A 57671-nucleotide genomic window follows, 5' to 3' on the forward strand; every position below is an offset into this window, starting at 1 on the left:
ATCGCCATTGGGTTGACGTAGTTAAGCAGGGTGGCGTCCGGGCAGACCTCGGTCATGTCGTCGCAGATAGCCCACAGGTGAGGTATGGTGCGCAGGGCGCGCATAATACCCCCCGGACCCAGCGTATCGGCGATGGTCTGCTCCAGGCCATGGCGTTTACAGACCTCAAAATCGGTGACGGTACAGGGCTCATAGCCGCCAATCTGGAAGGCGACCACAACGAAATCAGCGCCCTGCAGGGCGGTTTTGCGATCGCGATGGCAGCTGATTTCGCCCTTCGCGCCGACGGAATCCATCAGCTTGCGCACCACGGTATGCGACTCTTCCAGCCGGGTGTCATCGATATCCATCAGCGCGACATGCGCCGATTTCAGCGCCGGGCGCTGGAAAACATCACCGAGAATATTTTTAACGAACACCGTCGAACCGGCGCCGATAAAGGTAATTTTTGGGGCGGTCATTACGCTCTCTCCATCTGGTCATTGAACCCTTGCAGAGTGGCACGCCGTTCAGCGTTGCGCTGCCCTGTTCCCACCGGAGCATTCCCGAAAGCTCAGATCGGCCATTAAGCGCCACAAAATCTGAGTTTTCGGGAACAGATTGCGCAAAAAGGAGAGAAAATGGGCCGATTCTTCCGCTAAGCTGTCGTCAGTTCTGGCGAAAAATGCAGCCACTCTGACAATTCAGGAATACGCTAACGATGGAATACCGCTTCACCTCCCTGCCCCCCGATCCCTTTATGTGCAGCAGCGATGAAAAGCAGAGCCGCAGCCCGCTGGCGCTCTACTCTGAGTATCAGCGTATGGATATCGAGCTGCGCCGGCCGCACGCCATGCCTACCAGCCACTGGCATGGCCAGGTGGAGGTCAACGTGCCGTTCGATGGCGACGTGGAATATGTGATTAATAACGAAGTAGTGCGCATAGAGAAAGGCTATATCACCCTGTTCTGGGCCTGTACGCCGCATCAGTTGACCCGCCCGGGGGATTGCCAGCAGATGGCGATCTTTAACCTGCCGATGCATCTGTTTCTCTCATGGCCGCTGGACCGGGAGCTGATCAACCACGTCACTCACGGGATGGTGATTAAATCCCTCGCCGCCCAGCAGCTGAGCGCCTTCGAGGTGCGCCGCTGGCAGCAGGAGCTGAACCACGACAATGAACAGATTCGCCAGCTGGCGATCGATGAAATCGCCCTGATGCTGAAGCGGCTGAGCCTCGCCGGCTGGCAGCCGATTCTGGTCAACAAAACCTCGCGCACCCATAAGAACAGCGTCTCGCGCCATGCGCAGTTTTATGTCAGCCAGATGCTGGAGTTTATCGCCGCCCACTACGACCAGGCGCTGACCGTCAATGCCGTCGCCGAGCACGTTAAGCTCAACCCGAACTATGCGATGGGGGTATTCCAGCGAGTGATGCAGCAAACCATGAAGCAGTACATTACCGCCATGCGCATCAATCACGTGCGGGCGCTGCTGAGCGATACCGACAAGACCATCCTGGATATCGCCCTCACCGCCGGTTTCCGCTCCAGCAGCCGCTTCTACAGCACCTTTACCCGCTACGTGGGGATGCCGCCGCAGCAGTACCGTAAACTTAGCCAACAGCGTCGTCACGGTCTGGCCTTGCCGGAGGCATAAAAAATGCCGCCGGGGTTTCCCCAGGCGGCATGATTAGCAGTGAAAACAGTTAGTCGTTGATACGCGGATGCTGCTGCACCAGACGCGACCGTTTTGCCTGCAGATCGGCGATCTCCTGATCGATATCTTCGATTTTTTGCTCGATATTATCGTAGTGCTCGCCAAGGATTTCTTTCGCTTCCTGAATATCCGACGCCGCCGGGGTCGCCCCTTTCAGCGGACGGTTAGCCGTCTCTTTCATCGACAGGCCCGTCGCCATACCCACCACCGCGATTACCATCAGGTAGTATGCTGGCATCATCAGGTTCTGAGTGGTCTCCACCAGCCACGCCGCCAGGGTTGGCGTCAGACCGGCAATCAGCACCGAGATGTTAAAGGCGCTGGCCAGGGCGCTGAAGCGGATGTGCGTCGGGAACATCGCCGGCAGCGAGGAGGCCATCACCCCGATAAAGCAGTTCAGCACCACCGCCAGCAGCAGCAGACCGGCGAAGATCAGGCTCGTCACGTTGCTGTTGATCATAATGAAGGCCGGGATCGACAGGGCAAACAGCGCCACGCTACCAATCAGGATAAACGGGCGACGGCCGAAACGGTCGCTAAGCATACCGATAACCGGCTGTACAAACAGCATCCCGACCATGATAGCGATGATGATCAGCACCCCATGGTCTTCCGAGTAGTGCAGGTTATGCGACAGGTAGCTCGGCATGTAGGTCAGCAGCATGTAGTAGGTCACGTTGGTGGAAATCACCAGACCGATACAGGTCAGCAGGCTGCGCCAGTGCTTCGTGGCAATCTCTTTAAAAGAGACCTTCGGCCCGTCCTGCAGACCTTCACGATCGCCCTGCTCCATGGTGTCCACATGCTGCTGGAACGCCGGGGTCTCTTCCAGCGCATGGCGCAGATAGAGGCCGATGATGCCTAGCGGCAGCGCCAGGAAGAACGGGATACGCCAACCCCACTCAAGGAAGTTCTGTTCCCCCACCACGCTGGAGATCAGGACCACCACGCCGGCCCCCATCACAAACCCGGCGATGGAGCCAAAGTCCAGCCAGCTGCCCATAAACCCGCGTTTACGGTCAGGGGAGTATTCCGCGACGAAGATCGACGCCCCGGTATATTCACCACCGACCGAGAAGCCTTGCGCCATTTTACACAGCAGCAGCAGGATCGGCGCCCAGATACCTATCGTGGCATACGAAGGAATAAGGCCGATACAGAAAGTACTTATCGACATGATCACGATAGTTATCGCGAGAATTTTCTGCCGACCGTATTTATCGCCCAGCATCCCGAAGAACAGGCCGCCCAGCGGACGAATTAAAAATGGAACGGAGAAGGTACCGAGTGCGGCAATCATCTGCACGCTTGGGTTGGCATCGGGGAAGAAGACTTTACCTAAGGCGTAGGCCACAAAGCCGTAGACGCCGAAATCGAACCACTCCATCGCGTTGCCCAGAGAGGCCGCGGTGATCGCCTTTTTCAGTTTACCATCGTCGATGATGGTCACATCCTTAAGGGTGATGGGCTTTATTTTTTTCCTTTTAAGCATATTTTTCCTCTGCTACTCCGCCTTGAATGCACGTCTCTTCGCCGAATGGCAAAGCCATTCGCAACGTGCGTCAGGAGCGGTGAATTGCTGTGCTCCTCATTTCAAGCGTAGCAGGTTTGCCTGCACTGTCTGCTGACAGAATGTACAACCGAACCTGTTGACGCCTGCTGTGGCTACTGGTGAATAAATGGAGCGGCTCATCGTCATCATTGATGAAATTGACCTGCTCCCCTTTTTTACCCTAACAGGGTTTATATCTGCGATCAACTTCACATAAATTTACCGCCTAATTACAGAGTCCCAGAAAATAAATAAGTTCATTTCCTGCCGATCGCCCGGAAATTATTTCGTCGATGTTGTTCCATCGCCGGCGGTTAATTTCAGCAATTATTCGGTTCTTCCCGGAATAGCGCCCCGGCTATTTTTTAGCAAAAAAACACCCGACAAAAGTGGGTGATTGCGCTATAATCATAGCCACTTTCGGCTCTCAGCCGCTGTTTAAAGGACCAACGTCCTGTTTTTCGACGACATCACGAGGAACGTCATGCAACTGCCACACTGTCCAAAATGCGATTCGACTTACACTTATGAAGACAACGGCATGTACATCTGCCCGGAATGCGCCCATGAGTGGAACCCTGCCGAAGCCACGGAAGAAAACGACGTTCTGATCGTTAAAGATGCCAATGGCAATTTACTGGCCGATGGCGACAGCGTCACGGTAGTGAAAGATCTGAAGGTTAAAGGCAGCTCTTCGATGCTGAAAATCGGCACCAAAGTGAAGAATATCCGCCTGGTCGAAGGCGATCACAATATTGACTGCAAAATTGACGGTTTTGGCCCGATGAAGCTGAAATCTGAATTCGTCAAAAAGAACTGATTTATTTCCGGGCAGGCGACGCGATTATTTTCCCCTATCGCCGTCGCCGCTCCCGATATCCTCACTGCCCTTCGCCTCCCTGCGCATCCGGTTATTTATCCCGCCAGCCGCCGCTATTTACGCTGCCGCCTGCAGCACTATTCCCGCCCCATTTTCGCGCTGCCGTCTGGCTCAATCCCGCTGTGGGCGACTACGCTTTACGGGTTACGGTCACTGAGGTATTCACCATGTCCTTAAGTCCCTACCTTGCCTTTGCGGGCAACTGCGCCGAGGCGATCGCCTTCTATCAGCAGACGCTGGGCGCCGAGCTGATGTTTAAAATGACCTTTGGCGAAATGCCGCCTTCGGCGCAGGAAGCCTCTGACGGCTGCCCGTCTGGCCAGAAGATGGCGGATGACGCCATCGCCCACGCCAGCCTGCGCATCGGCAACGGCGAGCTGATGCTAAGCGACAGCGCCTTCGGGCCCGATGTGCATTACGCCGGCTTCACCCTCGTCCTCGATCCCAACGATGTCGCTGAAGGCCAGCGCTGGTTCGACGCGCTGGCGGTCGGCGGGCGCATTGAGATGGCCTGGCAGGAAACCTTCTGGGCCCACGGCTTCGGCAAAGTCGTCGATCGCTTTGGCGTCCCATGGATGATCAACGTGGTCAAACAAGGCTGACCTCGCCAGGGCGGCCTGGCCGCCCTGTCATCCGTCTGGCATTAACTCTTCATCCTTTAGTCATCATCACTTAACAGAACTGCAACATAAACCGGTCAGGATCGACTCACAACGCGAGGAGGCTCCTCGCCTATGCTGTGTGAGGCTTGATGACCATGCACCTGTCCAGACATCCGACCAGTTATCCCACGCGCTATCAGGAAATCGCCGCCCGGCTTGAGCAGGAGCTGCGCCACCACTATCGCTGCGGCGACTATCTGCCCGCCGAGCAGCAGCTGGCGACGCGCTTCGACGTAAACCGCCATACCCTGCGTCGGGCTATCGACCAGCTGGTTGAGCGCGGCTGGGTACAACGCCGTCAGGGCGTCGGCGTGCTGGTGCTGATGCGGCCGATCGATTACCCGCTCAATGCCCAGGCGCGGTTCAGCCAGAACCTGCTGGAACAAGGCAGCGATCCCACCAGCGAAAAACTGCTGTCGGTACTGCGCCCCGCCAGCGCGCACGTTGCCGAGGCCTTTGGCATTAGCGAGGGCGAGAATGTCATCCACCTGCGCACCCTGCGCCGGGTCAATGGCGTCGCCCTGTGCCTGATTGACCACTACTTTGCCGACCTGCGCTTCTGGCCGGTGTTGCAGACCTTCAGCCACGGCTCGCTGCACAACCTGCTCCGCGATCGGCTTGACGTCGAACTGACCCGGGTGCGCACCAAAATCAGCGCCCGTCGCGCGCAGGCGAAAGAGAGCAAGCTGCTGGAGATCCCCAATATGGCGCCGCTGCTCTGCGTGCGCACTCTCAACAGCCGCCAGGGCGAGCAGGCCGTCACCGAATACTCCGTCAGCCTGACCCGCGCCGACATGATTGAATTCACCATGGAGCACTGAATGCACTTCGATACCGCCACCCGCCAGCGCTGGATGTCCGTGCTGGCCCACAGTGAACCGCAAGATCTTCTGGCACGCATGCACGCCCTGCAGCTGGCGCCGGAGTATGAGCTGATCCGCTCTCCCGAGACAGGCCTGGTGCAGCTTCAGGCCCGGATGGGCGGTATCGGCGACCGTTTCTTCGCCGGCGACGCCACGCTCACCCGGGCGGCGGTACGTCTGGCCGATGGTACGCTCGGCTACAGCTGGATCTTAGGCCGCGACCGCCCGCACGCCGAACGCTGCGCGGCCATCGACGCCCTGCTGCAGTCGCCCCGCCATTTTCACAATTTAATGGAAACCCTGATAACCCCGCTGGAAGCGCTACGCAGCGCGCGCATTGAAGCCCGACGCGCCGAAGTCAACGCCAGCCGGGTCGACTTCTTTACCCTGGTTCGCGGAGATAACGCATGACCTTACAACCCGCTTTTACCCTGGCTGTGCAGGATGCCCAACACAGTTTTCGTCGCCTGCTGAAAGCGATGAGCGAGCCGGGGGTGATTGTCTCCCTGCAGCAGTTGCAGCACGGCTGGCAGCCGCTGAACGTCGCCTCCACCAGCCTGCTGTTGACCCTTGCCGATCACGAAACGCCGGTCTGGCTCGCCAGCGCCCTGCATAACGATCTGGTGGGACAGAATCTGCGCTTCCATACCGGCGCGCCGCTGGTGGACCAGCCGCAGCAGGCGGTCTTTGCGGTCGCCAATGACGGCATCAGCGCCGAGCAGCTCAACGTCCTCTCCGCGGGCACCGTCACCGCCCCGGAGACCGGCGTCACGCTGATCGTCCAGCTCGCCAGCCTGAGCGGCGGGCGCATGCTGCGCCTGACCGGGGCAGGCATTGCCGAAGAGCGAATGATCGCCCCTCAGCTGCCGGACTGCATCATTGACGAACTGACGGAGCGCCCGCACCCGTTCCCGCTGGGCATTGACCTGATCCTAACCTGCGGCGAGCGCCTGCTGGCGATCCCGCGCACCACCCACGTGGAGGTTTGCTAAATGTACGTTGCCGTCAAGGGCGGCGAGAAGGCGATCCGCGCCGCTCACGCCTTACAGGAACAGAAACGACGGGGCGATGGACGGCTTCCCGAACTGAGCGTTGACCAGATAAGCGACCAGCTCAATCTGGCGGTGGACCGGGTGATGACCGAGGGCGGCATCGCCGATCGCGAACTGGCGGCGCTGGCGCTCAAGCAGGCCAGCGGCGATAACGTCGAAGCGATCTTCCTGCTGCGCGCCTACCGCACCACCCTGCCGCGGCTGGCGGTTAGCGAACCGATCGACACCGCCGGAATGCGTCTCGAACGCCGCATCTCGGCAGTGTACAAAGATATCCCCGGCGGTCAACTGCTGGGCCCTACCTACGACTACACCCACCGCCTGCTCGATTTTACCCTGCTGGCGAACGGCGACGCGCCGTCTGTGCCGAAAGCCGATAGCGAAGCGCCGACCTCGCCGCATGTTTTCAGCCTGCTCACGCAGCAGGGGCTGGCGAAGGCCGAGGAAGATCGCGGCACACCGCCCGACGATATCACCCGCACCCCGCCGGTCTACCCCTGCTCGCGTTCTTCGCGCCTGCAGCAGCTGATGCGCGGCGATGAAGGCTACCTGCTGGCGCTGGCCTATTCGACTCAGCGCGGCTATGGCCGCAACCATCCGTTTGCCGGCGAGATCCGCAGCGGCTACGTGCAGGTGGAGATTGTCCCGGAAGAGCTGGGCTTTAGCGTCAATATTGGCGAGCTGCTGCTGACCGAATGCGAAATGGTCAACGGCTTCGTCGCCCCGCAGGATGAACCGCCGCACTTCACCCGCGGCTACGGTCTGACCTTCGGCATGAGCGAGCGCAAAGCGATGGCCATGGCCCTCGTCGACCGCGCCCTGCAGGCGGCGGACTATGACGAAGAGATTGCCGGTCCCGCCCAGGATGAAGAGTTTGTGCTGGCCCACGCCGATAACGTTGAAGCCGCCGGCTTCGTCTCGCATCTGAAGCTACCGCACTATGTCGATTTCCAGGCCGAACTGGCGCTGCTGAAACGCCTGCAACGGGAGAACGAACGTGGCTAACCCACTGACTGGCTATAACTTTGCTTATCTCGACGAGCAAACCAAGCGCATGATCCGCCGGGCTATTCTCAAAGCGGTAGCCATTCCCGGCTATCAGGTGCCGTTCGGCGGTCGCGAAATGCCGATGCCCTACGGCTGGGGCACTGGCGGCATCCAGCTGACCGCCAGCGTCATCGGCGAGAACGACGTGCTGAAGGTGATTGACCAGGGCGCCGATGACACCACCAACGCGGTGTCGATCCGCCAGTTCTTTAAGCGCGTGACCGGCGTCGCCACCACTGAGCGCACTGAAGACGCCACCCTGATCCAGACCCGCCACCGCATCCCGGAGACGCCGCTGGTGGAGGATCAGATCTTGATCTATCAGGTGCCGATCCCGGAGCCGCTGCGCTTTATCGAGCCGCGCGAAACCGAAACCCGCACTATGCACGCCCTGGAAGAGTACGGCGTGATGCAGGTGAAACTGTATGAAGATATCGCCCGCTTCGGCCATATCGCCACCACCTACGCCTACCCGGTGAAGGTCAATGGCCGCTACGTGATGGACCCCTCGCCGATCCCGAAATTCGATAACCCGAAAATGCACATGATGCCGGCGCTGCAGCTGTTCGGCGCCGGGCGCGAAAAGCGGATCTACGCCGTGCCGCCCTATACCCCGGTGGAAAGTCTCGATTTCGACGACCATCCGTTTACCGTCCAGGAGTGGGATGAGCCTTGCGCCATCTGCGGCTCGCGCCACAGCTACCTCGACGAAGTGGTGTTGGATGACAGCGGCCAGCGGATGTTTGTCTGCTCCGATACCGACTATTGCCGCCAGCAGAGCGAGGGGCAGAAAAAATGAGCCAGCCGTTACTTGCCGTCAATCACCTGACCCATCTCTATGCCCCGGATAAAGGCTTCCGCGACGTCTCCTTCGAACTGTGGCCGGGGGAAGTGCTCGGCATCGTTGGGGAGTCCGGATCCGGTAAAACCACCCTGCTGAAGGCGATTTCCGCCCGCCTGACGCCGCAGCGGGGCGAGGTGCTGTACCAGCAGCGCTCGCTGTACGCCATGAGCGAAGCCGAACGCCGCCGCCTGCTGCGCACCGAATGGGGGGTGGTGCATCAGCACCCGATGGACGGCCTGCGTCGCCAGGTCTCCGCCGGGGGCAACATCGGCGAACGGCTGATGGCCACCGGCGCCCGCCACTACGGCAACATTCGCGCCACCGCCGAAAAGTGGCTGCAGGAGGTGGAGATCCCGCCCTCACGCATCGACGACCTGCCCACCACCTTTTCCGGCGGCATGCAGCAGCGCCTGCAGATCGCCCGCAATCTCGTCACCCAGCCGAAGCTGGTGTTTATGGATGAACCCACCGGCGGGCTGGATGTGTCCGTGCAGGCGCGGCTGCTTGATCTGCTGCGCGGCCTGGCGGTGGAGCTGAATCTGGCGGTGGTGATTGTCACCCACGATCTCGGCGTCGCCCGCCTGCTGGCTAACCGACTGCTGGTGATGAAGCAGGGCCAGGTGGTGGAGAGTGGCTTAACCGACCGGGTGCTCGACGATCCGCATCACCCTTACACCCAGCTGTTGGTGTCGTCGGTATTGCAGAACTGACGCTGTTTGCCGGGCGGCGGCTGCGCCTTACCCGGCCTGCAGATGCGTTATTCGTAGGCCGGGTCAGCGAAGCGCCACCCGGCAACTCAACCCCGTGAGGGCTAACATGATCCGCGTTGAAAACATTCATAAAACCTTTGTTCTGCACCAGCAGCACGGCGTGCGTCTGCCGGTGCTGGCCGACGCCTCGCTGACCGTTAACGCCGGGGAGTGCGTGGTGCTCCATGGCCACTCCGGCAGCGGCAAATCGACCCTGCTGCGCTCGCTGTACGCCAACTATCTGCCGGACAGCGGCCATATTCATATCCGCCACGGCGACGAATGGGTCGATCTGGTCACCGCCACGCCGCGCAAGGTGCTGGAAGTGCGTCAAACCACCATCGGCTGGGTCAGCCAGTTTCTGCGGGTGATCCCGCGCATTTCGGCGCTGGAGGTGGTGATGCAGCCGCTGCTCGACCTCGGGAGGCCGCATGAAGCGAGCGCCGCCAAAGCCGCCCAGCTGCTGACCCGCCTCAACGTTCCCGAACGTCTGTGGCATCTTGCGCCGTCGACCTTTTCCGGCGGCGAACAGCAGCGGGTCAATATCGCCCGCGGTTTTGCGGTCGACTATCCGATCCTGCTCCTCGATGAACCCACCGCCTCACTGGATGCCAAAAACAGTGCTGCCGTGGTCGACCTGATCCACGATGCCAAAGCGCGCGGCGCGGCCATCGTCGGGATTTTCCATGACGAAGGGGTACGCCGCCAGGTCGCCGACCGGCTGCACCCCATGGGAATGACAGCATGATTATCAATAACGTAAATCTGGTGCTCGACGACGACGTGGTACACGGTTCGCTGGAAGTCCAGGGCGGTCGCATTCTCGCCTTCGCGGAAAGCCAGAGCCGGCTGCCGCAGGCGCTGGATGGCGAAGGCGGCTGGCTGCTGCCGGGCCTTATCGAACTGCATACCGATAACCTCGACAAATTCTTTACCCCGCGACCGAAGGTGGACTGGCCGGCCCACTCGGCGATGAGCAGCCACGATGCAATGATGGTCGCCAGCGGTATCACCACCGTGCTCGACGCCGTGGCGATTGGCGACGTGCGCGATGGCGGCGATCGTCTTGAGAATCTGGAGAAGATGGTCAATGCGGTGGAAGAGACGCAAAAGCGTGGTCTTAACCGCGCCGAGCACCGTCTGCACCTGCGCTGCGAGCTGCCGCATCACACCACGCTGCCGCTGTTTGAAAAGCTGATCGAGCGCGAATCGGTGAGCATGGTCTCGCTGATGGATCACTCCCCGGGCCAGCGCCAGTATGCCGATCGCAGCAAGTACCGCGATTACTATCAGGGAAAGTACCATCTGACGCATGACGAGATGGATCGTTTTGAAGCCGAGCAGATGGCCCTGGCCGCCACCTGGTCGCAGCCCAATCGCCAGACCATTGCCGCCATGTGCCGCGCCCGCCGTATCGCCCTCGCCAGCCACGACGACGCCACCGAGGCGCATGTGGCTGAATCCCACCAGTTGGGTAGCGTGATCGCCGAGTTTCCTACCACCCTGGCCGCGGCGCAGGCTTCACGTCAGCGCGGGATGCACGTCCTGATGGGGGCGCCGAATATCGTGCGCGGCGGTTCCCACTCCGGCAACGTCGCCGCCCACCAGCTGGCGAACCACGGTTTGCTCGACATTCTCTCTTCCGACTACTACCCCGCCAGCCTGCTGGATGCCGCATTCCGCATCGCCGACGCCGAGGATAACGCCTTCACCCTGGCGCAGGCGATCCGTCTGGTCAGCAAACATCCGGCGCAGGCGCTGGGCCTTGACGATCGCGGCGTCATCGCCGAGGGGAAACGCGCCGACCTGGTGCTGGCGCACCGTCGCGGCGAGCATGTCCACATCGACCATGTCTGGCGCCAGGGAAGGAGGGTCTTTTAATGCCGGGGAAACTGATTTGGCTGGTGGGGCCCTCCGGCTCCGGTAAAGACAGCCTGCTGGCGGCGCTGCGCCAGCGCGAGCACCCGCAGCTGCTGGTGGCGCATCGTTACATTACCCGGCCCTTTAACGCCGGTAACGAAAACCATATCGCCCTCAGCGAACATGAATTTTTTACCCGCGCCGAGCAGCATCTCTTTGCCCTCAGCTGGCACGCCAACCATACTTACTATGGCATTGGCGTGGAGATCGACCTCTGGCTGCACGCCGGCTTCGACGTAGTGGCCAATGGCTCCCGCGCCCATCTGGCGCTGGCGCGGGAACGCTACGGCGAGGTGCTGGTGCCGATCTGTCTCGCCGTCTCGCCGCCGGTGCTGCGCCAGCGGCTGGAGCAGCGCGGCCGGGAAAATGCGGTGGACATCGCCCAGCGTCTGGACCGCGCCGCGCGCTATAAGCCGGACGATTGCCTGACGCTGAATAACGACGGCAGTCTCCGACAATCGGTCGATGAATTTTTCCGCCTGCTGCGCAGCCACGCGGTGCGCGAAGCGGATCCGCTGATATAAACACAAGGTGACACGATGAGCCTGACCCTCCGCTTAACCGGCACCGGCGGCGCTCAGCTGGTGCCGGTCTTCGGCTGCGATTGCGCGGCCTGCCACCGCGCCCGCCGTGAGGAAAGCCATCGCCGCCGCCCCTGCAGCGGGGTGGTGACGTTCAACAGCGCAGTGACGCTGCTGGACGCCGGCAGGCCGGATCTGATGGAACATCATCCCGCCGGCAGCTTTCAGCAAGTGCTGCTAACCCACTATCACCTGGATCATGTGCAGGGGCTGTTTCCGCTGCGCTGGGGCGTGGGCGGGCCGATCCCGGTCTATGGCCCGCCGGACGACGCCGGCTGCGACGATCTGCTCAAGCACCCCGGCCTGCTCGACTTCAGCCATACCGTCACGCCGTTTGTGGTGTTTGAGCTGCAGGGCCTGCGGGTGACGCCCCTGCCGCTCAACCATTCGAAGCTCACCTTCGGTTATCTGCTGGAGTCGGCCCACAGTCGGGTGGCCTGGCTCTCGGATACCGCCGGGCTGCCTGACAAGACGCTGAAGTTTTTACTCAACAATCGCCCGCAGGCGATGATCATCGACTGCAGCCATGAGCCGCGCGCGCAGACCCCGCGTAACCACAACGATTTCACTACCGTTCGCGCCCTTAACCAGGCGATAGGCTGTCCGCGAGTGATCCTCACCCATATCAGCCATCAGTTTGACGTCTGGATGATGGATAACCCGCTACCGGAAGGTTTCGAAGCGGGCTATGACGGGATGGAAATAGTACTGGATTAAGCGTCGGTCTGCAGCGGGGCGATCAATAGTCATCGTCCAGACGACGCTGATCGCTTTCTAACTGGCGGCGATCGTCCAGCTGGCGTTGCCGATCGTCATACTGGCGCTGGCTGTCACGACTCTGCTGGCGGCTCCCTTGATAGCGCCCGTCATCATAACGGCCATCGTCGTTGTCTCTGTCGTCGTCGTCACTGGAACGGCTACTGCCCGGGTTATAGGCGTCGTTAATGGCTTGCTGAATATTGCCGATCGCGTCATCGATAATATCGGCGCGAGCGGCCAGGCTGGTCAGCGACAGAGTGCAAAAGAGCAGTGCGGTTGCGTAACGTTTCATCGGGGCCAATCTCATCAGAGTCCTGCCGCTACCTTAATCAACGGCATGCCGCCCGGGTAGCGGAGGAATCTCAAATCCTCGCGTACGCCGCGCTTAGCGCCTGCGCCAGCTGGGCGCGGGTAAAGGGCTTACGCAGCCACTCCACCTCCGGCAGGGCCGGGTTCTGCGCCGGGCGCAAATCCTGACCGCTGATCAGCAGTACCGGCAGCGCCGGAAAGCGGCGTCGGGCGGTATGGATCACATCGGCGCCGCTCAGCGCGCCGGGCAGCATCAAATCGCTGATCAACAGGGCGATATCCGGCGAGGCCTCCAGCAGCTGCAGCGCCTCTTCCCCGCTGGCGGTTTCCAGCGTCAACCAGCCCAGCTGATGCAGCTGCTCGCACAGCGTCTGGCGAACATCCTCTTCATCCTCCAGCACCAGCGCCAGCCGCTCTCCCGCCGGGATGGGTTCGTCTTCCACCGGCGCCACCGCCTTCCCGACCTCGGTCATCGCCCGGGGCAGCTGCAGCCGCACCGTCGTCCCCTGCCCCGGCGCGCTCTCCAGCGCCACCCGGCCGCCCGACTGGCGCACAAAGCCATACACCATCGACAGCCCCAGGCCGCTGCCGCTGCCGGTGGCTTTGGTGGTGAAGAAGGGTTCAAACACCCGGGCTTTCACCGCCTGCGACATGCCGCTGCCGTGATCGATCACCTCCAGGGCCACCATATCCTGCCGCTGGCCGCTGCTGCGAGTGACCCGCTGATTCCAGGTGCGAATTTTAATGACGCCCGTGCGCCCGGCCATGGCGTCGCGGGCGTTCATCACCAGGTTGATCAGGGCGTTTTCCAACTGGCCGACGTCTATCCATGCCGGCCATGCCGGCGACTGCGCCTCAATCTCCAGGCTCAAGGTCGCCGGCAGGGAGTGGCGCATCAGCTCGCTGAGGTTCTCCAGCAGCGGCGCCATCGCCACCGCCTGGGGATGCAGCGCCTGCTTGCGCGAAAAGGCCAGCAGCCGCTGGGTCAGAAGCGCCCCGCGTTCCGCCGCCTTCAGCGCCCTGGTGAGGCGCGGCGCATCCTGCGCATTCGGCTCCACCAGCTCAAGGCTGCCGATGATCACCGCCAGCAGGTTGTTAAAATCATGCGCCAGGCCTCCGGTCAGCTGGCCGACGGCCTTCATCTTCTGGCTGTGCAGCAGCGCCTCCTCCAGCTCCTGGCGCTTAATCCGATCGATCTCCATTTGGGTGGTCTTCTCTTTCAGCAGCCGGGTGGTATGCTCCAGCGACGCCGTATTGCGGGCGAAAACGTTAAAGGCGCGCGCCAGTTCGCCCAGCTCGTCGCGCCGCTGCAGGGCCGGCACCGAGACGTTCGGCTCTCCCTGAGCCAGCCGCGACATCGCCCGCGAGATAGCGGTCAGATTAGAGCCCAGGTTACGGTAGATGTACCACCCGGCGCAGCCGGTGATCGCCAGCGCCAGCAGCGCGGAAAGCAGAATAAACATGCTGATGGAGCGCAGCTCCCGATGGCTCTGCGCCGCCCGCTGTTCGGAGGCTTCCGCCACCCGGGTCACGTACTGATTGATGTCGTCGTTAAGCAGCGCGACCAGCGCTTTGATGTGGTACATGTACCAACTGATCGTCAGGTCGCTCTCCTCCAACTGGGCCGACAGCGGGGCAAGTTTCGCCAGCTCCCGGGTGACGTCGGGGAGAACAAACGCCAGCGCGGGATCGGCGCTATGGGCCGGCAGGTCGCCGCGCAGCTGGTCGAGCTGCAGGACGATCGACCGCGGCGTGACGGTATGGATCGCGGCGACGATCAGCCGGTCCATCTCGGCCAGCCGGCGAGGATCGATCGTCCGCTCCCCGCCGCGATCGTTAAGATCGGCGAGATGGCGCAGGTTGCTCTGATTCTGGTAAAGCGAACTCAGCAGCGCATTGCGCTGCAGATGGCGGCGCTGGCCGCGCTCCAGCATCTCCGCCACGCTCTGCTGCAGCGCGTTGCTGCGGCGAATAATACTGGCCACCAGCGCCTGCTCCTGCTGCGCCAGCGGGGCCGCCGCCAGCTGGGCCAGCGAGTGCTTCAGCGCCTGCTGCGTCGCCAGCAGCCGTTCCGCTTCGCTTTTGTACTCCAGCGCGCCCACCACCTGCGACAGGCGCACCGCCGCCGTGGCGACATTCGCCGTGTCCCGCGCCAGATCCATACTGCCGCGCATATCGTTGAGGGTCTGGCGCTGCACCTGCTCCTGCAGCTGGCTGGCGTGGTGAAAGCCGAACACCGCCACGCCGCTCACCAGCAGGGTGACGACCACCATCAGCAGATTAAAGGAGAGCAGGCGGCCACGGGCGCTGGTGAAAAACGGGTGTCGGCGAGCGGTCATAGCAACTCCGGTGAAGGAACGGTCGGCAGATAAGCGTGACGGTGCAGAAAATGACGCCGCGTAACTGTGATCGCGGTTAACTATTTATCACTATGACAAATATGAATGGATTCTGACATCCTGCATTTATTTTCCGGTGGTGGACTGCAGCTATTGTTCTCGCAGACAGGAGCGCCGTGATGACCGCCACCCCGGTACTGGAAATGCGCCATATCGCCAAAGCTTTTGGCAAATTCTACGCGCTGAAGGGCGTCGACCTGACGGTCTGGCCCGGCGAGATCCATGCCCTGATGGGGGAAAACGGCGCCGGAAAAAGCACGCTGATGAAGATCCTCGCCGGCGCCTATACCGCCACCAGCGGCGAGATCCTGATCGACGGGAAACCGCAAACGATCCGCGGCCCCAAGGACGCGCTGGCCGCCGGGATCACGTTGATCTACCAGGAGATGCAGCTGGCGCCGAACCTGACCGTCGCGGAAAACATCTTTCTCGGCAGCGAGCTGGCGCGCGGTGGCCTGGTGCAGCGCAAAGCGATGCTCAGCCAGGCGCAGGCGGTGATCGACCGTCTCGGCGCCCAGTTCAAGGCCAGCGACCGGGTGATGACCCTGACCATCGCCGAACAGCAGCAGGTGGAGATCGCCCGCGCTCTGCACCGTCAAAGCCGCATTCTGGTGATGGATGAACCCACCGCCGCCCTCTCCTCGCGGGAAACCCAGCGCCTGTTCGACCTCATCCTGCGCCTGCGTGACGAGGGGATGGCGATCATCTATATCAGCCACCGCATGGCGGAAGTGTATGAGCTCTCCGACCGGGTCAGCGTCCTGCGCGATGGGCAGTATGTCGGCAGCCTGGTGCGCGACAAGCTCAATGCGCCGGAGCTGGTGCGCATGATGGTCGGCCGTCCGCTCAGCGATCTGTTCAATAAAGAGCGCGATATTCCCCGCGGCCAGCCGCGCCTGCGGGTCGAGGATCTGACCGATGGCGGCAAGGTTAAGCCCAGCAGCCTGGTGGTGCATGCTGGCGAAATCGTCGGCCTCGCCGGGCTGGTCGGCGCCGGACGCTCCGAGCTGGCGCAGCTGATCTTTGGCGTGCGCAAAGCCACCGGCGGGGTGATCGAGATCGACGGCGAGCCGGTGGTGATCCACTCGCCGCGCGAAGCCATCGACCATGGAATCGGCTTTCTGACCGAAAATCGCAAAGAGCAGGGCCTGTTTCTCGAACTGGCGGCCCAGGAAAACATCACCATGGCGACGCTGGAGCGCGACGCGACCTGGGGGATGCTCAATCGCCGTAAGGCGCAAACTATTTCCGATGACGCCATCCAGCTGCTGAACATCCGCGTGCCGCACGCCCAGGTGCGCGCCGGCGGACTGTCCGGCGGCAACCAGCAGAAGCTGTTAATTTCGCGCTGGGTGGCGATTGGCCCACGCATTCTGATCCTCGATGAACCCACCCGCGGCGTCGACGTCGGCGCGAAAAGCGAGATTTACCGCATCATGAACGACATGGCGCGCCAGGGCGTCGCTATTCTGATGATCTCCAGCGAACTGCCTGAAGTGGTGGGCATGAGCGACCGGGTCTATGTGATGCGCGAAGGGACTATCGCCGGCGAGCTGCAGTCCGGCGATATCAGCCAGGAACAGATCATGACGCTGGCCACCGGCGTGAACGATTCTCACCTTAAGGCAGGGCAACTATGAGCATACCGAAAGAGACCTCCGCGCCGGTCGCGACATCCGCTTCGGCGAAAAAAATGCTGATGGGCGACCTGATGCAGACCGTCGGCATTCTGCCGATCCTCATCCTGATCGTCGCCGTTTTCGGCTTTATCGCCCCCAACTTCTTCACGGAAAGCAATCTGCTGAATATTACCCGCCAGGCCTCGATCAACATTGTGCTGGCGGCGGGAATGACCTTCATCATCCTCACCGGCGGCATTGACCTCTCCGTCGGCTCCATTCTCGGCACCACCGCGGTGGCGGCAATGGTGGTCTCGCTGATCCCGGAGTTGGCGTTGCTGTCGATTCCGGCGGCGCTGATGCTCGGCCTGCTGCTTGGGCTGTTCAACGGCGCGCTGGTGGCCTTCGCCGGGCTACCGCCGTTTATCGTCACCCTCGGCACCTATACGGCGCTGCGCGGCGCCGCCTATCTGCTGGCCGACGGCACCACGGTAATCAACTCCGATATCAGCTTCGAGTGGATCGGCAATGACTACCTCGGCCCGGTGCCGTGGCTGGTGGTCATCGCCCTGGCGGTTATCGCGGTGTGCTGGTTTATCCTGCGCCGAACCACCCTTGGGGTGCATATCTACGCGGTGGGCGGCAACATGCAGGCGGCGCGGCTGACCGGCATCAAAGTCTGGCTGGTGCTGCTGTTTGTCTATGGCATGAGCGGCCTGCTCTCCGGCCTTGGCGGGGTGATGAGCGCCTCCCGGCTGTACAGCGCCAACGGCAACCTCGGGGTCGGCTACGAGCTGGACGCCATCGCCGCGGTCATTCTCGGCGGCACCAGCTTCGTCGGCGGCATCGGCACCATCACCGGTACGCTGGTGGGGGCGCTGATTATCGCCACCCTCAATAACGGTATGACCCTGATGGGGGTCTCCTACTTCTGGCAACTGGTGATCAAAGGGGCGGTGATCATCATTGCGGTGCTGATCGACAAATACCGTACCCGACACCATCAAAGTGCATAACAACACCATCTTACCTGCGAGGAAAAGCGAATGCGTTTAAAACCGATAGTCACCGCGCTGTGTGCTGGCGCGCTGCTGGCCGCCTCCCCCTTTGCGTCGGCCAAAGAGCTGAAAGCGATAGGCGTGACGGTGGGCGACCTTGCCAACCCGTTTTTTGTGCAGATCACCAAGGGCGCGGAGCTGGAAGCCCGCAAGCTGGCGGGGGATAACGTCAAAGTGACGCTGGTCTCCAGCGGCTACGACCTGGGCCAGCAGGTGGCGCAGATCGACAACTTTATCGCCGCCAGGGTCGATATGATTATCCTCAACGCCGCCGATTCGAAAGGCATTGGCCCGGCGGTGAAGCGGGCCAAAGAGGCCGGGATCGTGGTGGTGGCGGTTGACGTTGCCGCCGAAGGGGCCGACGCCACCATCACCTCCGATAACACCCAGGCGGGCGAGCTGGCCTGTAAATACATTAGCGACCGTCTGAACAACAAAGGCAACGTGGTGATCATCAACGGGCCGCCGGTCTCCGCCGTACAAAACCGCGTCGAAGGCTGCGAAACGGAGTTCAAAAAACACCCGGATATTAAAATTTTGTCCTCCAACCAGAACGCGAAAGGCAGCCGGGAAGGCGGACTGGAGGTGATGACCTCCCTGCTGGCGGCCAATCCGAAGATTGACGGCGTGTTCGCGATCAACGATCCGACGGCGATTGGCGCCGATCTGGCGGCGAAACAGGCGCAGCGCAGCGAGTTCTTCATCGTCGGCGTCGACGGCAGCCCGGACGGCGAAGAGGCGCTGAAGCGTAAGAACTCGCTGTTCGTCGCGACGCCGGCGCAGGATCCGCAGGTGATGGCGGCGAAGGCGGTGGAAATTGGCTACAACATCCTGCAGGGCAAACCGGCCCCAACCGCGCCGGTGCTGATCCCGGTGACCATGATCGACAAAAACAACGTCAGCTCTTACAAAGGCTGGACCGTGAAATAAGCGCAACCGGGCGCACAATCGTTCCGTCGATTGTGCGCTACGCTTAACAGGTATGACGGCGCGGAGTAGCGATCATGGAACGCAAAGGCATCATTGCCGCAGGCAACATGCTGGTCGATCATGTTCACCAGATCAGACAGTGGCCGGAGCGCGGCTGGCTGGTGGAAATTATTCACAGCGAACGCGCCACCGGCGGCGCGCCGCTGAATGTCCTGCTGACCCTGGCCAAAATGCACGCCGGACTGCCGCTGCAGGCGGTCGGCCTGATTGGCGAGGATAACGATGGCGACTACATTACCGCCATGCTCGATCAGTACCATATCAATCGCCAGCTTGTGCAGCGCACCAGCTCCGCCCCCACCTCAATGACTCAGGTGATGACCGACGCCGAAGGCCAGCGCACCTTCTTTCACTCTCCCGGCGCCAACCGCCTGCTTGACCTTCCGGCCTTTGAGCCGCTGGATGCGCCGCTGAAAATTTTCCATCTCGGCTATCTGCTGCTGCTTGAGAGTCTCGATCGCCCCGACGAAGAGTACGGCACCCGCAGCGCGCGGTTGCTGGCGCAGATGCGCGAGCGAGGCTATGAGGTTTCCCTCGATCTGGTGTCGCGCAAGGGCGACCCGCGCTACCGCCCGCTGGTCCTGCCGGCGCTGGCGCATCTTGACTACCTGACCATCAATGAGCTGGAAGCCAGCGAGTTTAGCGGGCTGGAGATTCGTCTACCCAACGGCGAGCCGCACGTCGCCCATATCGCCCGCGCCGCCAGCGCATTGCTTGACGCAGGCGTGCGCCAGCGAGTGGTGATCCACTGTCCGGAGGGGGCATGGGGCGTCTCCCGTACCGAAGCCGGGCGCTGGGTACCGTCATGGCGGCTGCCGCCGGAGGAGATTGTCGGCAGCGTCGGCGCCGGAGATGCCTTCTGCGCCGGCCTGCTGTACGGCAGCCACGAACGCTGGCCGTTAACCGACAGTCTGCAGCTGGCTCATGCCTGCGCCCGCGCCAGCCTGCAGGCCGCCAATGCGATCGACGGCGCCAAAACGCTCTCTGAGCTGCAGGCGTTTATTCAGTTGCAGAATAGTGAGAGGGGTTAACACCGCCAGCAATGGGCAGGCCGGTTAGACAGCCCCCGCCCTACGCCGCCTTCTCGCTGTGGGTCACGTCGGCGGAAAAGACATAGCCCAGGCCGCGCAGCGTTTTAATCAGCGTCGGCTGATGCGGGTTCAATTCGATTTTGCGCCGCAGGCGCATGATCAGCACATCGATGGTGCGATCGAACACCTCGGTGCTTTCGGTATGGGTTAGCGCCAGCAGCTGTTCACGGTTCAGCACCCGGCGGGCGTTCTGCGCCAGCGCCAGCAGCAAACCGTATTCTCCCTGAGTCAGCGGGATCGCCTGCTGCTGTGGGTTATACAGCTCACAGCGGGTGGTATCCAGCCGCCAGCCGTTGAACGTCAGGCCGGCGACGCCGCCCGGCGCCTCGCTGGCCAGCGCCCCGCTGCGCCGCAGCACCGCCTTCACCCGGGCGACCACCACCCGCGAACTGAACGGTTTGGCGATGTAATCATCGGCGCCCATCTCCAGGCCCACCACCACATCGGACTCGCTGCCCAGGCCGGAGAGCATCACCACCGGCAGCTCAGGCCGCGTGCGCTGCAGCTGCTGGAGCACCTGCAAACCATGGGTATCCGGCAGGATCATATCCAGCAAAACCAGCGCGATGTCCGCCCGCTGCGCCACCGTCGCCAGCGCGTCGCCGCCGGTCTGGCAGACCAGCACCTCAAACGCGTGCGCGCCGAGCACATCGCTGAGCAGCTCGCCCATCGCTATGTCGTCATCAACCACTAAAATGACCGGTTTCATCTTTGCCTCTGCCCGCGGGGGAGTTAGTGTCAGTCTGATCGATTCTGCAAGGCTGCGCCGACAAATTCCTCTTACGGTGACATTTTTTCAAGCGCCGTCACATCTCCAGGGTATCGACACGTCAAATCTGTCGACAGGCTGTTTTTCGTCAGCATTTCGCCCAAAAAAGCCACGTATCATCAAGGAATACCCACAATGAAAATATGGCATAGAAGATGCATAGTGACGGCGCGATAGCGCAAACGCGCCCATTGAATAACTGGAGCAAGACCGATGAAAAAAGTCGTCACGGTTTGCCCGTATTGCGCATCAGGTTGCAAAATCAACCTGGTGGTCGATAACGGCAAAATCGTTCGGGCTGAAGCGGCGCAGGGGAAAACCAACCAGGGAACCCTGTGCCTGAAGGGCTATTATGGCTGGGACTTTATTAACGATACCCAGATCCTGACGCCGCGCCTGAAAACCCCCATGATCCGTCGTCAACGCGGCGGCAAGCTGGAAGCTGTCTCCTGGGATGAGGCGCTGGATTACGTCGCCACTCGCCTCAGCGCCATTAAAGCCAAATATGGCCCGGATGCGATCCAAACCACCGGCTCCTCCCGCGGTACCGGTAATGAAACCAACTATGTGATGCAAAAATTCGCGCGCGCCGTTATTGGTACCAATAACGTCGACTGCTGCGCTCGCGTCTGACACGGCCCTTCGGTTGCAGGTCTGCACCAGTCGGTCGGTAATGGCGCCATGAGTAATGCCATCACGGAGATTGATAACACCGATCTGGTGTTTATCTTCGGTTACAACCCGGCGGATTCCCACCCTATCGTGGCGAATCACGTCATTAACGCTAAACGCAACGGGGCGAAAATTATCGTCTGCGACCCGCGCAAAATTGAAACCGCGCGCATCGCCGATATGCACATTGCGCTGAAGAACGGCTCGAATATCGCGCTGCTCAACGCCATTGGCCACGTGATTATTGAAGAGGATCTGTACGATAAATCCTTCGTCGCCAGCCGTTCCGAAGGCTTCGAGGAGTATCGCAAAATCGTTGAAGGCTATACGCCGGAGTCGGTGGAGGAGATCACCGGGGTCAGCGCCCAGGAGATCCGCGCCTGCGCCCGGATGTACGCCAGCGCCAAATCCGCCGCCATTCTGTGGGGCATGGGCGTGACCCAGTTCTACCAGGGCGTGGAGACCGTACGTTCGCTGACCAGCCTGGCGATCCTCACCGGCAACCTCGGCAAACCGAGCGTCGGCGTCAACCCGGTGCGCGGCCAGAACAACGTCCAGGGCGCCTGCGATATGGGGGCGCTGCCGGATACCTATCCGGGCTATCAGTACGTTAAGTTCCCGGAAAACCGCGAGAAGTTCGCCAAAGCCTGGGGCGTCGACAGCCTGCCGGCACATACCGGCTATCGCATCAGCGAGCTGCCGCACCGCGCGGCGCACGGCGAAGTGCGGGCGGCGTACATTATGGGTGAAGATCCGCTGCAGACCGATGCCGAACTCTCGGCGGTGCGCAAAGCGTTCGACGATCTGGAGCTGGTTATCGTCCAGGACATTTTCATGACCAAAACCGCCTCCGCGGCCGACGTCATCCTGCCGTCCACCTCGTGGGGCGAGCACGAAGGCGTGTACACCGCAGCGGATCGCGGCTTCCAGCGCTTCTTTAAAGCGGTAGAGCCGAAGTGGGACCTGAAAACCGACTGGCAGATCATCAGCGAAATCGCCACCCGGATGGGTTATCCGATGCACTATAACAACACCCAGGAGATCTGGGACGAGTTGCGGCATCTGTGCCCGGACTTCTACGGCGCCACCTACGAGAAAATGGGTGAGCTTGGCTACGTCATGTGGCCGTGCCGCGATGAGTCCGACGCCGATCAGGGGACGTCGTATCTGTTTAAAGAGAAGTTCGATACCCCGAACGGGCTGGCGCAGTTCTTCACCTGCGACTGGGTCGCGCCGATCGATAAGCTCACCGACGAGTACCCGATGGTGCTGTCGACGGTGCGCGAAGTCGGCCACTACTCGTGCCGTTCAATGACCGGTAACTGCGCGGCGCTGGCGGCGCTGGCGGATGAGCCTGGCTATGCGCAGATCAACACCGCCGACGCCGAACGGTTAGGCATTGAGGATGAAGCGCTGGTGTGGGTGAATTCGCGCAAGGGTCGGATCATCACCCGCGCGCAGGTCAGCGACCGGCCGAACAAAGGGGCGGTGTATATGACCTACCAGTGGTGGATTGGCGCCTGTAACGAGCTGGTGTCGGAGAACCTGAGCCCGATAACCAAAACGCCGGAGTACAAGTACTGCGCGGTCAACGTTGAGCGGATTGCCGATCAGCGCGCGGCGGAACAGTACGTGATCGACGAGTACAATAAGCTGAAATCCCGCCTGCGCGAAAGCGCGATGGGTTAAGGTTCGGCGGCCTGATCCGGCTCGCGCGATGCGTAGGCCGGATCTGGCGCAGCCGCCACCCGGCATACAAGCGGCGCCGTGCCCGCGTACCTGCGGTAGGTAGAGAGAATCCGCTCTACCTACCGATCCCTGTCATTTTCTTCTTTTTCGCCTCCCTTTATACTGCGCGCTATGTTCCTTGCTGATAATAAATACAAATGAAATACCTCTTTTTATTTTTACTGGTCATTACCAGCGGCGCAGCGGTGGCCACCGAACCGGGTAGCCGGTATCAACAGCAGGCGGAAGCCGGCGATCGACGCGCGCAATATTACCTTGCGGATACCTGGGTTAGCTCCGGCGATTATCAGAAAGCCGAATTCTGGGCACAGAAAGCAGCGGCGCAGGGCGATGGCGACGCGCTGGCCCTGCTGGCGCAGCTAAAAATTCGCAATCCGCAGCAGGCGGACTATCCGCAGGCTCGCCAGCTGGCGGAAAAAGCCGTCGAGGCCGGCAGTAAATCCGGGGAGATCGTCCTCGCGCGAGTGCTGGTGAACCGTCAGGCCGGCCCCACCAACGTGGCGCACGCCATCACGCTTCTGCAGGATGCCGCCCGGGACAGCGAAAGCGATGCGGCGGTAGACGCCCAGATGCTGCTGGGGCTGATCTACGCCAGCGGCGTGCACGGCCCGGAAGATGATGTGAAAGCGAGCGCCTACTTTAAAGGCAGCTCGGCGCTCTCGCGGACCGGCTATGCCGAATACTGGGCCGGGATGATGTTCCAGCAGGGAGAGAAAGGCTTTATCGAACCGAATAAGCAGAAGGCGCTGCACTGGCTTAACGTCAGTTGCCTGGAGGGGTTTGATACCGGCTGCGAAGAGTTTGACAGGATCAGTAAAGGATAAGAAAAAGCCCGGCGCCCGCGCCGGGCTTTGTGTTTTATTGCGCGGTTTTATCAAACTTGCCCAGCACTTCGCGTTCATACGCCAGCGCTTTTTTGCGGTCGAACTTATGCTCCCACTTGGCGATAACCAGCACCGCCAGCGCATTGCCCACCACGTTCAGCGCGGTACGCGCCATGTCGAGGATACGGTCGACGCCGGCGATAAAGGCAAGGCCCTCCAGCGGGATCCCGACGCTGCCCAGGGTGGCCAGCAGCACCACAAAAGAGACGCCCGGCACGCCGGCGATCCCTTTCGAGGTCACCATCAGGGTCAGTACCAGGGTGATCTCCTGCCAGATGGAGAGGTCGATGCCGTACAGCTGGGCGATAAAGATCGCCGCGATGCTCTGATACAGCGTTGAGCCATCGAGGTTAAAGGAGTAGCCGGTCGGCACCACGAAGCTGGTGATCGACGCCGGCGCGCCATAGGCTTCCATTTTCTCGATAATACGCGGCAGCACGCTCTCGGAGCTGGCGGTGGAGTAAGCCAGAATCAGCTCATCTTTCAGGATGCGGATCAGGATCCAGATGCTCAGGCCGCACAGGCGGGCGACAATCCCCAGCACCACCAGCGCGAAAAACAGGATCGCGAAGTAAACCAGCAGCACCAGCTTGGCCAGCGGCCACAGCGAGGCGAAACCAAAGGTGGCGACGGTCACTGAAATCAGGGCGAACACCCCGATCGGCGCATAGCGCATCACCATATGGGTGACTTTGAACATGGTTTCGGAGATGGAGCGGAAGACCGTCACCAGCGGCTCACGGTGCGTCGCCGGCAGCGAGGAGAGCCCCAGACCAAACAGCACCGAGAAGAAAATAATCGGCAGCATATCGCCTTTCGCCATCGACGCCACGATGTTGGTCGGCACCAGCGACAGGATGGTGCCCATCAGGCCATGCGCATGGCTCTGCACCTCAGCGGTGGTGTTCTGGTATTTCGAAATATCAACCGCCGCCAGCTGCGACATATCAATGCCCGTTCCCGGCTGGAAGACGTTGGCCAGGGTGATACCCAGCACGATCGCCACCGTGGTGATCACTTCGAAATAGATAATGGTTTTGGCGCCGATCCGGCCTAACTGTTTGGCATCGCCCACGCCGGCAATCCCGACCACCAGGGTCGAAATAACAATCGGGACTACGATCATTTTAATCAGATGGATAAAGATATCGCCCGCCGGCGTCAGCAAATTGCTAATCAACCAATCGCGACTTTCGGCGTGGTAATGCAGATAACTGCCCAAAAGGATACCCAGCACCAGGGCTAGCAAAATTTGCCAGGCCAGACTGACTTTTTTTGTTTTCTTCACTACTGACTTCCTCAATGAAAGGCACCATTCCTTTTCGTCATGGTACCCACTGCAGGGGGTATGAATTGTGTTGCGTTGCTTTGTGGGGTTATTTAACGCGCAATATCAGTATCATTTGCACGGCATGCTGCGCAAGCCTTTAAGAATAGGGCTTTCTTCTGGTTTTCTGCATAAAGTCACGAATTTTCCCCAGTTACAATGCATAAGTATTTGTAATAAAAAATATTTCACATCTTCCGTTTCTATAAATTCATTTACGCAATTATTTCACTTCAAAGTTTCATTTGACGAAATTTCACTCAGTTGAATCATTGCGTGATCTGCCCCCCAATTAACAAACAAAGCTGCCAAAACCCCTACTATTAACGTTTGTTTGACATATATTTAACAAGTTCAAAGGAGAAAAAAAGCCATGAGCCAAATACACAAACACCCTATTCCCGCTAACATTGCGGAACGTTGCCTGATTAACCCGGATCAGTACAAGGCGCAGTATCAACAATCCATAACCGACCCTGATACATTCTGGGGCGAGCAGGGCAAAATCCTTGACTGGATGCGCCCCTACACCCGCGTGAAGAATACCTCCTTTGCGCCGGGTAACATTTCCATCAAATGGTATGAAGACGGCACCCTGAACCTCGCCGCCAACTGCCTCGACCGCCATCTCGCCGAGCGCGGCGATCAAACCGCCATCATCTGGGAAGGCGACGACGCCAGCCAGAGCAAGCACATCACCTACCGTGAACTGCATGCGGACGTCTGCCGCTTCGCCAATGTGCTGCTCGGCCTCGGGATTAAAAAAGGCGACGTGGTCGCCATCTATATGCCGATGGTGCCGGAAGCCGCGGTGGCGATGCTGGCCTGCGCCCGCATCGGCGCCATCCACTCGGTGATTTTCGGTGGCTTCTCGCCGGAGGCGGTGGCCGGACGCATTATCGACTCCAGCTCGCGCCTGGTGATCACCGCGGATGAAGGGCTGCGCGCCGGTCGCGCCATCCCGCTGAAGAAAAACGTCGATGACGCGCTGAAAAACCCGAACGTCAACAGCATTGAACACGTCGTGGTCCTGAAACGTACCGGCGGTAAAATCGACTGGCAGGAAGGCCGCGATCTGTGGTGGAGCGATCTGATGGCGAACGCCAGCGCCGAACACCGCCCCGTCGAGATGAACGCCGAAGATCCGCTGTTCATCCTCTATACCTCTGGCTCCACCGGTAAACCGAAAGGGGTGTTGCACACCACCGGCGGCTATCTGGTCTACGCGGCCACCACCTTTAAATACGTTTTCGATTACCACCCGGGCGATATTTACTGGTGCACCGCCGATGTCGGCTGGGTCACCGGCCACAGCTATCTGCTGTACGGCCCGCTGGCCTGCGGCGCCACCACTCTGATGTTCGAAGGGGTGCCGAACTGGCCAACCCCGGCGCGTATGTGCCAGGTCGTCGATAAGCATAAGGTCAGCATTCTGTATACCGCTCCGACGGCGATCCGTGCCCTGATGGCGGAAGGCGACAAGGCTATCGAAGGCACGGACCGCTCCTCACTGCGCATTCTCGGCTCGGTCGGCGAACCCATTAACCCGGAAGCCTGGGAGTGGTACTGGAAGAAGATCGGTAACGAGAAGTGCCCGGTGATGGACACCTGGTGGCAGACCGAAACCGGCGGCTTTATGATCACCCCGCTGCCGGGGGCGATTGAGCTGAAGGCTGGCTCCGCTACCCGCCCGTTCTTCGGCGTTCAGCCGGTGCTGGTGGATAACGAAGGGCTGCCGCTGGATGGCGCCACCGAGGGCAATCTTGCCATCGCCGACTCCTGGCCCGGCCAGGCGCGTACCCTGTTCGGGGATCATGAGCGCTTTGAGCAAACCTACTTCTCCACCTTCAAAAATATGTACTTTAGCGGCGACGGCGCGCGCCGAGATGAAGATGGCTATTACTGGATCACCGGCCGCGTGGATGACGTTCTGAACGTCTCCGGCCACCGTCTGGGTACTGCCGAGATCGAATCGGCGCTGGTGTCGCACCCGAAAATCGCCGAAGCGGCAGTGGTCGGTATTCCGCACAACATCAAGGGCCAGGCTATCTACGCCTACGTGACGCTCAATCACGGTGAAGAACCGACGCCGGAGCTGTATGCGGAAGTGCGTAACTGGGTGCGTAAAGAGATTGGCCCGCTGGCGACGCCGGATGTTCTGCACTGGACCGATTCGCTGCCAAAAACCCGCTCGGGCAAAATCATGCGCCGCATTCTGCGCAAGATCGCCGCGGGCGACACCAGCAACCTCGGCGATACCTCGACTCTCGCCGATCCTGGCGTAGTGGAAAAACTGCTCGAAGAGAAGCAGGCCATTACCATGCCTTCTTAAGTAAGGACCGATTCCCTACACCCTCTCCCCCACCGGGGAGAGGATAAAAATAAGTCCCTCCCCCAGGATTTCACTCGCAGGAACGCCGTCAGCGAACCGTATCCCGGCCTTTAACGCCGGAGGGGTTGCTGTCGCCAGCGTCCGCTGCGTGGATGACGAAAGGGAGACCTCTGGAGACGCTAAGATGAATGAACAACTTTGTCAGCGGATAGAAAATAGTGCGCATTTCAGGGAGCTGGTGGCATCACGGCAACGGTTTGCCGCCATTCTGTCAGTGATTATGTTAGTGATCTATGTGGGCTTTATTCTGCTTATCGCCTTCGCGCCAGGCTGGCTCGGCACGCCGCTGCACGCCGGGACCAGCGTCACCCGCGGGATCCCGCTGGGCATCGGGGTGATCGTCATTTCGTTTGTTCTCACCGGTATTTATGTCTGGCGGGCCAACGGTGAATTTGACCGTTTGACCAAGAGCGTTCTCAACGAGGTAAAAGCATGATCAAGAGAGTCCTGACGGCGCTCGCCGCCACGCTGCTGCCCCTCGGCGTTCAGGCCGCAGACGCCATTACCGGCGCGGTACAGCGCCAGCCGACCAACTGGCAGGCGATTGTCATGTTCCTGATTTTCGTCGCCCTGACCCTGTACATCACTTACTGGGCGTCAAAACGGGTGCGTTCGCGCAGCGATTACTACACCGCCGGCGGCAATATCACCGGTTTCCAGAACGGGCTGGCGATTGCCGGCGACTTTATGTCGGCAGCGTCGTTCCTTGGTATCTCCGCGCTGGTGTATACCTCCGGTTACGACGGTCTGATCTACTCGCTGGGCTTCCTTGTCGGCTGGCCGATTATCCTGTTTCTGATTGCCGAACGTCTGCGCAACCTTGGCCGCTACACCTTTGCCGACGTGGCGTCCTATCGTCTCAAACAGGGACCGATCCGCACCCTCTCCGCCTGCGGCTCGCTGGTGGTGGTGGCCCTCTATCTGATCGCCCAAATGGTCGGCGCCGGCAAGCTGATCCAGCTGCTGTTCGGCCTTAACTATCACGTTGCGGTGGTGCTGGTGGGCGTCCTGATGGTGCTCTATGTCCTGTTCGGCGGCATGCTGGCGACCACCTGGGTGCAGATTATCAAAGCGGTTCTGCTGCTGTTCGGCGCCAGCTTTATGGCCTTTATGGTGATGAAGCACGTCGGCTTCAGCTTCAATAATCTGTTTACCGAAGCGATGGCCGTCCACCCGAAAGGCGCGGCGATTATGAGCCCAGGCGGGCTGGTGAAAGATCCGATATCCGCGCTCTCCCTTGGCCTCGGTCTGATGTTTGGTACCGCCGGCCTGCCGCATATCCTGATGCGTTTCTTTACCGTGAGCGACGCCAAAGAAGCGCGTAAAAGCGTGTTCTACGCCACCGGTTTTATGGGCTACTTCTATATTCTGACCTTTATCATCGGCTTCGGCGCCATCATGCTGGTCGGCGCGAACCCAGTGTTCAAAGACGCGGCCGGGCAGCTTATCGGCGGCAATAATATGGCGGCGGTGCATCTGGCGGATGCGGTGGGCGGCAACCTGTTCCTCGGCTTTATCTCCGCGGTCGCCTTCGCCACCATTCTGGCGGTGGTCGCTGGCTTGACGCTGGCGGGCGCCTCGGCGGTGTCGCACGACCTGTACGCCAACGTCTTCCGTAAAGGGGCGACCGAGCGTCAGGAGCTGAAGGTCTCCAAAATTACGGTGCTGATCCTCGGCGTGGTGGCCATTCTGCTGGGCATCCTGTTCGAAAATCAGAATATCGCTTTCATGGTCGGCCTGGCGTTCTCTATTGCCGCCAGCTGTAATTTCCCGATCATTCTGCTGTCGATGTACTGGTCGAAGCTGACCACCCGCGGGGCGATGATCGGCGGCTGGCTGGGTCTGCTGACGGCGGTGATTCTGATGATCCTCGGCCCGACCATTTGGGTGCAGATCCTCGGTCATGAGAAAGCGCTGTTCCCGTATGAATACCCGGCGCTGTTCTCCATCGCTATCGCGTTCATCGGTATCTGGCTCTTCTCCGCGACCGATAACTCACCGGAAGGAATGCGCGAGCGCGAGCAGTTCCGCGCCCAGTTCATTCGTTCACAAACCGGGATTGGTATCGAACGCGGCCAGGCGCATTAATCTTCTCCCCCTTCCCCGGCATCGTCCGGGGAAGGGGCTTATTCTGCCCCCGTCAGTTGTAGGTGAAGGTGATCACCCCTGCTGCGTTTGCTGAACCTGCTGTCACTATATTTCCCGTCTTATAATAGTTTGTGGAAAAAGCGAGCGACTGCTGAGCGGCTGCCCCGCCAGGACTGTCGGGATGGGTGAAATAGCTATAGCTGGCATCTGCGCCGTCGTTCGTTACCGTCGTACGGCTCGAGGTATAGAGGCTGATGTCGGTATTCAGCGGCAGCGCTTCGCCATCCAGATTCAACTGGACCCCCACCCCGGTGGCAACATTCTCTTCTGCCGTTAAGGCCATTACGGTGTTATCAGGATTATTCCCACTCGCTTCCGCCGCCACCACCCGCATCGAAACATTGGTTCCCGGCTCGCAAAAGAGATTCATGGACTGCCGCGCTGATCCTACCTTCGTCGCGCTATTAAACTCGCCGGTATTGATGCTGCCCATGGCAAAACTAAGATTATTGCTACTGACATCGCACCCCATCGGGATCATCTGGATGCTGGTGGTTCCGCTGATATGCAGTTGGGAAATCGCTACCGAGCCTGACTTATCCTTTGCCGATACCGTCGCCACCGGGTCGTTAAAGGATAATGTACTATTGCTGGCAATCGCGCCGCCAGTCGCTACCAGCTGCAGCTGATACGCCGGGGTGTAATGTGTGGAAGCGTAGAAATCTAAAAAGCCATTAGGCTCACCGAGTTTAAAGTTGGCATCGCCGATATAATGCACCTGCGAGTCGGGAGTGAAATCATTTGTATCGTTCTCATATTCACCACTGATATTAAGCCACACTTTAACGCGTATCCCGATCCCCTGCACCGAGGTGGTATAGATGTTATCGCCGACCAACGCCCCGGCATTGCTCGAAGACCAGGCAAACACCGCGTAAATTTGCCCTTGGCAATTGAGCATAAACGTTTGCGCGTGATTCATTTTCCCGGAATCGTACAGCACCGTACCCGCGGTATAATTTCCGGCGTTGATCAGTATTTTTTCCGGCAGGTTAGTCATCGAGATATCGCCATAATTTTTCCCCTCACATAACGCCCAGCTGTAGGAGGGGATCAGCACCACAATGAAAAATAAAATAAGCTTTTTCATAAACTTCCCTGTCGAAATCATTATTTATAAGCCACATCAAACGTGGCGGTAAAACCGACAATGCCGGGACTCACCTGGCCATAAGGTGAGTACATCCGTGCCGCCATGGTGAACGTGTGGATGTCCGCTTCGCTATCAAAGGTGAAGAGATACTGGTTACCGGGGCCCAGCGGCTGCTGGTCGGCCATGCTGAGCAGTTGCAAACCTACGCCGCTGGCCCCGCTATTGCCTGTCATATAGCTTTTATAGATCGAAGCATGGGCTTCATCGAAACCGGACCCACTGAATGTGATCGTTACTGCCGACGCATAGGCGGAACAGTTGGAAAAGAGCAGCTTAACCGGCACGCTGGCGCTGCTCGATCCCGCTTTTCCGGAGAACGTCTGATAAGGAACGGTGCCTAAATCAATACGATTCGACGGCTCCACGGCCACCTCACAGGAGGGCGCTTCGATCGTGCCCGTAACCTTAAAATTGACCGTGCTGTTGCTCTCGTAAGCCAACCCGGGAGCGGAGAGCAGTAAAAGGCTAGCCAGTACACAGCCCCCTGCTCCGCAGTCTTTAATGCTCATATCAGCCCTTTTTTCCTGTTGCGAACGTGCGGCCATTATCGGCAGATGGCCTGATAAAACTGAATATTGTCGCTCAGCGTGGTGCTGGAGAAATCATAATGAGCGGTGCACTGCTCACTGCTTTTGTCCCCCCAGCGTGCTAGCAGCTGGCCTTTTTTCTGCAACCCCGTCAGGTAAACCTGCCCCTCATCGCCAACGATATTGCTGCGCGAGACGCTGGTGTTAGGCCGGGCGTTATCGAGGGTCACCAGCGCGCCGAAGGGCACCACCCCGCTGCGGGTGCGCAGTGTGAGCATCGCCTTATAGCCAATTCGCGTGTCATACTGCACTTTGACGATCGCGTTGCGCGTCGGTACCACCGTTCTGGCAACGTTATCCACTTCAGCGCCGGGGATTTCCTGTTCATCCAGCGCCAGGCTATTACGATGGTATGGACGGACGTAGGGCACCACGGCATATCCGGTGGCATCCGTCGTCACGTTTGTCTGGCCGCGCACCGTCACATCGCTGACGCCGGGGGTCTCGACCAGCGCCGAACTCTCCCCCAGAAAGCGTGACAGCGTGAGCCCCCCTGAATGGGCGACCATGCCGCCGCGCAGCGAATAGTTGTAGTGATTGCTGTAGCGGTCGTAGCCATAGCCGCCCGCCACGTCGCCTTTTGCCCCCTGGTAGTTGACGCTGAGGTTGCCGGAAGTGCTCTTATCCTGGGTGTTGTACCCTTCCAGCACGCTCCAGTTCAGGGAGCGATCCTCGAACGCTGAACCGTTAAGTCCCACGCTGTGCGTGGTGTCGTTATGGCGGCCATGGTTCATGGTGTAATTCGCGGAGAGTGAGTCTCCCAGCGGAATGCTTAACGTCAGGGAGACGACCGTATCGCTGGCCGGCCGGTTATGACCGCTGTCATCGGTGTTCTGCACGTTGCGGTTATAGGAATAGTTAATAAAGTAGGAGGCTTTGCCGATTGCTCCGCTATAGCCCACCCCGACCGACGCCATGCGCGAGTTGTCCCAGTAGGTTTCATTGATCAGCGACAGCGAAAGTGAGCCATAGCCAAACAGCGTCTGTGACACCGAGGCGTCAAAACGGCCTTTCGTTCTGCCGTTGCTGGTACAGCAGTCATACTGAGTGGAAGCGTTATCGATAAAATCCTGAAACGAATAGTATCCCGCGGTGGAGTAGCGATAACCGGCCACGGAAAAGTTGGTCCCGGTCTGGAGAAAACTTTTGCTAAAGCGGACGCGATAAGATTGCCCCTGTTCTTTACTGGTCGATGTGGCCGCGGCGTTGGCGTTGACATCAGCCCATGACTGAGAACCATCAAATGAGAGGGCGCCGATAGTCCCAAGATTAAAACCGGCGCCTAACAGCAAGTTGGTGTATTTATCTTCCGCCTGCTGAAAGCCGCTATAAAGAGTAACGTTGCTGGTCACGCCATAAACCAGAGAGGACTGAATAAAGTTATATTCTTTATCGTCGGAGCTACCTGAGCGCGTTCTGCCACTGCTCAGCGCATAGTCCAGCTGGCCCTCGCGCTGCAGGATCGCCAGCGAGGCGAATGGCACCACAAAGTTTTGCTCGCTGCCGTCAGACTCTTTAATGCTGACGTACAGATCGCCGGCGCTGCCGGTGGCGTAAAGATCTTTTATTTCAAAGGCGCCGGGTGCAACGGTGGTTTTATAAATGCTATAGCCATTCTGATAGACCGAGACCTCAGCGGTGGTACGCGCAATACCCTTGATCGTCGGCGCAAACCCGTGAAGGCTATCCGGCAGCATCTCTTTATCTGAGCTGAGCTGTAGGCCGGTAAAGCTCATGCTGTCGAAGATGCCGGACGACGTATAGGTGTTGCCCACCACCAGTTGACTGCGCAGGGTTTGGATATCGCGGGTGATATAGGAGTATACCGACTCCCAGCGACTGCTATTGTCGCTGTGGCTATAGGTGCTGTAGTTGCGCAGGCGCCACGGCCCCAGGTTCACGCCAGGCTGCAGGCTGATAAACTGGCTGTCGATAGTCGCGCCGTTATGTCGCGGGGTATTGCGCTGCCCGGAAATGCTGTAGTTGAGAATACCGGCGTTAATCCCCTGCTGCCACTGGCTCTCCGGTACATAGTCCCTGGGGCGGTTCAGCATGGCGGCTTGTGGGACGGTAAAATCTATCCGCTGTTGGGCAAGTGAAACCGTAAACGTCACGCCCGGGATCGCCGACAGCTGAGCACAGGTTTCTCCTGCCTCGAACAGCTTCGGATAGGCGGCGGTATTGATGAGCCATGAATGAAGAAACTCCGTAGAAAGACAGGGAGTCACCGTTGCGTTTGCACCAGCGTCAGGGTTATTTACCTGAAACAGGAGCGATTCAGAACCGACATACTTATCATTGATGAAAACATCCAGGTAATAAGTACCAGGCGGTACGCCATCTTGCGAAAAATAAGACAGATCAACTGAAGTCGCACTATTAGCGGTGACTTCGAGTAGGTTTGGGTTGAAATATTCGCCGGCCTCAGCGCAAGTAGGTAGGGTACTCAGGCACAGAAAAATAGCGACGCAGAGACTTTTAGTTGGAAATAGCGGCTCAATGCTACTGAATAAGAGCGGTATATTTCTTCCCTGACATACCATAATCATTAATCACGCTCCATGTGATTTCTTTTTTTCCTGCCGAGGACAGGTTACTCCTGACGGGTATTTTTAAAGTCGAAAACGGGGCTGCAAACCATGCACCAGAAATATTTTTACCGTTAACACTAACCTGCGAGAAATTCATATACACTGGTGAACTATTTTTTACCGTTAGGGACGTCCCTTCTTTACCCCATTGTAATTTGTCGGCATAGCTTTCTGGTGTATTACCTTTTAACGCGGCAGGCCGGTAAATTAATTTTATTTTCGAGTTGATAGCAAACTGCACGACATTTTTATCAGGAATATATTCCGTCGCCGGGATCCCTTTAATATTTAGCCAAAACATGGATTCGCGGTCGTCTGGTAACATCTTTCCTGAACGGACAATACGCACAAATCCTTTTTCTCTGGCTTTAAGACGAAATAGCGGTGGTGTAATAATAAATGCATCTTTTGCTGGTGAAGCAGCATCAACCACAGAGAGCCAGGACTGCACGATATTGCTGTTCTGATCTTTATTCTCAACGCTAATAACGGCGTTATTCTTCGTACCATCAAAGACAAGGCGCGTACCGCCAACCACCACGCTGGCTTGCGCGATAGAAGACGACAGCACTAAACCAACCACAAAAAAAGGATATCTCATACGCTTAAATAAGGGGAATAACAGACGATCCCCCTTTCTCCCTTCAATAAAATGCAGAATTAATGATAGGTCACGTTATAAGTTACCGTTGTCTGAACGGCACCCTTTGTCGGTTCACCAGAGCCCGATTTCACCATCTTAACGGTGAACGGAATCGTTGCGGCACCGGAGGAGATATCGACATCGGAACCTTCTTCGTTATTTTTCATCAGGCTACCGGCTTCGTCATACAGCGCCACAGCGACGCCCGTTGCTGCGTCTTCCGTAGCCTGGTTTTTAAAGTAATCGCTATTCGCGGTATCGGAAACCCCGCCGAAAGTCACGCGGGCGGAGTTATTTCCCCCCTCTTCCACCGTCGGGCAATCCGCTAAGCTAAAGGAGAAATTTTTGGCTGCGCCGAAGGTATACGCTTTCAGGTCCGCCACCGAGGTGGTACCCATATCAATGGCAGTCACACCGCCATCGATGGTCGCCGTACAGGTAGTATCTGAAACAATGCCATTAAAGGTAATGGTGTTATCAGCCTGGGCAACGGTAGACAGCGCGCTGCAGGCAGAGAAAATCAGGGCACCTGCCAGAAATTTTTTACTCATCTTCATATTTATTCCCATATCCATTATAAACGACAATCAGTCCGTCAATTGCTTTATGCAGCGATATTAGAGAATGAAATTCAATCAGCGCGGCGTCATGCCGGCATTTTCATGCTATCGGCTTGATGACAGGCACTATTATGCAGAAATAAACGACCCACTATGAATCCATTCAATAATACAAGCTCGCGTAAAAAGAATAACTAACACATGGTAAAAATTCAATTATCAACAGATATGCTATTTTTTAAACAACGCGTATTAAAAGATTAGCGGCGCGACATAAAAAACCTTAAAAATCACTTGGATAAGCAGTTATATAATTCGTGAAAATAATAAAAACACTGAATTATATTTAGATTGCAATTAAATAATCGACGCCAGTGAAATATTTTCTTACAAATTCAGGAGAAACATAAGAATCGACTTAATCTTTTATGATGAGTAATAACAGGTATAAACAAAAACAGGGGAAAATAGTCCACAACTATTCTCCCCCTCAATATTTCATAATATCCGGTTACGGGACCATGTTAAAACAGCAGCCAGCGCACGACCGGCGCAGCCAGCACGACGACCACACCTGAGAGCATCATCACCAGGCTGGCCACTACGCCCTCCTGCTGGCCCAGCTCATAGGAGCGCGCGGTTCCGGCACCGTGGGAGGCCGCCCCGAACCCGGCCCCTTTCGCCATCCCTTCCCGGATAGCAAGACGTAAAAACAGCATGTCCCCCACCGCCATACCAAAGACGCCGGTGATCACCACAAACAGCGCCACCAGATCGGGTTGACCGCCGAGCGGTTTCGCCGCCGCCAGGGCAAAAGGCGTGGTCACCGAACGCACCGCCAGGCTACGCTGTATTTCGTCAGACAACATCAATCCGCGCGCCAGCCACACGGAACTGGTCACCGCTACCACCACCGCCGTCACCACCCCTGCGCTGAGAGACATCCAGTGGCGTTTGATCACCGCGATATTTTCATAGACCGGGACGGCAAAGGCGATGGTCGCCGGGCCCAGCAGCCAGAGCAGCCAGTGGGTCTCTCCCATATAGCTCTGATAAGAGATATGGCCTGCCACCAGGATCAGCACCAGCAGGATCGGCGTAAATACCAGCGGCATCAACGGCAGTTTATGAAAACGGCGATACAGTTTTTTATTAGCGTAATAGAGGCCCAGCGTCGCCGCCAGACACAGGATACTTAGCGTGGTATCGCTCATTTTTTTATCCTGTTCACTTCGTAACGATAAACCTTGTCAACGACCCAGGCCGTAGCGCCGAGCACCATCAGCGTGCTTAACGCAATGACCAGGAAAATACGCCATCCGTCGACCATCAACAGCTGGGCATAATTGACCACCGCCACCACCGCCGGGACGAAAAACAGCAGCATCTCCGCCAACAGCCAGCGGGCGCCGGCGCGAACCCAGTTGAGGGGGATCACCCGGCAAACGATCATCAACAGGAGCATCACCATGCCCACTAAGTTGGCCGGCAAGGGTACCTGCCACCTGTTCACCAGATATTGTGCGAAGATGAATAACCCGACGTAGAGCAGCACCTGTATCGGGATCTGAAGTCGCTGCGCCACAGCAGGGGCAACGCGAGCTGGCGCGAAGGCCATGAGCGATAGTCCTGAAAAAAGAAGTCAGGCATGCAGTATAGAGAGCCGCCGACGCGGACAGAAATGAATTAAAATCATCGCAGGTATAGTCTCAGGGAATAATTATGGATATCCGAACGCTGCGCTATTTCGTTGAAGTGGTTCGTCAGCAGAGTTTTACTCGCGCGGCGGAAAAGCTGTTTGTCACGCAGCCCACCATCAGCAAGATGCTTAAAAATCTCGAAGATGAACTGAACTGCACGCTGTTGATCCGCGACGGCCGCAAACTGCTGCTTACCGATACCGGGCGCGTGGTTTTTGAACGCGGCCAGGCGATCCTCGGCGAGTTCAGCCAGCTGGAGTCAGAGCTGAGCGATATCAATCACCTGCATAAGGGGGTGCTGCGTCTTGGCATTCCGCCGATGGTCGGGATGCTGATGGCGGAGCCGATCAGCCGTTTCCGCCAGCGCTACCCGGGCGTCGAGCTGAAAATCGCCGAGTTTGGCGGCCTGACGGTCCAGCAGGCGGTCAGCAATGGTGAACTTGATATGGCGATGACCGCCCTGCCGATCGAAGAGGGTAGCAGCCTCACCACCCTGCCGTTGTTCAACCACCCACTGTGCGTCCTGACGCCCAGGACCGCGGCGTGGGAAGGCAAAACGTCGCTCTCGCCGGCGGAGCTGGCGGCGCATCCGCTGGTTATCTACAACGAGGAATTTGCCCTCAGCCAGCAGCTGATGCGCCTGTTTAGCGAGCACGACGTGAAGCCGCGGATCGCCGTGCGCAGCGGCCAGTGGGACTTTCTCGCCGCCATGGTGCAGGCCGGCATTGGCGTGGCGATCCTGCCGGAGCCGATTTGCCAGCGTCTCGACCCGCAGAATTTTTGCTGGATCCCATTGCAAAGCGAGCTGCGCTGGGAGCTGGGGATGATTTGGCGGGAAGGCGTGTATATGTCGCGTAGCGCTGAGGCCTGGCTGGCGTGCAGTAAAGCGTTCTGGCTGGAATAACGCCTGGCGGCGCCAGGCTGGTGCGCATCGGGTGGATACCGCGGAGGTTGTCGGCCCGGTAAGGCGTCAGCTGCCCGCGGGCACACGTGCGTTACGAGAGATCACCCGGCGGCGCTACGCCACCGGGTCTGACGATCACTGATCTTCGATCAACAGCGCTTCCAGCAGGTCGAGGTCGTGCAGCAGCTTCTGCAGCGTCTCGTTACTGATCTGCCGGGTGGCGCGCAGATGGTACAGCTCACCGCGCTCAGAGCGCAGCGCCGCCAGGCGGAAGCGCCGCTCCAGGCTCTCTTCGAGCATCGAGGTTTCCACATCGTTACGACCATCGGCGCGGCGGCGCAGGTTACCGATCACCCGCGAACTGACTTCGGTCAGCAGCTGGTTATCGATATTCTCTTTAGTATCCGCCGCCAGCCGCTCTTCCATCTTCTGGATCGCCACAATCGCCACGTCCGCCGTCGCCGCGCGCGCCAGACGCTCCTCTTTCCGCTGCTGCACATTATCGCTCGATTCAATGTGGCGCAGCAGGATCGGCAGCGCAATCACCCCAACGAACAACGAGAACAGGATCACCCCGGCGGCGAGGAAAATCAGCTCATAGCGCGCCGGAAAGACATTCCCGTCCGGCAGTAGCAGCGGAATAGAGAGCACACCGGCGAGGGTAATCGCCCCGCGCACCCCGGCAACGGAGGAGATCAGCAGCTCGCGCGTGGTCCAGGAGCCAAACTCCATCGGTTTCTTCTTCAGGAAGCGCTGGCTAAGCTTACGCATCGACCACAGCCAGCCAAAACGCACCAGCATCAGCGCGGCATAGATCAGGATGATGTCGGTAAACAGCATCCAGGTCTCGACATTGGGGTCGGCTTCCGCCGCCACCAGCGAGCTGGAGAGGATATCCGGCAGCTGCAGGCCCAACAGCAGAAACACCATGCCGTTAAAGACAAACTCCAGCATCGCCCAGGTGCTGTTGGCGCGCAGGCGCATCGCCAGCGGCGCGGTACGCATCACGCCGGAACGGGTGATGGTCATCCCTGCCGCCACCGCCGCCAGAATGCCGGAGACGCCGATATGTTCGGCAATCAGATAGGAGGCAAACGGCAGCAGGAACAGCAGGACGATCTGCGTGGCGGGCTCGTCACCGCCCCAGCGGCTGAGGAAGCGCATCGAGCGGCCATACGACCAGCTCACCACAAACCCGGCCAGCACGCCGCCAATCGCCACTTTCAGAAACTCGACGGTGGCGCCGCCGACGGTAAAGACCATGGTGCCCATCGCCACCGCGACGGCAAACTTGAGCGAGACCAGGCCGGAGGCGTCGTTCATCAGCGCCTCACCCTGCAAAATACCCATGATTTTTTTCGGTATCCGCCCTTCCCCGACGATACCCGAAAGCGCCACGGCATCGGTCGGCGACAGCACGGCCGCCAGCGCGAACGCCGGGATCAGCGGAATGCCCGGCACAATCCAGTAGATCAGAAAGCCGATGCCGACCACCGTCACGACCACCAGCGCCAGCGCCAGGCCGAGGATCTCGCGCCCGTGCTCAATGAATTCGCGAGTTGGCGTTTTCCAGCCGTCGGCGAACAACAGCGGCGGGATAAACAGGACCAGAAACAGCTCTGGATCAAATTCAACATGCAAACCAAAGGTCGGCCACGCCAGAAGCGCGCCAATGGCGATTTGCATCAGTGGGAGTGGAACCTGAAAGGGCAGTACGCGCGTCACTACCCCGGAGAGTGAGACCACAAGGGTCATGATGAGGATGGTAAAGAATATTTCCATGTGTTCCCTGTTTGCTGCGTTTTCTTTTATACCTGTGAGGCGTCTTGCCTTTGAATCATACGCTACCCAGATTAACGCAAATGGAAACAGGATGTGGCTTAAAAATAAAACGGGCGGCCTGAGCCGCCCGTGAGGAGCACAAAGGGTTTAAATCGCCCACCCGCCGGCGTAGAACACCACCAGCGCCACCGCGATAATCACCGTGCCGAGGTTCAGCTTACGCCACTCGCCGGAGACCAGACGGCCGATCACCAGGGTCGCGAAACCGATCATGATGCCGGTCACGATGTTGCAGGTCAGCACGATAAACACCGCGGTGATCAGGCCAGCCATGGCGTCAACGAAGTCATTGAAATCGATCTTCGCCACGTTGCTCAGCATCAGCAGGCCGACGTACATCAGCGCCGGCGCGGTCGCGTAGGCCGGCACCAGATAAGAGAGCGGAGAGAGGAACAGGATCAGCAGGAACAGGACCCCTACCGTCACCGCGGTCAGGCCGGTTTTACCGCCGGCTGCCGTACCCGCCGCCGATTCGATATACACCGCCGCCGGCGCCGCCCCGACTAAGCCAGAGAAGACGCTGCTCAGGGAGTCGGTGGTCAGCGCTTTACCGCCGTTGATGATCTGTCCGTCTTTGTCCAGCAGGTTCGCCTGACCGGCCACCGCGCGGATGGTGCCGGTGGCGTCAAAGACCGCCGTCATCACCAGGGCCAGTACGCTGGGCAGCACGACCGGATTCAGCGCGCCGACGATATCCAGACTGCCAATCAGCGAGTTGCCCTGGTCATCGCTCAGGGATGGCATGGCGAAAATCCCGGAGAAATGGACGTTAGGATCGAAAATCAGGCCGACAATCGACACGCCGATAATGGTCAGCAGAATACCGCCCGGTACCTTCATTTTTTCCAGACCGATGATCACCGCGAGGCCAATCAGCGACATTACCACCGGGAAGCTGTCAAAGTTCCCCAACGCCACCGGCAGACCGTCCAGCGGGTTTTTGATCACCAGGCCAACGCCATTGGCGGCAATCAGCAGCAGGAACAGACCGATCCCGATCCCGGTACCGTGGGCCACGCCCTGCGGCAGGTTGCGCAAGATCCAGCTGCGGATGCCGGTTGCCGAGATCACCGTAAACAGGACGCCCATCAGGAATACCGCGCCGAGCGCCACCGGAATACTGATGTGCTGCCCCAGCACCAGGCTGAAGGCGGTGAAAGCGGTCAACGAGATAGCGCAGCCGATGGCCATCGGCAGGTTTGCCCATAATCCCATCGCCAGCGAGCCAACGCCCGCCACCAGACAGGTAGAAACAAACACCGCGGCCGGCGGGAAGCCCGCTTTTCCGAGCATGCCCGGCACCACGATGACGGAGTACACCATTGCCAGAAAGGTAGTAAGACCTGCAACAATCTCCTGACGCACGGTGCTACCGCGCGCCGAAATTTTAAACCAGGCGTCTAATGAACCGCCGGTACGCGCTGAAGGCGTAGACATAGAAAACTTCCCCTGAAAATTTTTATTGTTCGTTGATATGCGTGGTGGACCTTCCACTGCCAGTTAAACGCGATCTCCTTGTACCGAATCGCAGCGCCAGGGGGGCCGCAAAAAAGCAAACGTTTAACTCCGCGCATACACTACGGTGTGTCAACCTTATCAACTCCCCCCGGCTAGCAGAAAAAAGAGGGAGTAAAACAGAAAGGCAAACGATTATCCGGCCTTTAGATAACCCTTTTCAACCGATGTTTATCGTATTTCGCTAAATTTCGCTTATGACGAACAGAAAATAACCAGCCGATGCGCAAACGTTATCGTCCATGCGCAATCCGCTAACAATTTTTTAGTGAGTTGCTTTCATTTAGCCGCGTCATCGGATCCGCTGATACTTCAGGCGCCGGGTAAGGTGAAGGGGCCGCCGCGCTCGATAGCCCGCTGCCAGGCCGGGCGCTGCTCCACCCGCTGTCGCCAGGCCTCAATATGGCGAAGATCATGCATGCCGCCGCGGGCCAGCAGCGCCATCACCGGGAAGCTCATCTGGATATCGGCCATGCTCAGCCGATCGCCGGCAAACCATGGCCGCGTGGCAAGATGGTCGTCAATGAACCGCGCATGGGTGGCCAGCTGAGGATCGAGCCACGCTTTCTGGATACCTTTGCCCAGCAGCGAGCCCAGCGAGCGGACGCCAAAGGGCACCGGGGGTTTGCCGAGGCTGGCGAACACCAGCTTCATTAACAGCAGCGGCATCAGCGAGCCTTCGGCATAGTGCAGCCAGAAGCGGTACTGCAGTTTGTCATCCGCGCCCTGTGGCTTCAGCAGCCCATCGCTGTCCCAGCTCTCCTGCAAATACTCAAGGATCGCGCCGGACTCCGCCAGCACATAGCCGTTGTCTTCCAGCACTGGCGATTTCCCCAGCGGGTGGATTTTCTTCAATGCCGCTGGCGCCAGCATCGACTTTTCCCGCTGATAGCGGACTATCTGATAAGGCAGCTGTAGCTCCTCCAGCGCCCACAGTACGCGTTGCGATCGTGACTGATTAAGATGATGTACCGTCAGCATGGGCCTCTCCCGTGGTTTGTTCAAATTAACTATAGGAACAGGCGCGGATTGCCGGGAAAATTTCGGCAAAATAGTGAGGAAAAAACGGCGGCGGATGCCATAGTTAAAGTGTCGACGCAAACCGGAACCTCCATCAACAGATTGCGCAATATTGAGGGACGTCGACGTCGGGGGAAACCCTCTCGTGAACCAACGAGATAATGCGAAAGACCAAGACCGGAAAACAACTAAAGCGCCCAGTTGTGGCGCTTTAGTTTTATCACTCCTCCTCCAGCAGCCGGGCGCCGGTCCCCTCTTCCCCCAGCTTATCGCCCGGGTTGCGTAGCGGGCAGTCGCGCCGCGATAAACAGCCGCAGCCGATGCAGCCGTCGAGCTGGTCGCGCAGCGCCGTCAGAGTGTGGATACGCCGGTCCAGCTCCTCGCGCCACTGGGATGACAGCATTTTCCACTCTTTTGCGCTGAGATTGTGCCCTTCCGGCAGCACGCCAAACGCGTCGCCGATGGTGGCCAGCGGGATGCCGATACGTTGCGCAATTTTGATAATCGCCACCGCGCGCAGGACATCGCGCCGGTAGCGCCGCTGATTGCCGGCATTCCGCTGGCTGTGGATCAGCCCTTTACTCTCATAAAAATGGAGGGCCGAGACCGCCACGCCGGTTCGTTTTGCCACTTCCCCGGGCGTCAGCAGCATTTTGATGCGGGGTGATTTCTTTTCCATAAAGCGCTTTACCTCAAGTTAACTTGAGGAATTATACTCGCCCGCAGACAAAACGACGAATCGAGAATTGAGAGAGGCCGCTTTATGTCCCATCAGGATATTATTCAAACACTGATTGAATGGATTGATGAACATATCGATCAACCACTTAACATTGATGTAGTCGCCAAAAAGTCAGGATACTCGAAGTGGTACCTGCAGCGGATGTTCCGCACCGTGATGCATCAGACGCTGGGGGATTATATTCGTCAGCGCCGTCTGCTGCTGGCGGCGGAGGCGTTGCGAACCACCCAGCGGCCGATCTTTGATATCGCCATGGATCTGGGCTACGTCTCGCAGCAAACCTTCTCGCGGGTCTTCCGCCGGGAGTTCGACCGCACCCCCAGCGACTACCGCCATCAGATCTCCGCGTGACGCGACGGCTGAGGCACGTTCACGGGCGCGGGCGCATTGGCTAACCACTGCATAAACTCCCGCGCCGGCATCGCTTTCGCAAACAGCCAGCCCTGGCAATACTGCACGCCGCGCTTGTAGAGCCAGCTTACCTGCTCAGGCGTCTCCACGCCTTCCGCGATAGTCTTTAGACGTAACCCGCGCGCCATCTCGATGATGTGTTCGGCAATCAGGTGGCTGGTGTTGTTGGTGGTCAGCGTATCAACGAAGGTTTTATCGATTTTAAGGATATCGACGTTCAGGGCGTGCAGATTATGCAGATTCGAATAGCCGGTACCGAAATCATCGATGGCAATTTCATAGCCCGCTTCGCGGAACGCCTGAATCACCGGCGTGGTCTTCGGTACGTCGATAAACCCCCGCTCGGTTACTTCGATTTTGATCTGCCCGATACAGACCGCATAGCTGCGCGCTTTCTCACTGATCTGTGAAATCAGCCGCGCCGAGTGGAAGTCCGACGCAGAGAGATTGATCGCCACGTACAGCTGCGGATGGCTGGCAAGAAACTCTCCCATTTCGTAAAACAGCTCATCCACCACGTAGTCCGTCACCTGGGCAATCATGCCTTCATTTTCCGCCAGCGGAATAAACTCCGCCGGGTTCATCACCGGACCGTCAAACCCTGGCCAGCGCAGCAGCGCTTCCGCCCCGACGCAGCGGTTATTTTTAATATCGATAATCGGCTGGTAGTGCAGGCGCAGCTGGCGGCAGCTCAGAGCCCGCTGCAGCATATTGCGCGGCGAGTGATACTGACGGCGGGTACGCGACCACACCAGCACCAGTAAAATACTGCAGATGATCCCCAGCGGCAGCGTCAGGCTGGCCTGGTCACAAAAGTTGTGATAATAGCTGGCCCGCGAGGTGGACATAATGACGGCGATCGGCCGGATAGCGGAGCGGGCTATCGTATACACCCGGCCATTCTGATTAAAAAAGGTATCGCCTTCGCGAATTAACGCATGGAGCTCCGCGGGCTCGACATTGTTACTAACCGAGAAAAAGAGGTTGGTTTTGGTATCGAACACGCCATAGGCTAAATCGCGATCGCTGGCGATCACTGAGCTGAACGAGAAGGGATTGACCACCACCACATAGGGCCCCTTCTGCATATAATTCATAGCAAAGCCGGGATAAAACGGCGTGTCCCGGTAATAGTAAATCGCGACATCCGGCTTTTTGGTGTAATTGGCCGCCGGCATCCGCCAGCCGGTTTGCTGATGAACGGACGTTGAACAGATAAAGCGCTGGCCGTTAGCGTAGATCAGATCTTCCACATACAGCAGGCCGCGAACGATATGCAATAAATAACGCTGATGGTCCGCTGAGCACAGCTCCCCGCGATACTGGCTGGCTTTCGCCCGTGCCTGATCCGCTTCGCGGATGACCATTTCCGTTTTTTGCAGCGCCAGCTGCGAAAATGAGTGTAATTGATCAATGGTTTCGGCTTTTGCCCGCAGTTGGGCAAACCACAATGCCAGTACCACTGGCAATAAAATAACCAAACCCGTTCCGATGAGCCTTAGCGCCTTATGCGGCGTACTGTCACCCATTTACGCTTACATCCATGCGATATGCCTTAATTAAGGTAGCCCAAACACGTTAGCAATCGCGACTGCGATAGACATCAGCCGATTTCCGCCAGCCCTCACGGGCGTCAGCTTTACCACTGACAGGGAAGAATAATACTTATTTATCAGGTATTCGGAAGATATTCCGCCAAGATTAAGAATAGACGCGCTTCTGACTCGGTTTCTCCGTGTATTAAACAAGAACAAGTAATAAAACCCGCAGAATAATAATCATTAGCAAGAGAATGAAAATAAGATCATCAGGGGTTACTTACTAATATCCACATAAATAGCAGCGTTATTAAGCGCAGCGAAAGCTCATTTTTTGACTGGTGAATAAAGCGCCAAGTGTGATATAGTTCACACAAGTTGATGAAACAGAAATGGCGTTTCATCACTCTCTAGTACGCCAGTTGAGACCAGAGCGCTATGCCATCGTCAGTCGCGCCAGGTCGTGCATGGCTCCCCGACTTTCTTTGAGGACAGGTTAATGGCTTCCATTACTACCAGTGTTGTGTTGTTGCGCTGGCCCCTGGTGAGCGCGGTACTGATGTTTCTTGCCAGTTCACTGAATATCCAACTTCGCAAAAGCGATTATGCCGGTCTGGCGGTGATCTGCAGCTGCCTCGGCCTTGCCGCCGCCTGCTGGTTCGCCACCGGTTTGCTCGGCATCACCCTGCTCGATATTGCCAAAATCTGGGGCAATATCAAAGATGTGATGATTGAAGTCATGAGTCAGACACCGCCAGAATGGCCAATGATGATGACCTGAGGTTAAAAAGCTTCCCACCGGGAAGCTTTTTCGTTTTCTGCAGCCCTTATTTCCCCAGCTTCGCCATCATCTCCGGACGCATAAATTTATGGATCACCACCATAAAGAGCAGCGATGGCGCCAGCAAAATCAGCGCGGTAATCGACGAGACCTGATAGTTACCCGACATGCTGGCGTTATTGAGCAGCAGCGGTAGCGTAGTGACATCCGGTGCCCCGACGAAAAAGGTGCCGGTAAACTCATCCAGCGACTCCAGAAAAACAAAGATGCTGGCGGCAACGATCCCCCGGGGTGGATTATGTCTGCTCTGATAACGCCGCCGGCGCCGAACTGGCCGCTAACCAGCTGTTGCGCAGCGGCTGGCTCAATACTCTCCCTTCCACCTGGGCCATCACCCCCCTGCTCGACGCCGGCCTGGAATATCGCCGCTTCGGCGCGGGCGCCCTGATGCTGGCGCATGTCGCCGCCGGCCAACTCCATGCCTATTATGAAGCGCATATGAACAGCTGGGACGCGCTGGCAGGCATGCTGTTGATTGAGGAGGCGGGCGGAACGTGCAATGCGTTTCTCGCCAATGAGGGGCTGCGGCGAGGTAACCGCGTGCTGGCCGGCTGCGCAGGCGTCCAGCTACGACTGGCCGCCCTGCTGGAGAAATGACGCCACACCGCCCCCGGCGTGGCCTGACTAACGCCAGGTTTCGCTGCGGGGAATATTATTCGGGCAGCGCTTAATCGCGCAAAAGGACTGGTAAAAACAGGAGTCAGACCGCTCGCCGCCGGCATGGTACGGGCACGATGGCCGCTCGCGTAATATTTCCCACTGCGCCTCGTCGTACACCGCAATATTGTAGATTTTTAATGAATGATACTGGTCATTAATTAAAACTCTTGAGGAATAGAGCTTCATTGTCTCGCCGGGCAGCAGGATCACATCGGCCTCGTACCACATAATAAATTTTAAGAAACGCAGGCTGGATATCGCCGAAAAGGCGATGCCGGATTGCGGGCAGATCAGGGTATTAAGAATAGTCCATTTCATATTCCTTCCTTATATAAATGCTACAAATTGTTACCGTATATAGTGATAGCATTCATTAATATAAACTGCAAGCATCCCTGACAATTATGTGACTTAAGACAATTCCTAACAACACACTCCATTATTAGTAACGTTTACTTTTCGTCGAGAGATTAATGATTAGACCCTATAAAAACAGAAACAAATCAACCTAAAAAAAGAAAATACAATAAAAAATAAGATTAAATAAAAATAATTGACAATATGTATTAGTCCCTTTGGATGAGCCTTCATCCATTCGTATCAGACGATGTGGCGCTGAGCGTCGCCAAAGCTTCCGCCGGCAGAGAGGACGACGGCAGCCAGCTATTTATTGCGCGGTTGCCTCGGCGTACGACAACAGACCCGCGCAGCCATCAGGCCGCGCTCGGGTAAATGTCTTTGGTATACCGCCATAGCGAATATCTTAGCGATAATATCGCCATGGCGATTGATCTTATTTAGCTCAATCCGTATGTCGGGGTACCGTCTACAGAATATTGCCACACCGGTCTAATAAGCCCCGCTGGGGCCTTACCAGGTTTTGCCGATATTAAACTGAAACTGCTCTGCTTTATCGCCATCATACTTTTTAAATGGCTCTGCCCATGAGAAGACCAGTGGACCGAGAGGAGACATCCACTGCACGGCAATCCCAGCGGAGAGACGAATATGACTCGGATCGCCGTAGTCAGGGATCCCTGCCGCCTGCGTCTGCGCGGTGTTTTGCCAGGAGGTGCTCCAGACCGTCCCCGCATCAACAAACAGCGAGGTTCGCAGACTATCGGCATATTTGTCATTCACAAAGGGGGTTGGAATGATAAATTCGCTGTTCAGCACCGCCATGGCATTCCCGCCGACCGCATCAGATGAGGAGTCCAGCGGGCAGGCGCTATAGCTGCTTTCGCTGCCGTTACAACGGTAATAGGCCGCTTTAGGCCCGATGGTGTTAGATGAGAAGCCGCGCACTGTCGACGAACCGCCAGCGTAAAAGTTATCGTAGAACGGCACACTTTTGCCGTCTAACCCGCCGGCATAGCCTGCACGCAGGCGTTCCATCCAGATCCAGCGCTTATTCTCGTTCAGTGGCAGATACTGGGCAGTGTCAAAGGAGAGTTTGTAATAACTGTTATCCGAGCCGGGGAGGGTCAGTTTTCCGCTAAGGCTGCTTTTGTTTCCCGCTCGCGGGAAAAAGCCGCGGTCGAGTCGTTGTAACCCCATCCAATACTCACAAAATAATCGTTGGCGCTATATTTCGCGCCGCTGTCGCCATCTTTCGTCACCACGCTGGGCTCGATTCCGCGAGAGCTGAGGTAGCGCCAGGTCGACAGCTCCGGATCCATATTAGTCAGCCGATTATGAACATAATCCAGTCCCAGGTTCAGGGAGTTATTTTCGCTAATTGGAAACCCCAGCGTACTGCCTAAGCCGTAGCTCTGCTGGTTATAGCTCCCGGCGTCCGCATCGGAAGCATCATAGCTGTTATAAAAAATCTTTCCGCCCAGGCTAATGCCATCGACGGTAAACCACGGATTCGTCGCCCCCAGTTCAAGATAAGACTGATAGCTGTTGCGCGTCCCGTTGAAGCTAACGCTGTTGCCCGTTCCCAGCCAGTTATCCTGAGTCACGCCAAGCTGATAGCTCACGCCGCTGTCCGTTCCAAATCCCAGGCCCACGTTAAATGAGCCGGTGTTGCGCTCCTTCACCTTGTAGACCACATCGACCTGATCCGCCGTCCCACTAACCGGAACGATCTGCTGTTCAACGTTCTCAAAAAAACCCGTTCGGTCAAGACGTACTTTCCCTTGCTCGACTTTTTCGTTGTTGAGCCACGCCCCTTCCATTTGACGCATTTCACGGCGCAGCACCGCGTCCCGGGAGGTGTCGTTACCGGAAAAGCGGATCTGGCGTACCGAGTAGCGGCGACCCGCGTCGACCTGAATATGCAGCGTCATACGGTGATGCGCATCATCGATTTCCGGCGTGGTCGTCACTTGCGGCCAGGCATAACCATACTTGCCGAAACGCTTTTTGATCTCATTTTCAATCGTGGTGACTTGCGCCCCGCTATACCATGCCCCCGCCAGCGGCTGGGCAAGGGCCTCGATCTCCGGTCCATGCTGCGCCAGGTCGCCTGTCACCTGAGTTCGGTCGACCCGATAACGTTCGCCTTCATTGAGGGTGATGGTGATATACAGGGATTTTTTATCTGGCGTCATACTGACCTGCGTGGACTGGATAGCAAAGCGCGCATAGCCGCGATCGAGATAAAAACTGCGCAGCGTTTCCAGATCGGCTTCCAGCTTCTGTTTCTGGTATTTTTTATCCGCTACCACGTTCCACCACGGCACATTATCGCGTAGCTGAAGCTGGTCCAGGAGCGTCTCTTCTCGAAACGCCTGATTACCGATAATGTTTATTTGTGCGATTTTCGCCGATACGCCTTCCTGAAAGACGAACGTTAAGTCAACGCGATTACGCGGTAACGGGGTCACCACAGCGTGAACCTGCGCACTGTATTTTCCCGCGCTGTAATAGAAATCCTGCAACCCCTTTTCTATTTCGCTGAGCGAATTTCTATCCAGTGCGCTACCTGCAAAAATACCTGTCGCGGTGAGATTCTCCTTTAACGCATCATCCTTCACCGACTTATTCCCGGAAAAACTGATGCTGGCAATAGTGGGCCTCTCCTTAACCTGCACCACCAGCGTTTTCCCATCGCGCAGGATCTGCACATTCTCGAAATTGCCGCTCGCATACAGCGCGCGCACCGCCTCGCTGACTTCCTCTGGCGTCACCGTTTCTCCCGCGTGCAACGGCATACTTAATAGCGCCGCCCCGACGGTCACGCGCTGCAGCCCTTCAAAACGGATATCATCAACTTGATATGATGTTGCGGCGTACAACGTTAAAGGGGTAATCAATAATCCGCTGATGATATGAGTCTTTTTTAACATGAATGTGTCGTCTACGAGATAATGAGCAATAGCAGTTATCTGCTGGCGTTGAGCTTATTTGTTCAGATTGCGTATCTAAGATATGCGACAGAATTAACCTGAGCGAGACGCAGAATTACATGCAATTATGGCGACAAAATGGAGAAAAAAAGGATGTTAAATCATCTTTAAAAATATATTTAAGGATGGAACTTTTCCTGAACTCCGTGGTTCTAATGGCCAACACCAGAGCTATATTTAGATTTGCCTGAACGGTTTTTATTGAAAAAGCCCCCTTTCTTGCTAATGGAAAGGGGGAAGGATCTCGTTAGGAATGTTGTTCTCTGGAATCACCAGGAACGGGCACAATCATATTCTTAAAGCCAGCAGATATAATGAAGAGAAATTGAATAAATTATGCAATCGACATCACAACATTCTTTCATGTATTTACCGCCAGATGACAATGGAGAAAATCTCCATATTTTCCTCAAAATAGCAGAATACAGTAGGGACGCCTTATCAAGGCATCAAGGAAAGTCTATCGTTATCTACAATAGCCAAGCAGTGGCGCCTCGCCAGGGAAGGTGAGGCATAGGATTCACCATCCTGCCGCCTCCCATCATCAATCACAGGGAATTGCGTATGTCACGCTTACTTAAAACGATCTTACCCATCATTATCTGCACCCTCTTTGGGTTACCGTTCGCTTCGCCGGCGCAGGCTGCCTCCAGTCTGCAGATTGTTCTCCCCGCGCTGACATGCGATACGCTGAGCGCTACCGACTTCAGCGCCGCCGTTGGCGCAAAGGTCACTATCAACCACACTGAAATGCAAACCTCCGCGCAGGGAAGCTGGTGCAAGGTGAGCGCCACTATCGCCCCCCAGATTGGCGTGCAGATTGCCCTGCCGACCCAGCGCTGGAGTCAACGTTTCTTGCAGGTCGGCTGCGGCGGACTGTGCGGGAGCATTAACCTGAGTCTGTCGAATGCCAGCGGCTGCCTGCCGGCAATGAACGGCGAGTTCGTGGTGGCAGCAACCGATATGGGGCACCATGGCAGTATGATGGATGCTTCATGGGCCGAGGATCCGCAAAAGCGCATCGATTTTGCCTGGCGCGCCAACCACCTGACCGCAGTGCTGACCAAAGCGGTGATTCAGATGCTTTACCGCCAGCCGCCAAAATACGCGTACTTTATGGGCTGCTCAGACGGCGGTCGCGAAGCATTGATGGAAGCACAGCGCTTTCCGCAGGATTTTGACGGTATCAGCGCTGGCGCGCCTGCGGCCTTTTTCCAGTTTCAGAATTCCTTCTTCCACGGCTGGAATGTGGCCGCCAATCAGCGTCCCGACGGTACCGCTGTCTTGTTGAAAGATCGCTTACCTTTGATTCACCAGGCCATACTGGCTCACTGCCCGACGCTTTCCGGCGTGCAGGACGGCATCCTGCAAAACCCGTATGCCTGTCAGTTCTCTGAGACTTGGCTCCCCCGCTGTCCTGCCAACGCTCAGGACCGTTCCGCCTGCCTGACACAGGAAGAGATTGAGGTAGTGAAAAAGCTCTACCGCGGCGCTTACGACAGCCACAGCGCCCAGTTCGTCGCTGGCGGTCTTCCGCTGGGCTCCGAGCTACGCTGGCCGGTGCCGGAGATGCCGACCGGCCACTCAATGTCGGAAATGATGGTACTACCGGCTCTGCAATCCGTGCTCCTGCCGGGAGGAAAACAGAAGATCCATTCGATGCGGGATTTCCCACTTAATCAGCAGAATTTTGACGCCGTCGCTCAACTGGCACCGCTCTATAACGCGGCAAATACCAATCTTCATGCCTATCAACAGCGCGGCGGCAAGTTTATCCTGTGGCACGGTCTGGCCGATGACTCCGTCAGCCCAGCCTTTTCTATCGCCTATTACCGCGGCGTAGAAGCAGAGATGGGCCATGCCGCAACGGATACCTTCCTGCGGTTATTCCTGCTGCCTGGGGTAGCACATTGCGGTAATGGCGAAGGTTACGATCAAATTGATCTCCTTACCCCGCTGATGCGCTGGACCGAGGAAGGCATCGCGCCGCAAGAGCTTATGGCCGGAAAACGGGCGTCAGCCGCCGCCAAGCTGCCGCCGATGACAGAAAAACCAGATGCGCAAACGCAGTTTCACGGCGTGCAGAAAATCAGTCAGCCTTACGCTGACGCCACTCCAGCCGTTATCGCAACGCGTCCGGTGTATCCCTTCCCAGCTATTGCCCGTTATAACGGGAGCGGCGACGTGAATGACGGCGAAAATTATCATGCAGAGCAATCAACCGCGTTTGGTCATCTGCAGGTGGCAAAACCCGCCAGCGACTATATTGGCCCTGATAACCAAAAAAATTATCAGGTTCGCCGTGGCGAGCTCACCGTTCAATAAACCCGGGGCTCCTCATTGAGGAGCCATTCGTTTTTGGGATTGGCCTCAATCATGCGTAGCAAAACGCTCCAGCAATCGGTACTAAACGACCTGATCCTTTGGATCGATAATAATCTGGATAAGAAACTAACCGTCGATGATCTGAGCGATATCTCTGGTTATTCTCCCTGGCATCTATTTCGGCTCTTCCGTTATTATTTTGATCGTTCGCCGATGGAATATATCCGTCAACAGCGTATGTCGCTCTGTCGCCGTTTATTGCTGACGACGCCTGGTTACCGTATTGTCGATATTTGTATTATGGTTGGTTATGACGATCTCAGTGCGTTTAATCGTACCTTCAAAAAATATCATGCGCTCACACCCACCCAATATCGTCACCGGGTCACGCGACAAAAATAAGGAAGGTCCCCCTCCTCCGCATCGCTGCGGTTGGGAATGGAAGGGGGACAGGGGGGTATTGCAGAAGGGAAATAGCAGGATGCTATTATCGAGTCCGGTCGGGATCAACGACCTTGCGCGACGGAAATCAGTATAAAAGGATATTTTGAGCTAATAATGTAGAGGGCGTGAAGATTTTGTCACCATTTATAACCGCTTCCACCACTTTTATCTGAAATAAAAAAACCGGGCCGCGCTGCACCCGGTTTCATTCTCATCAGCACCATTAGAAATGAGTATTTACGCTCATAAAGAAGGTTCGCCCCGACTCGTTATAGGTCTCAGCACCCGCACCGTAAAGGTAAGCCCCCGTCGTCGCGTTTCCAGTCGTTTGCGCATTCCCTGCCCGATAGTGGCGGATATCAAACAGGTTATCTATCCCACTGGTGAAGCTCAGATTTTTGTTCACATCCCAGGTCGCGCTGAGGCCGACAATGCTGTATGGGCTGACTTCGTTTAGTTCGCTGCCGCTGACCGCCTCGCCCTTATAATTAAAGCGTTTTGGTTTCTGACGGCCATACCAGGTAAAGGTGCTCTGCAGAGAGAGATCTTCACGAACCTGCCAGCTCAAAGTCGAGTTCAGGGTAAACTGCGGGATCACTGACAGCCGGTCGCCTGTCGTCTTATTCTTGCTCTGCAGCATCCATGTCAGGTTATTGCTCCAGTTAACCGTCTCCCCCACTGGAAGATTCAGCGTTCCTTCCAGGCCTTCCACTAACGCTTTTGGTACGTTTTCCCACTGATAGATATTGGTGGTACCGTTGCTGGCAGTGCCCACCGCCGCATACCCTGACTCAATCTTGTTGTGATAGTCGTTACGGAACCAGGTAATTCCCGCCTGATAGCCATCATGCTTGTACTCAATACCGATCTCTTTATTGACGCTGGTCTCCGCTTTCAGGTCGCTATTTCCCATCAGATAGCAGGCGGAACTACTGGCGTAACAACCTTGACCATTGCTGTAGAGAATATAGTTCGGGTTCAACTGGTAGAGGTTAGGCGCCTTGTAAGCGCGGGCAATGCCCAGCTTAAGCGTCCAGTCATCCGTCAGTTCCTGGGACAGATTCAGCGACGGGCTCCAGTTATTACCGACGATGCTGTGGTGATCGAAGCGCAGAGCGGGTGTCAGCATGGTACTGTCCGTTAGCGCCATATTATCTTCGGTAAACAGCGAGAAAATCTCAGCGCTGGAGTACGGGCTACGATCGGTAGCCGATACACCGTCGATCGCCCCGTAAGAGAGCGCCTGGGCTGTCGACACGCCGTCTTTCATCCGCTGCTGGTTCCATTCGGTGCCCAGCGTCAGATTCTGATCGACCCCCAGCGTAAACGGAATATTCACTTCGCTATGTAGCAGAACATCGGCCAGATCGATATCTGAAAACTCGTTACTGGAGAAGATCCCTTCCGTACCGCCCGCCAGCCCTTCATTCATTCGCGAGTTGCGGGTGTGTTCGTACTGGGCATAGCTGTTGCTGGTCACGCCATTATCCCAGCCGCCGGTCCATGTTACGCCGTAAGTTTGCCGGTAGAGACGGTTAGTCTCTTTCCCGTACATACTCTTCACCAGCGTACTGGTATTGGTGTTTTGTGTGTCGCCGGCATAGAGGTTGCCCTGGCGGCTGTAGCCGGCCTCAAACTCCAGGGCCTGCATCGGGGCGAATTCCCAGCGCAGCTTACTGTGAATATCTTTGTTCACTACCCCTTCACGTCCGGCTGGATAAGAGCCCGCGTAGGAACCGGTACGCTCAGCTTCATGCCCGGCGTTAATGTCCTGAGCATCGGCCTGGGTTTTACTCAGATTACCCCAGAGATTGAAGCTAACACTGTCTGACAGCGGACCATTGAGGCTAAAGTTGGTACGTTTCGTCGACCCTTCTTTACGGTGCTGCGGAGCATTGATATAGGTATTCCACGACCCATGCCATTCAGGCGTGGTCGGTTTGGTTACGATGTTGACGACCCCGCCCATCGCGCCATTACCATAGCGCGCCGCCGCCGGGCCGCGGATCACATCGATATGATCGATCATCTCTGCCGGCACCCAGTTGGTATCGCCACGGGAATCACGATCGCCGCGCCAGCCATATCGTACCGAGTTACGGCTGGTGACCGGTTTTCCATCGACCAGCACCAGCGTATTCTCTGGCCCCATGCCACGGATATCAATTTGCCGGTTGTTGCCGCGCTGACCGCTAGTGGAGTTACCGGTCAGGTTGACCCCGGGTTGCGTGCGAATTAACTCCGACACATCGCGGGCGGGGGGATGTTTGCGAATCTCCTCTGCGGTAATGGTCGACACGCCCGGTGCCTGCAGGTTCTGCCTGGCAGCGGTCACCACCATCGTTTCCTCCTGGTTTTCGGCCGTTGGGGTGCTCTCGTCACGAGTCGATTGTTCAGTAATATTCTCTGCCGCCTGCAGCTGCACGCTACAGGCGAGCAAAGGAATGACGATCCCCAGCGGGAAGTGAGACGTGTATTTCATAGAATATGCCCTGTTTTCTGTTGCTGTCGGGCATAACGCCTTCCCCAATTGAAAAAACAAGGGGATAAAATACTCGCCTCAGCGCCTCGCCAGATTTTGGCGTAGGTCAGCCCCTTCCCGATAGTCATGGGAATAAGAAAACAGCATGAGGCATAATAAAATTAAGTGCCCTGTTTCATCATTAGAGAAAAAGCGCTTCGCGCTATTCTTTGATAGCGTAATCCAGACAGCGAATAATAAGAGTAATGTGCTGTGCTACGGTAATAAAAATGAGATTCATTATCAAGGTGATAATAATCAATATCGGATAAAAATAAAATAAACACTAATAATCAAAAGGTTAATACAAAACAGATGAGGAAGCATAAAATAAAAACATTATCATTACTTTCTATTTATCATTAAAAAAACACATTTCCGCCATATTATCTCCATAGTTAAAGTAAAGATAAAAGCACATTAATAGTAAGCGATAAAATGGGAGAAAATGATTTGTCAGCATCGTTATGTTTTTTACGCCCTTGTCGTGCCCGGCTAACGGCAGCCGTTCTGCTAAAATAAACACATCCCCCTGCGGAGTGTTCCTCCATGAACGCCAACTTGCTATCACGCCTGTTTATCGCCTGGCTCACCTGCCTCGCGACGCTGTTATTCGCCCCTATCCTGCTTGCGGCGGAGGCGGAAAAAGCGCCGCCGGTGGCAACCGAAGATAACACGCTGTCGATCCATATCGACGACATGCTGCAGCCGTGGAAAGGCGATCTGCCTGGCATGCTTGATCGGCGCACCATCCGGGTATTAACCACCTACAGCAAAACCTTCTTTTTTATTGATAAAGGAACCCAACGCGGAGCGACGCACGACATTTTCATGGCGCTGGAAAACGATCTGAATAAACAGCTGGCGAAAGATAAAAAGCTGAAACAGCGCCACCTGAAGCTGCATATCGTTTTCGTGCCGGTCAGCCGGGATAATCTCTTCACCGCGCTCAACGAAGGTAAAGGGGATATCGTCGCCGCCAACCTGACCATCACTTCGTCGCGGGAAGCCCAGGCCGCTTTCGCTCAGCCGCTCTACAGCGGCGTCAAAGAGTTGCTGATCTCCGGCCCGGCGTCGCCAAAGGTCGACAGCCTGGAGCAGCTCTCCGGTCAAACGGTCTTTGTTCGCCGCTCCTCCAGCTATTACGACAGTCTGCAAGCGCTGAACGCCCGATTTGCCAGTGAGTCAAGACCGCCGGTTACCCTGGAAGCGGCGCCGGAAGCGCTGGAGGATGAAGATCTGCTGGAAATGCTCAACGCCGGGCTGGTGCCGTTGATCGTCGTCGATCAGCATAAAGCTGTTTTCTGGAAACAGGTGTTTCCGAAAATCCAGGTCCATGACAACGTGGTGCTGCGTGACGGCGGCAACATTGCGTGGGCGGTACGCCAGGACAGTCCGCAGCTGCTGGCGCTGCTGAACAACTTTGTGAAAAAGAATCGTCAGGGCACCACGCTGGGCAATACTCTCCTGCTGCGTTACCTGAAAAACGCTAAATATGTCAAAAATGCCGCAGCGAGTCAGGAACGGCGCAAGTTCCTCGCCATGGTGGACGTCTTCCGTAAATATGGCGATCGCTACGATGTCGACTGGCTGCTGATGGCGGCCCAGGGATACCAGGAGTCGCGGCTGAACCAGTCGGTTCGAAGCCACGTCGGCGCCGTCGGGGTGATGCAGGTGATGCCCAGCACCGGAAGAGAGCTGAAGGTGGGCGATATTAAACAGCTGGATCCCAACATTCATGCTGGCGTGAAATATATGCGCTGGATGATAGATCGATACTATGCTGATGAGCCCATGACCCGGCTGGATAAAGCGCTATTTACCTTTGCTTCCTACAACGCCGGTCCAGCGCGTATCGCCCGCCTGCGCACCATGACCAAACAGCGCGGGTTTGATCCAAACGTCTGGTTCGGTAATGTCGAAAATCTGGCGGCAGAAAAAATCGGCGCGGAAACGGTGACCTACGTCAGCAATATCTATAAGTATTACATCGCCTATCGGCTGATCGTCGATGACATGGCCCGCAAACAGAAAGCGACGGCCGCGCCGCGGCAAAGGCCAGCGACACAGCCCGCCGCACCGCAGCCAGGCGTGGCGACGCCCGCAACCGCTCAGGTGCCCGCGGCCTGAAGCGCTCGCGATCCGCGATCAGTGGTCAAAACGACTCCTGAGGCGGTGGTGGAATAATCATAAAAAAAGCCCCGGCGAAACCGGGGCTTTCTGTTTTAACTACGCGAATATTGCGTCTAAGGCAAGCCTTAGAACGGGATATCGTCGTCGAAGTCCATCGGCGGTTCGTTGGAAGG

At 57.5% G+C, this 57671-nt stretch carries 49 protein-coding genes and 5 pseudogenes (2 of these 54 cut by a window edge); 30 read left to right on the forward strand and 24 right to left on the reverse strand.

Annotated features, from left to right (window positions below):
• A protein-coding gene (locus K5R89_RS13460) for an alpha-glucosidase/alpha-galactosidase (RefSeq protein ID WP_023291675.1) crosses the window boundary here: on the reverse strand, positions 1 to 461 show its 5' portion. It extends 892 nt beyond the left edge of the window; the window shows 461 of its 1353 coding nt (coding positions 1–461); the start codon lies at positions 459 to 461; its stop codon lies off the left edge, out of view.
• A gap of 239 nt (positions 462 to 700) precedes the next feature.
• Here K5R89_RS13460 and melR point away from each other — a divergent pair, with 239 nt between their 5' ends.
• On the forward strand, positions 701 to 1639 hold the full coding sequence (gene melR / locus K5R89_RS13465) for a transcriptional regulator MelR (RefSeq protein WP_217259474.1): 939 nt from the start codon (positions 701 to 703) through the stop codon (positions 1637 to 1639).
• 49 nt (positions 1640 to 1688) lie between these two features.
• On the opposite strand, the gene proP is transcribed toward melR, so the two are convergent.
• A complete protein-coding gene (proP, locus tag K5R89_RS13470) occupies positions 1689 to 3191 on the reverse strand; it encodes a glycine betaine/L-proline transporter ProP (protein WP_023291673.1) in 1503 nt (500 codons plus the stop codon).
• A gap of 544 nt (positions 3192 to 3735) precedes the next feature.
• Here proP and K5R89_RS13475 point away from each other — a divergent pair.
• From K5R89_RS13475 to phnP, 12 genes are all read left to right on the forward strand, one after another.
• Positions 3736 to 4071 (forward strand): zinc ribbon domain-containing protein YjdM, encoded by a 336-nt coding sequence (locus tag K5R89_RS13475; RefSeq protein ID WP_023291672.1) that lies wholly within the window; start codon positions 3736 to 3738, stop codon positions 4069 to 4071.
• Between the two features lie 227 nt (positions 4072 to 4298).
• Positions 4299 to 4733, forward strand: coding sequence for a VOC family metalloprotein YjdN (yjdN, locus tag K5R89_RS13480; RefSeq protein ID WP_023291671.1), 435 nt, complete (start codon positions 4299 to 4301; stop codon positions 4731 to 4733).
• Positions 4734 to 4888: 155 nt separating this feature from the next.
• Entirely contained in the window at positions 4889 to 5614 is a 726-nt protein-coding gene (phnF, locus tag K5R89_RS13485) for a phosphonate metabolism transcriptional regulator PhnF (RefSeq protein WP_023291670.1), read from the forward strand.
• A complete protein-coding gene (gene phnG, locus K5R89_RS13490) occupies positions 5615 to 6067 on the forward strand; it encodes a phosphonate C-P lyase system protein PhnG (protein ID WP_032454588.1) in 453 nt (150 codons plus the stop codon).
• Entirely contained in the window at positions 6064 to 6648 is a 585-nt protein-coding gene (phnH, locus tag K5R89_RS13495) for a phosphonate C-P lyase system protein PhnH (protein WP_008807244.1), read from the forward strand. Before phnG ends, phnH begins: the two co-directional genes overlap by 4 nt.
• Positions 6649 to 7713, forward strand: a complete 1065-nt coding sequence (locus K5R89_RS13500) for a carbon-phosphorus lyase complex subunit PhnI (RefSeq protein WP_023291667.1) — start codon at positions 6649 to 6651, stop codon at positions 7711 to 7713.
• A complete protein-coding gene (locus K5R89_RS13505) occupies positions 7706 to 8554 on the forward strand; it encodes an alpha-D-ribose 1-methylphosphonate 5-phosphate C-P-lyase PhnJ (protein WP_002885202.1) in 849 nt (282 codons plus the stop codon). Before K5R89_RS13500 ends, K5R89_RS13505 begins: the two co-directional genes overlap by 8 nt.
• Complete coding sequence (gene phnK / locus K5R89_RS13510; protein ID WP_023291666.1) at positions 8551 to 9309, forward strand: phosphonate C-P lyase system protein PhnK; 759 nt, start codon at positions 8551 to 8553, stop codon at positions 9307 to 9309. The genes K5R89_RS13505 and phnK overlap by 4 nt, the downstream gene beginning before the upstream one ends.
• 106 nt (positions 9310 to 9415) lie before the next feature.
• Positions 9416 to 10096 carry a phosphonate C-P lyase system protein PhnL gene (gene phnL / locus K5R89_RS13515; RefSeq protein WP_110237804.1) on the forward strand — a complete coding sequence of 227 codons (681 nt, stop codon included), beginning with the start codon at positions 9416 to 9418 and terminating at the stop codon, positions 10094 to 10096.
• A complete protein-coding gene (phnM, locus tag K5R89_RS13520; protein WP_023291664.1) occupies positions 10093 to 11229 on the forward strand; it encodes an alpha-D-ribose 1-methylphosphonate 5-triphosphate diphosphatase in 1137 nt (378 codons plus the stop codon). The genes phnL and phnM overlap by 4 nt, the downstream gene beginning before the upstream one ends.
• Positions 11229 to 11792: a ribose 1,5-bisphosphokinase gene (gene phnN, locus K5R89_RS13525; protein WP_023291663.1), complete on the forward strand. Its 564-nt coding sequence runs from the start codon at positions 11229 to 11231 to the stop codon at positions 11790 to 11792. Before phnM ends, phnN begins: the two co-directional genes overlap by 1 nt.
• A 15-nt stretch (positions 11793 to 11807) precedes the next feature.
• Positions 11808 to 12566 carry a phosphonate metabolism protein PhnP gene (gene phnP, locus K5R89_RS13530; RefSeq protein ID WP_101989609.1) on the forward strand — a complete coding sequence of 253 codons (759 nt, stop codon included), beginning with the start codon at positions 11808 to 11810 and terminating at the stop codon, positions 12564 to 12566.
• A gap of 22 nt (positions 12567 to 12588) precedes the next feature.
• Here the strand turns inward: phnP and yjdP are convergent, their stop codons facing one another.
• Both yjdP and K5R89_RS13540 read right to left on the reverse strand, forming a co-directional pair.
• Positions 12589 to 12900, reverse strand: a complete 312-nt coding sequence (gene yjdP, locus K5R89_RS13535; RefSeq protein WP_217259473.1) for a DDRRRQL repeat protein YjdP — start codon at positions 12898 to 12900, stop codon at positions 12589 to 12591.
• Between the two features lie 70 nt (positions 12901 to 12970).
• Positions 12971 to 15256 carry an ATP-binding protein gene (locus K5R89_RS13540; RefSeq protein ID WP_217259472.1) on the reverse strand — a complete coding sequence of 762 codons (2286 nt, stop codon included), beginning with the start codon at positions 15254 to 15256 and terminating at the stop codon, positions 12971 to 12973.
• Between the two features lie 179 nt (positions 15257 to 15435).
• On the opposite strand from K5R89_RS13540, the gene K5R89_RS13545 reads away from it, so the two are divergent.
• The 4 genes from K5R89_RS13545 to K5R89_RS13560 all read left to right on the forward strand — a co-directional run bounded on the left by K5R89_RS13545 (position 15436) and on the right by K5R89_RS13560 (position 20014).
• Positions 15436 to 16956, forward strand: a complete 1521-nt coding sequence (locus K5R89_RS13545; protein WP_048296446.1) for a sugar ABC transporter ATP-binding protein — start codon at positions 15436 to 15438, stop codon at positions 16954 to 16956.
• A complete protein-coding gene (locus tag K5R89_RS13550) occupies positions 16953 to 17951 on the forward strand; it encodes a ribose ABC transporter permease (RefSeq protein ID WP_023291658.1) in 999 nt (332 codons plus the stop codon). Before K5R89_RS13545 ends, K5R89_RS13550 begins: the two co-directional genes overlap by 4 nt.
• A gap of 30 nt (positions 17952 to 17981) precedes the next feature.
• Positions 17982 to 18923 (forward strand): ABC transporter substrate-binding protein, encoded by a 942-nt coding sequence (locus K5R89_RS13555; protein ID WP_032454582.1) that lies wholly within the window; start codon positions 17982 to 17984, stop codon positions 18921 to 18923.
• A gap of 74 nt (positions 18924 to 18997) precedes the next feature.
• On the forward strand, positions 18998 to 20014 hold the full coding sequence (locus K5R89_RS13560; protein ID WP_032454581.1) for a carbohydrate kinase family protein: 1017 nt from the start codon (positions 18998 to 19000) through the stop codon (positions 20012 to 20014).
• A gap of 40 nt (positions 20015 to 20054) precedes the next feature.
• Here the strand turns inward: K5R89_RS13560 and K5R89_RS13565 are convergent, their stop codons facing one another.
• Positions 20055 to 20783 (reverse strand): response regulator, encoded by a 729-nt coding sequence (locus tag K5R89_RS13565; RefSeq protein WP_044525150.1) that lies wholly within the window; start codon positions 20781 to 20783, stop codon positions 20055 to 20057.
• A 273-nt stretch (positions 20784 to 21056) separates the two neighbouring features.
• On the opposite strand from K5R89_RS13565, the gene fdhF reads away from it, so the two are divergent.
• Positions 21057 to 23204 carry a formate dehydrogenase subunit alpha gene (gene fdhF, locus K5R89_RS13570; RefSeq protein WP_077598907.1) on the forward strand — a complete coding sequence of 716 codons (2148 nt, stop codon included), beginning with the start codon at positions 21057 to 21059 and terminating at the stop codon, positions 23202 to 23204.
• Between the two features lie 197 nt (positions 23205 to 23401).
• Positions 23402 to 24088, forward strand: a complete 687-nt coding sequence (locus K5R89_RS13575; protein ID WP_110237806.1) for a tetratricopeptide repeat protein — start codon at positions 23402 to 23404, stop codon at positions 24086 to 24088.
• 34 nt (positions 24089 to 24122) lie between these two features.
• On the opposite strand, the gene gltP is transcribed toward K5R89_RS13575, so the two are convergent.
• Both gltP and K5R89_RS13585 read right to left on the reverse strand, forming a co-directional pair.
• Entirely contained in the window at positions 24123 to 25436 is a 1314-nt protein-coding gene (gltP, locus tag K5R89_RS13580) for a glutamate/aspartate:proton symporter GltP (protein WP_004206354.1), read from the reverse strand.
• A 111-nt stretch (positions 25437 to 25547) separates the two neighbouring features.
• Positions 25548 to 25748: pseudogene (locus K5R89_RS13585) on the reverse strand (hypothetical protein).
• Positions 25749 to 25848: 100 nt separating this feature from the next.
• On the opposite strand from K5R89_RS13585, the gene acs reads away from it, so the two are divergent.
• The 3 genes from acs to actP all read left to right on the forward strand — a co-directional run bounded on the left by acs (position 25849) and on the right by actP (position 29955).
• The gene (gene acs / locus K5R89_RS13590; RefSeq protein ID WP_004206352.1) at positions 25849 to 27807 is read left to right on the forward strand and encodes an acetate--CoA ligase; all 1959 of its coding nucleotides are present in this window, start codon (positions 25849 to 25851) and stop codon (positions 27805 to 27807) included.
• 184 nt (positions 27808 to 27991) lie between these two features.
• Positions 27992 to 28303, forward strand: a complete 312-nt coding sequence (locus K5R89_RS13595; RefSeq protein WP_004206350.1) for a DUF485 domain-containing protein — start codon at positions 27992 to 27994, stop codon at positions 28301 to 28303.
• Entirely contained in the window at positions 28303 to 29955 is a 1653-nt protein-coding gene (gene actP, locus K5R89_RS13600) for a cation/acetate symporter ActP (RefSeq protein ID WP_032429245.1), read from the forward strand. Before K5R89_RS13595 ends, actP begins: the two co-directional genes overlap by 1 nt.
• Before the next feature lie 52 nt (positions 29956 to 30007).
• Here the strand turns inward: actP and K5R89_RS13605 are convergent, their stop codons facing one another.
• The 7 genes from K5R89_RS13605 to K5R89_RS13635 all read right to left on the reverse strand — a co-directional run bounded on the left by K5R89_RS13605 (position 30008) and on the right by K5R89_RS13635 (position 37167).
• Positions 30008 to 31105: a type 1 fimbrial protein gene (locus K5R89_RS13605; protein WP_049013113.1), complete on the reverse strand. Its 1098-nt coding sequence runs from the start codon at positions 31103 to 31105 to the stop codon at positions 30008 to 30010.
• 20 nt (positions 31106 to 31125) lie between these two features.
• Positions 31126 to 31677, reverse strand: a complete 552-nt coding sequence (locus K5R89_RS13610) for a fimbrial protein (protein ID WP_048336460.1) — start codon at positions 31675 to 31677, stop codon at positions 31126 to 31128.
• A 35-nt stretch (positions 31678 to 31712) separates the two neighbouring features.
• Complete coding sequence (locus K5R89_RS13615) at positions 31713 to 34304, reverse strand: fimbria/pilus outer membrane usher protein (protein ID WP_049013111.1); 2592 nt, start codon at positions 34302 to 34304, stop codon at positions 31713 to 31715.
• On the reverse strand, positions 34258 to 34947 hold the full coding sequence (locus tag K5R89_RS13620) for a fimbrial assembly chaperone (protein WP_087826871.1): 690 nt from the start codon (positions 34945 to 34947) through the stop codon (positions 34258 to 34260). The genes K5R89_RS13615 and K5R89_RS13620 overlap by 47 nt, the downstream gene beginning before the upstream one ends.
• A 59-nt stretch (positions 34948 to 35006) precedes the next feature.
• On the reverse strand, positions 35007 to 35564 hold the full coding sequence (locus tag K5R89_RS13625) for a fimbrial protein (RefSeq protein WP_072096590.1): 558 nt from the start codon (positions 35562 to 35564) through the stop codon (positions 35007 to 35009).
• 509 nt (positions 35565 to 36073) lie between these two features.
• A complete protein-coding gene (locus tag K5R89_RS13630) occupies positions 36074 to 36763 on the reverse strand; it encodes an LrgB family protein (RefSeq protein ID WP_044525144.1) in 690 nt (229 codons plus the stop codon).
• Positions 36760 to 37167, reverse strand: coding sequence for a CidA/LrgA family protein (locus K5R89_RS13635; protein WP_004206336.1), 408 nt, complete (start codon positions 37165 to 37167; stop codon positions 36760 to 36762). The genes K5R89_RS13630 and K5R89_RS13635 overlap by 4 nt, the downstream gene beginning before the upstream one ends.
• A 104-nt stretch (positions 37168 to 37271) precedes the next feature.
• Here K5R89_RS13635 and K5R89_RS13640 point away from each other — a divergent pair, with 104 nt between their 5' ends.
• On the forward strand, positions 37272 to 38153 hold the full coding sequence (locus K5R89_RS13640; RefSeq protein WP_017900105.1) for a LysR family transcriptional regulator: 882 nt from the start codon (positions 37272 to 37274) through the stop codon (positions 38151 to 38153).
• Positions 38154 to 38288: 135 nt separating this feature from the next.
• On the opposite strand, the gene K5R89_RS13645 is transcribed toward K5R89_RS13640, so the two are convergent.
• The 4 genes from K5R89_RS13645 to soxR form a co-directional block, all read right to left on the reverse strand.
• The gene (locus K5R89_RS13645; protein WP_004206334.1) at positions 38289 to 39935 is read right to left on the reverse strand and encodes a Na+/H+ antiporter; all 1647 of its coding nucleotides are present in this window, start codon (positions 39933 to 39935) and stop codon (positions 38289 to 38291) included.
• A 147-nt stretch (positions 39936 to 40082) separates the two neighbouring features.
• On the reverse strand, positions 40083 to 41432 hold the full coding sequence (locus K5R89_RS13650) for an NCS2 family permease (RefSeq protein ID WP_004206333.1): 1350 nt from the start codon (positions 41430 to 41432) through the stop codon (positions 40083 to 40085).
• 390 nt (positions 41433 to 41822) lie between these two features.
• Positions 41823 to 42491, reverse strand: a complete 669-nt coding sequence (locus tag K5R89_RS13655; protein WP_023291647.1) for a glutathione S-transferase family protein — start codon at positions 42489 to 42491, stop codon at positions 41823 to 41825.
• Positions 42492 to 42750: 259 nt separating this feature from the next.
• Positions 42751 to 43209, reverse strand: a complete 459-nt coding sequence (gene soxR / locus K5R89_RS13660; RefSeq protein WP_004206331.1) for a redox-sensitive transcriptional activator SoxR — start codon at positions 43207 to 43209, stop codon at positions 42751 to 42753.
• An 84-nt stretch (positions 43210 to 43293) separates the two neighbouring features.
• Here soxR and soxS point away from each other — a divergent pair, with 84 nt between their 5' ends.
• Positions 43294 to 43623: a superoxide response transcriptional regulator SoxS gene (soxS, locus tag K5R89_RS13665; RefSeq protein ID WP_004206330.1), complete on the forward strand. Its 330-nt coding sequence runs from the start codon at positions 43294 to 43296 to the stop codon at positions 43621 to 43623.
• On the opposite strand, the gene K5R89_RS13670 is transcribed toward soxS, so the two are convergent.
• A complete protein-coding gene (locus K5R89_RS13670) occupies positions 43608 to 45212 on the reverse strand; it encodes an EAL domain-containing protein (RefSeq protein WP_023291645.1) in 1605 nt (534 codons plus the stop codon). The genes soxS and K5R89_RS13670 overlap by 16 nt on opposite strands.
• Before the next feature lie 508 nt (positions 45213 to 45720).
• On the opposite strand from K5R89_RS13670, the gene K5R89_RS13675 reads away from it, so the two are divergent.
• On the forward strand, positions 45721 to 46002 hold the full coding sequence (locus tag K5R89_RS13675) for a YjcB family protein (protein ID WP_002885064.1): 282 nt from the start codon (positions 45721 to 45723) through the stop codon (positions 46000 to 46002).
• Between the two features lie 46 nt (positions 46003 to 46048).
• On the opposite strand, the pseudogene K5R89_RS13680 reads toward K5R89_RS13675, so the two are convergent.
• Positions 46049 to 46288 (reverse strand): annotated as a pseudogene (locus K5R89_RS13680) (ABC transporter permease); the annotation flags it as partial.
• On the opposite strand from K5R89_RS13680, the pseudogene K5R89_RS13685 reads away from it, so the two are divergent.
• Positions 46288 to 46392: pseudogene (locus K5R89_RS13685) on the forward strand (LacI family transcriptional regulator); the annotation flags it as partial. The pseudogenes K5R89_RS13680 and K5R89_RS13685 overlap by 1 nt on opposite strands.
• 9 nt (positions 46393 to 46401) lie before the next feature.
• Positions 46402 to 46659: pseudogene (locus tag K5R89_RS13690) on the forward strand (inositol monophosphatase); the annotation flags it as partial.
• A gap of 27 nt (positions 46660 to 46686) precedes the next feature.
• Here K5R89_RS13690 and iraM read toward each other — a convergent pair.
• Both iraM and bamA read right to left on the reverse strand, forming a co-directional pair.
• Positions 46687 to 47040 carry an anti-adapter protein IraM gene (iraM, locus tag K5R89_RS13695; protein WP_023291644.1) on the reverse strand — a complete coding sequence of 118 codons (354 nt, stop codon included), beginning with the start codon at positions 47038 to 47040 and terminating at the stop codon, positions 46687 to 46689.
• Positions 47041 to 47592: 552 nt separating this feature from the next.
• Positions 47593 to 50015, reverse strand: a pseudogene (gene bamA, locus K5R89_RS13700) (outer membrane protein assembly factor BamA).
• Between the two features lie 624 nt (positions 50016 to 50639).
• Here bamA and K5R89_RS13705 point away from each other — a divergent pair.
• Together K5R89_RS13705 and K5R89_RS13710 are read left to right on the forward strand one after the other, a co-directional pair.
• Positions 50640 to 52400: a tannase/feruloyl esterase family alpha/beta hydrolase gene (locus K5R89_RS13705; RefSeq protein WP_101989613.1), complete on the forward strand. Its 1761-nt coding sequence runs from the start codon at positions 50640 to 50642 to the stop codon at positions 52398 to 52400.
• A gap of 33 nt (positions 52401 to 52433) precedes the next feature.
• Positions 52434 to 52802 (forward strand): helix-turn-helix transcriptional regulator, encoded by a 369-nt coding sequence (locus K5R89_RS13710; RefSeq protein ID WP_048296437.1) that lies wholly within the window; start codon positions 52434 to 52436, stop codon positions 52800 to 52802.
• Between the two features lie 265 nt (positions 52803 to 53067).
• Here K5R89_RS13710 and K5R89_RS13715 read toward each other — a convergent pair whose 3' ends face one another.
• Positions 53068 to 55326, reverse strand: coding sequence for a TonB-dependent siderophore receptor (locus K5R89_RS13715; protein ID WP_023291640.1), 2259 nt, complete (start codon positions 55324 to 55326; stop codon positions 53068 to 53070).
• Positions 55327 to 55914: 588 nt separating this feature from the next.
• Here K5R89_RS13715 and K5R89_RS13720 point away from each other — a divergent pair.
• Positions 55915 to 57495, forward strand: a complete 1581-nt coding sequence (locus K5R89_RS13720; protein WP_065813172.1) for a lytic transglycosylase F — start codon at positions 55915 to 55917, stop codon at positions 57493 to 57495.
• A gap of 128 nt (positions 57496 to 57623) precedes the next feature.
• On the opposite strand, the gene ssb1 is transcribed toward K5R89_RS13720, so the two are convergent.
• Positions 57624 to 57671, reverse strand: the 3' end of a protein-coding gene (ssb1, locus tag K5R89_RS13725; protein ID WP_004151744.1) for a single-stranded DNA-binding protein SSB1. It continues 477 nt past the right edge of the window; 48 of the gene's 525 nt are visible here — the last part of the coding sequence; the start codon falls outside the window, past its right edge — the gene reads right to left on this strand; it ends in the stop codon at positions 57624 to 57626.

The sequence above is a fragment of the Klebsiella sp. TF21-TM genome (genome assembly GCF_019753495.1).
In the GTDB taxonomy this organism is placed as follows: Bacteria; Pseudomonadota; Gammaproteobacteria; order Enterobacterales; family Enterobacteriaceae; genus Klebsiella; species Klebsiella quasipneumoniae.

What these genes read in the sequence shown, in the direction of transcription:
- melR (WP_217259474.1), top strand. Translation starts at nt 701, where the DNA reads ATGGAATACCGCTTCACCTCCCTGCCCCCCGATCCCTTTATGTGCAGC.
- K5R89_RS13500 (WP_023291667.1), top strand. Translation starts at nt 6,649, where the DNA reads ATGTACGTTGCCGTCAAGGGCGGCGAGAAGGCGATCCGCGCCGCTCAC.
- phnP (WP_101989609.1), top strand. Translation starts at nt 11,808, where the DNA reads ATGAGCCTGACCCTCCGCTTAACCGGCACCGGCGGCGCTCAGCTGGTG.
- K5R89_RS13610 (WP_048336460.1), bottom strand. Translation starts at nt 31,677, where the DNA reads ATGAGCATTAAAGACTGCGGAGCAGGGGGCTGTGTACTGGCTAGCCTT.
- phnN (WP_023291663.1), top strand. Translation starts at nt 11,229, where the DNA reads ATGCCGGGGAAACTGATTTGGCTGGTGGGGCCCTCCGGCTCCGGTAAA.
- phnM (WP_023291664.1), top strand. Translation starts at nt 10,093, where the DNA reads ATGATTATCAATAACGTAAATCTGGTGCTCGACGACGACGTGGTACAC.
- phnF (WP_023291670.1), top strand. Translation starts at nt 4,889, where the DNA reads ATGCACCTGTCCAGACATCCGACCAGTTATCCCACGCGCTATCAGGAA.
- K5R89_RS13615 (WP_049013111.1), bottom strand. Translation starts at nt 34,304, where the DNA reads ATGATTATGGTATGTCAGGGAAGAAATATACCGCTCTTATTCAGTAGC.
- K5R89_RS13550 (WP_023291658.1), top strand. Translation starts at nt 16,953, where the DNA reads ATGAGCATACCGAAAGAGACCTCCGCGCCGGTCGCGACATCCGCTTCG.
- K5R89_RS13645 (WP_004206334.1), bottom strand. Translation starts at nt 39,935, where the DNA reads ATGGAAATATTCTTTACCATCCTCATCATGACCCTTGTGGTCTCACTC.
- K5R89_RS13720 (WP_065813172.1), top strand. Translation starts at nt 55,915, where the DNA reads ATGAACGCCAACTTGCTATCACGCCTGTTTATCGCCTGGCTCACCTGC.
- yjdN (WP_023291671.1), top strand. Translation starts at nt 4,299, where the DNA reads ATGTCCTTAAGTCCCTACCTTGCCTTTGCGGGCAACTGCGCCGAGGCG.
- K5R89_RS13545 (WP_048296446.1), top strand. Translation starts at nt 15,436, where the DNA reads ATGACCGCCACCCCGGTACTGGAAATGCGCCATATCGCCAAAGCTTTT.
- K5R89_RS13595 (WP_004206350.1), top strand. Translation starts at nt 27,992, where the DNA reads ATGAATGAACAACTTTGTCAGCGGATAGAAAATAGTGCGCATTTCAGG.
- K5R89_RS13565 (WP_044525150.1), bottom strand. Translation starts at nt 20,783, where the DNA reads ATGAAACCGGTCATTTTAGTGGTTGATGACGACATAGCGATGGGCGAG.
- K5R89_RS13625 (WP_072096590.1), bottom strand. Translation starts at nt 35,564, where the DNA reads ATGGATATGGGAATAAATATGAAGATGAGTAAAAAATTTCTGGCAGGT.
- K5R89_RS13705 (WP_101989613.1), top strand. Translation starts at nt 50,640, where the DNA reads ATGTCACGCTTACTTAAAACGATCTTACCCATCATTATCTGCACCCTC.
- K5R89_RS13655 (WP_023291647.1), bottom strand. Translation starts at nt 42,491, where the DNA reads ATGCTGACGGTACATCATCTTAATCAGTCACGATCGCAACGCGTACTG.
- K5R89_RS13630 (WP_044525144.1), bottom strand. Translation starts at nt 36,763, where the DNA reads ATGAGCGATACCACGCTAAGTATCCTGTGTCTGGCGGCGACGCTGGGC.
- yjdP (WP_217259473.1), bottom strand. Translation starts at nt 12,900, where the DNA reads ATGAAACGTTACGCAACCGCACTGCTCTTTTGCACTCTGTCGCTGACC.
- K5R89_RS13635 (WP_004206336.1), bottom strand. Translation starts at nt 37,167, where the DNA reads ATGGCCTTCGCGCCAGCTCGCGTTGCCCCTGCTGTGGCGCAGCGACTT.
- K5R89_RS13620 (WP_087826871.1), bottom strand. Translation starts at nt 34,947, where the DNA reads ATGAGATATCCTTTTTTTGTGGTTGGTTTAGTGCTGTCGTCTTCTATC.
- iraM (WP_023291644.1), bottom strand. Translation starts at nt 47,040, where the DNA reads ATGAAATGGACTATTCTTAATACCCTGATCTGCCCGCAATCCGGCATC.
- soxR (WP_004206331.1), bottom strand. Translation starts at nt 43,209, where the DNA reads ATGGAAAAGAAATCACCCCGCATCAAAATGCTGCTGACGCCCGGGGAA.
- soxS (WP_004206330.1), top strand. Translation starts at nt 43,294, where the DNA reads ATGTCCCATCAGGATATTATTCAAACACTGATTGAATGGATTGATGAA.
- acs (WP_004206352.1), top strand. Translation starts at nt 25,849, where the DNA reads ATGAGCCAAATACACAAACACCCTATTCCCGCTAACATTGCGGAACGT.
- K5R89_RS13575 (WP_110237806.1), top strand. Translation starts at nt 23,402, where the DNA reads ATGAAATACCTCTTTTTATTTTTACTGGTCATTACCAGCGGCGCAGCG.
- K5R89_RS13605 (WP_049013113.1), bottom strand. Translation starts at nt 31,105, where the DNA reads ATGAAAAAGCTTATTTTATTTTTCATTGTGGTGCTGATCCCCTCCTAC.
- K5R89_RS13715 (WP_023291640.1), bottom strand. Translation starts at nt 55,326, where the DNA reads ATGAAATACACGTCTCACTTCCCGCTGGGGATCGTCATTCCTTTGCTC.
- phnG (WP_032454588.1), top strand. Translation starts at nt 5,615, where the DNA reads ATGCACTTCGATACCGCCACCCGCCAGCGCTGGATGTCCGTGCTGGCC.
- K5R89_RS13675 (WP_002885064.1), top strand. Translation starts at nt 45,721, where the DNA reads ATGGCTTCCATTACTACCAGTGTTGTGTTGTTGCGCTGGCCCCTGGTG.
- proP (WP_023291673.1), bottom strand. Translation starts at nt 3,191, where the DNA reads ATGCTTAAAAGGAAAAAAATAAAGCCCATCACCCTTAAGGATGTGACC.
- K5R89_RS13540 (WP_217259472.1), bottom strand. Translation starts at nt 15,256, where the DNA reads ATGACCGCTCGCCGACACCCGTTTTTCACCAGCGCCCGTGGCCGCCTG.
- K5R89_RS13650 (WP_004206333.1), bottom strand. Translation starts at nt 41,432, where the DNA reads ATGTCTACGCCTTCAGCGCGTACCGGCGGTTCATTAGACGCCTGGTTT.
- phnL (WP_110237804.1), top strand. Translation starts at nt 9,416, where the DNA reads ATGATCCGCGTTGAAAACATTCATAAAACCTTTGTTCTGCACCAGCAG.
- K5R89_RS13640 (WP_017900105.1), top strand. Translation starts at nt 37,272, where the DNA reads ATGGATATCCGAACGCTGCGCTATTTCGTTGAAGTGGTTCGTCAGCAG.
- phnH (WP_008807244.1), top strand. Translation starts at nt 6,064, where the DNA reads ATGACCTTACAACCCGCTTTTACCCTGGCTGTGCAGGATGCCCAACAC.
- K5R89_RS13475 (WP_023291672.1), top strand. Translation starts at nt 3,736, where the DNA reads ATGCAACTGCCACACTGTCCAAAATGCGATTCGACTTACACTTATGAA.
- K5R89_RS13555 (WP_032454582.1), top strand. Translation starts at nt 17,982, where the DNA reads ATGCGTTTAAAACCGATAGTCACCGCGCTGTGTGCTGGCGCGCTGCTG.
- phnK (WP_023291666.1), top strand. Translation starts at nt 8,551, where the DNA reads ATGAGCCAGCCGTTACTTGCCGTCAATCACCTGACCCATCTCTATGCC.
- K5R89_RS13670 (WP_023291645.1), bottom strand. Translation starts at nt 45,212, where the DNA reads ATGGGTGACAGTACGCCGCATAAGGCGCTAAGGCTCATCGGAACGGGT.
- K5R89_RS13560 (WP_032454581.1), top strand. Translation starts at nt 18,998, where the DNA reads ATGGAACGCAAAGGCATCATTGCCGCAGGCAACATGCTGGTCGATCAT.